The 57,671-nt window shown below is 19.8% G+C and carries 51 protein-coding genes and 1 tRNA gene (1 of these 52 only partly in view); 20 read left to right on the forward strand and 32 right to left on the reverse strand.

Going from position 1 to position 57,671, the window contains the following annotated elements:
• The 13 genes from F1741_RS00680 to F1741_RS00740 form a co-directional block, all read right to left on the reverse strand.
• The coding region (locus F1741_RS00680) for a DUF2963 domain-containing protein (protein WP_212380301.1) at positions 1-823 on the reverse strand (823 nt) is incomplete at its 3' end.
• Positions 824-1,065: 242 nt separating this feature from the next.
• The gene (locus F1741_RS00685; RefSeq protein WP_152309688.1) at positions 1,066-1,827 is read right to left on the reverse strand and encodes a TatD family hydrolase; all 762 of its coding nucleotides are present in this window, start codon (positions 1,825-1,827) and stop codon (positions 1,066-1,068) included.
• A 75-nt stretch (positions 1,828-1,902) separates the two neighbouring features.
• Positions 1,903-3,291 (reverse strand): dihydrolipoyl dehydrogenase, encoded by a 1,389-nt coding sequence (lpdA, locus tag F1741_RS00690; RefSeq protein WP_152309689.1) that lies wholly within the window; start codon positions 3,289-3,291, stop codon positions 1,903-1,905.
• 42 nt (positions 3,292-3,333) lie between these two features.
• Positions 3,334-4,095 (reverse strand): dihydrolipoamide acetyltransferase family protein, encoded by a 762-nt coding sequence (locus F1741_RS00695; protein ID WP_152309690.1) that lies wholly within the window; start codon positions 4,093-4,095, stop codon positions 3,334-3,336.
• A 77-nt stretch (positions 4,096-4,172) separates the two neighbouring features.
• Complete coding sequence (locus F1741_RS00700; RefSeq protein ID WP_152309691.1) at positions 4,173-4,451, reverse strand: biotin/lipoyl-containing protein; 279 nt, start codon at positions 4,449-4,451, stop codon at positions 4,173-4,175.
• A 48-nt stretch (positions 4,452-4,499) separates the two neighbouring features.
• Positions 4,500-5,492, reverse strand: coding sequence for an alpha-ketoacid dehydrogenase subunit beta (locus F1741_RS00705; protein WP_152309692.1), 993 nt, complete (start codon positions 5,490-5,492; stop codon positions 4,500-4,502).
• A gap of 63 nt (positions 5,493-5,555) precedes the next feature.
• Positions 5,556-6,647, reverse strand: a complete 1,092-nt coding sequence (pdhA, locus tag F1741_RS00710) for a pyruvate dehydrogenase (acetyl-transferring) E1 component subunit alpha (protein ID WP_152309693.1) — start codon at positions 6,645-6,647, stop codon at positions 5,556-5,558.
• A gap of 399 nt (positions 6,648-7,046) precedes the next feature.
• Complete coding sequence (locus tag F1741_RS00715; protein WP_212380304.1) at positions 7,047-7,799, reverse strand: ABC transporter permease; 753 nt, start codon at positions 7,797-7,799, stop codon at positions 7,047-7,049.
• A 149-nt stretch (positions 7,800-7,948) separates the two neighbouring features.
• Positions 7,949-8,947: a MetQ/NlpA family ABC transporter substrate-binding protein gene (locus F1741_RS00720; protein ID WP_152309695.1), complete on the reverse strand. Its 999-nt coding sequence runs from the start codon at positions 8,945-8,947 to the stop codon at positions 7,949-7,951.
• A 54-nt stretch (positions 8,948-9,001) separates the two neighbouring features.
• A complete protein-coding gene (locus F1741_RS00725; protein ID WP_152309696.1) occupies positions 9,002-9,712 on the reverse strand; it encodes an ATP-binding cassette domain-containing protein in 711 nt (236 codons plus the stop codon).
• Between the two features lie 186 nt (positions 9,713-9,898).
• Positions 9,899-10,891, reverse strand: coding sequence for a Holliday junction branch migration DNA helicase RuvB (gene ruvB, locus F1741_RS00730; protein WP_152309697.1), 993 nt, complete (start codon positions 10,889-10,891; stop codon positions 9,899-9,901).
• Positions 10,892-10,960: 69 nt separating this feature from the next.
• Positions 10,961-11,365 (reverse strand): Holliday junction branch migration protein RuvA, encoded by a 405-nt coding sequence (gene ruvA / locus F1741_RS00735; RefSeq protein ID WP_152309698.1) that lies wholly within the window; start codon positions 11,363-11,365, stop codon positions 10,961-10,963.
• A 31-nt stretch (positions 11,366-11,396) separates the two neighbouring features.
• A complete protein-coding gene (locus F1741_RS00740) occupies positions 11,397-11,528 on the reverse strand; it encodes an OB-fold domain-containing protein (RefSeq protein WP_152309699.1) in 132 nt (43 codons plus the stop codon).
• A 238-nt stretch (positions 11,529-11,766) separates the two neighbouring features.
• On the opposite strand from F1741_RS00740, the gene F1741_RS00745 reads away from it, so the two are divergent.
• From F1741_RS00745 to F1741_RS00815, 15 genes are all read left to right on the forward strand, one after another.
• Entirely contained in the window at positions 11,767-14,802 is a 3,036-nt protein-coding gene (locus tag F1741_RS00745; RefSeq protein ID WP_152309700.1) for a hypothetical protein, read from the forward strand.
• Between the two features lie 25 nt (positions 14,803-14,827).
• Positions 14,828-15,361, forward strand: coding sequence for a helix-turn-helix domain-containing protein (locus tag F1741_RS00750; RefSeq protein WP_152309701.1), 534 nt, complete (start codon positions 14,828-14,830; stop codon positions 15,359-15,361).
• 61 nt (positions 15,362-15,422) lie between these two features.
• On the forward strand, positions 15,423-16,199 hold the full coding sequence (gene tpiA / locus F1741_RS00755) for a triose-phosphate isomerase (RefSeq protein WP_152309702.1): 777 nt from the start codon (positions 15,423-15,425) through the stop codon (positions 16,197-16,199).
• Between the two features lie 22 nt (positions 16,200-16,221).
• On the forward strand, positions 16,222-18,459 hold the full coding sequence (locus F1741_RS00760; RefSeq protein ID WP_152309703.1) for an ATP-dependent helicase: 2,238 nt from the start codon (positions 16,222-16,224) through the stop codon (positions 18,457-18,459).
• A 1,040-nt stretch (positions 18,460-19,499) separates the two neighbouring features.
• Positions 19,500-21,083, forward strand: a complete 1,584-nt coding sequence (gene rny / locus F1741_RS00765; protein ID WP_152309704.1) for a ribonuclease Y — start codon at positions 19,500-19,502, stop codon at positions 21,081-21,083.
• 108 nt (positions 21,084-21,191) lie between these two features.
• Complete coding sequence (locus F1741_RS00770; protein ID WP_152309705.1) at positions 21,192-21,962, forward strand: TIGR00282 family metallophosphoesterase; 771 nt, start codon at positions 21,192-21,194, stop codon at positions 21,960-21,962.
• 25 nt (positions 21,963-21,987) lie between these two features.
• Positions 21,988-22,869, forward strand: a complete 882-nt coding sequence (gene miaA, locus F1741_RS00775) for a tRNA (adenosine(37)-N6)-dimethylallyltransferase MiaA (protein ID WP_152309768.1) — start codon at positions 21,988-21,990, stop codon at positions 22,867-22,869.
• 1 nt (position 22,870) lies between these two features.
• A complete protein-coding gene (efp, locus tag F1741_RS00780) occupies positions 22,871-23,446 on the forward strand; it encodes an elongation factor P (protein WP_152309706.1) in 576 nt (191 codons plus the stop codon).
• A gap of 185 nt (positions 23,447-23,631) precedes the next feature.
• Entirely contained in the window at positions 23,632-24,960 is a 1,329-nt protein-coding gene (gene der / locus F1741_RS00785; RefSeq protein ID WP_152309707.1) for a ribosome biogenesis GTPase Der, read from the forward strand.
• 5 nt (positions 24,961-24,965) lie between these two features.
• Positions 24,966-25,934: an NAD(P)H-dependent glycerol-3-phosphate dehydrogenase gene (locus F1741_RS00790; protein ID WP_152309708.1), complete on the forward strand. Its 969-nt coding sequence runs from the start codon at positions 24,966-24,968 to the stop codon at positions 25,932-25,934.
• 152 nt (positions 25,935-26,086) lie between these two features.
• Complete coding sequence (locus F1741_RS00795) at positions 26,087-26,389, forward strand: HU family DNA-binding protein (protein WP_152309709.1); 303 nt, start codon at positions 26,087-26,089, stop codon at positions 26,387-26,389.
• Positions 26,390-26,452: 63 nt separating this feature from the next.
• Entirely contained in the window at positions 26,453-26,677 is a 225-nt protein-coding gene (locus tag F1741_RS00800; RefSeq protein ID WP_152309710.1) for a hypothetical protein, read from the forward strand.
• Positions 26,678-26,847: 170 nt separating this feature from the next.
• Entirely contained in the window at positions 26,848-26,997 is a 150-nt protein-coding gene (rpmG, locus tag F1741_RS00805) for a 50S ribosomal protein L33 (RefSeq protein WP_152309711.1), read from the forward strand.
• Positions 26,998-27,016: 19 nt separating this feature from the next.
• Positions 27,017-27,092, forward strand: a tRNA-Cys gene (locus F1741_RS00810).
• A gap of 62 nt (positions 27,093-27,154) precedes the next feature.
• Positions 27,155-28,105, forward strand: coding sequence for a hypothetical protein (locus tag F1741_RS00815; RefSeq protein WP_152309712.1), 951 nt, complete (start codon positions 27,155-27,157; stop codon positions 28,103-28,105).
• 198 nt (positions 28,106-28,303) lie between these two features.
• Here the strand turns inward: F1741_RS00815 and F1741_RS00820 are convergent, their stop codons facing one another.
• From F1741_RS00820 to pduL, 6 genes are all read right to left on the reverse strand, one after another.
• Entirely contained in the window at positions 28,304-28,858 is a 555-nt protein-coding gene (locus tag F1741_RS00820) for a hypothetical protein (RefSeq protein WP_152309713.1), read from the reverse strand.
• Positions 28,859-29,205: 347 nt separating this feature from the next.
• Positions 29,206-31,215 carry a heavy metal translocating P-type ATPase gene (locus tag F1741_RS00825; protein WP_244609557.1) on the reverse strand — a complete coding sequence of 670 codons (2,010 nt, stop codon included), beginning with the start codon at positions 31,213-31,215 and terminating at the stop codon, positions 29,206-29,208.
• Between the two features lie 90 nt (positions 31,216-31,305).
• Positions 31,306-32,307 (reverse strand): septation protein SpoVG family protein, encoded by a 1,002-nt coding sequence (locus F1741_RS02325; RefSeq protein WP_152309715.1) that lies wholly within the window; start codon positions 32,305-32,307, stop codon positions 31,306-31,308.
• Positions 32,308-32,494: 187 nt separating this feature from the next.
• Positions 32,495-33,337 (reverse strand): 16S rRNA (adenine(1518)-N(6)/adenine(1519)-N(6))-dimethyltransferase RsmA, encoded by an 843-nt coding sequence (gene rsmA / locus F1741_RS00835; RefSeq protein ID WP_152309716.1) that lies wholly within the window; start codon positions 33,335-33,337, stop codon positions 32,495-32,497.
• 23 nt (positions 33,338-33,360) lie between these two features.
• Complete coding sequence (locus F1741_RS00840) at positions 33,361-34,632, reverse strand: HD domain-containing protein (protein WP_152309717.1); 1,272 nt, start codon at positions 34,630-34,632, stop codon at positions 33,361-33,363.
• 81 nt (positions 34,633-34,713) lie between these two features.
• On the reverse strand, positions 34,714-35,307 hold the full coding sequence (gene pduL, locus F1741_RS00845; protein ID WP_152309769.1) for a phosphate propanoyltransferase: 594 nt from the start codon (positions 35,305-35,307) through the stop codon (positions 34,714-34,716).
• Positions 35,308-35,751: 444 nt separating this feature from the next.
• Here pduL and ychF point away from each other — a divergent pair, with 444 nt between their 5' ends.
• The 5 genes from ychF to holA all read left to right on the forward strand — a co-directional run bounded on the left by ychF (position 35,752) and on the right by holA (position 42,499).
• Positions 35,752-36,831, forward strand: coding sequence for a redox-regulated ATPase YchF (ychF, locus tag F1741_RS00850; protein ID WP_152309718.1), 1,080 nt, complete (start codon positions 35,752-35,754; stop codon positions 36,829-36,831).
• An 85-nt stretch (positions 36,832-36,916) separates the two neighbouring features.
• A complete protein-coding gene (ileS, locus tag F1741_RS00855) occupies positions 36,917-39,676 on the forward strand; it encodes an isoleucine--tRNA ligase (RefSeq protein WP_152309719.1) in 2,760 nt (919 codons plus the stop codon).
• Positions 39,677-39,710: 34 nt separating this feature from the next.
• Complete coding sequence (locus F1741_RS00860) at positions 39,711-40,496, forward strand: YitT family protein (RefSeq protein WP_152309720.1); 786 nt, start codon at positions 39,711-39,713, stop codon at positions 40,494-40,496.
• A gap of 13 nt (positions 40,497-40,509) precedes the next feature.
• The gene (locus F1741_RS00865) at positions 40,510-41,463 is read left to right on the forward strand and encodes a tyrosine recombinase (RefSeq protein ID WP_152309721.1); all 954 of its coding nucleotides are present in this window, start codon (positions 40,510-40,512) and stop codon (positions 41,461-41,463) included.
• A gap of 34 nt (positions 41,464-41,497) precedes the next feature.
• Positions 41,498-42,499, forward strand: coding sequence for a DNA polymerase III subunit delta (holA, locus tag F1741_RS00870; protein WP_193310872.1), 1,002 nt, complete (start codon positions 41,498-41,500; stop codon positions 42,497-42,499).
• On the opposite strand, the gene F1741_RS00875 is transcribed toward holA, so the two are convergent.
• The 13 genes from F1741_RS00875 to nrdE all read right to left on the reverse strand — a co-directional run.
• Positions 42,467-43,030 (reverse strand): L-threonylcarbamoyladenylate synthase, encoded by a 564-nt coding sequence (locus tag F1741_RS00875; protein WP_152309723.1) that lies wholly within the window; start codon positions 43,028-43,030, stop codon positions 42,467-42,469. The genes holA and F1741_RS00875 overlap by 33 nt on opposite strands.
• Positions 43,031-43,055: 25 nt before the next feature.
• Positions 43,056-44,120: a PCRF domain-containing protein gene (locus F1741_RS00880; RefSeq protein WP_152309724.1), complete on the reverse strand. Its 1,065-nt coding sequence runs from the start codon at positions 44,118-44,120 to the stop codon at positions 43,056-43,058.
• Positions 44,121-44,160: 40 nt separating this feature from the next.
• Entirely contained in the window at positions 44,161-45,534 is a 1,374-nt protein-coding gene (dnaB, locus tag F1741_RS00885) for a replicative DNA helicase (protein ID WP_152309725.1), read from the reverse strand.
• Between the two features lie 9 nt (positions 45,535-45,543).
• Positions 45,544-48,066 carry a 50S ribosomal protein L9 gene (gene rplI, locus F1741_RS00890; RefSeq protein WP_152309726.1) on the reverse strand — a complete coding sequence of 841 codons (2,523 nt, stop codon included), beginning with the start codon at positions 48,064-48,066 and terminating at the stop codon, positions 45,544-45,546.
• A 141-nt stretch (positions 48,067-48,207) separates the two neighbouring features.
• Entirely contained in the window at positions 48,208-48,441 is a 234-nt protein-coding gene (gene rpsR / locus F1741_RS00895; RefSeq protein ID WP_152309727.1) for a 30S ribosomal protein S18, read from the reverse strand.
• 60 nt (positions 48,442-48,501) lie between these two features.
• Positions 48,502-48,993, reverse strand: a complete 492-nt coding sequence (locus tag F1741_RS00900; protein WP_152309728.1) for a single-stranded DNA-binding protein — start codon at positions 48,991-48,993, stop codon at positions 48,502-48,504.
• Positions 48,956-49,285, reverse strand: a complete 330-nt coding sequence (gene rpsF, locus F1741_RS00905; RefSeq protein ID WP_152309729.1) for a 30S ribosomal protein S6 — start codon at positions 49,283-49,285, stop codon at positions 48,956-48,958. Before rpsF ends, F1741_RS00900 begins: the two co-directional genes overlap by 38 nt.
• Positions 49,286-49,715: 430 nt before the next feature.
• Complete coding sequence (locus F1741_RS00910; protein WP_152309730.1) at positions 49,716-50,546, reverse strand: hypothetical protein; 831 nt, start codon at positions 50,544-50,546, stop codon at positions 49,716-49,718.
• 155 nt (positions 50,547-50,701) lie between these two features.
• Complete coding sequence (gene trpS / locus F1741_RS00915; protein ID WP_152309731.1) at positions 50,702-51,721, reverse strand: tryptophan--tRNA ligase; 1,020 nt, start codon at positions 51,719-51,721, stop codon at positions 50,702-50,704.
• 21 nt (positions 51,722-51,742) lie between these two features.
• Positions 51,743-52,603 (reverse strand): hypothetical protein, encoded by an 861-nt coding sequence (locus F1741_RS00920; RefSeq protein WP_152309732.1) that lies wholly within the window; start codon positions 52,601-52,603, stop codon positions 51,743-51,745.
• Positions 52,604-52,650: 47 nt separating this feature from the next.
• Positions 52,651-53,796: a DNA polymerase III subunit beta gene (dnaN, locus tag F1741_RS00925; protein ID WP_152309733.1), complete on the reverse strand. Its 1,146-nt coding sequence runs from the start codon at positions 53,794-53,796 to the stop codon at positions 52,651-52,653.
• A 7-nt stretch (positions 53,797-53,803) separates the two neighbouring features.
• Entirely contained in the window at positions 53,804-55,219 is a 1,416-nt protein-coding gene (dnaA, locus tag F1741_RS00930) for a chromosomal replication initiator protein DnaA (RefSeq protein WP_152309734.1), read from the reverse strand.
• 189 nt (positions 55,220-55,408) lie between these two features.
• A protein-coding gene (gene nrdE / locus F1741_RS00935; protein WP_152309735.1) for a class 1b ribonucleoside-diphosphate reductase subunit alpha crosses the window boundary here: on the reverse strand, positions 55,409-57,671 show its 3' portion. It continues 209 nt past the right edge of the window; only the last 2,263 of its 2,472 coding nucleotides appear in the window; the start codon falls outside the window, past its right edge; its stop codon occupies positions 55,409-55,411.

Consider the following 57,671-nt stretch of genomic DNA (forward strand, 5'->3'; position numbering starts at 1 on the left):
AAGCTTTTGTTTGTCCATCTTCTAAATATTGAATAGTTTTTTTAGTTTTTTTATTATTTGCGTCTTGATTCCATTCTGTAATACTACTAATTGTTTCTCCATCTGGTTGAAAAGTAGTTTTTTTGATTAAAGAACATAAATTTCCATCATCTGACCAAAGACTTTCTTCAATTGAAGCTTTTGTTTGTCCATCTTCTAAATATTGAATAGTTTTTTTAGTTTTTTTATTATTTGCGTCTTGATTCCATTCTATAACATAATCAATATTATCATTATGAAAATAAGTTGTGGTTATAACATTATTATTATCATTATCTTCAATGACAAAATATTTGCTAGGTTCAAGAGAAAAATATTCTGTTTTTTTAATTAAATTATTTTGATTTCCATTTTTTCTAAATTCATCAATACAACTAATTTGACCATCTTTTGTATAAAAAAATGTTTTTAATATAAAACCAGTTTCTACATCAAATTCATTAATATAAAGAATTTTTTGATCGTCTGTATAAAAAAATTCTTTTGTTTTTCTTTCTTTTTCATCAAAATAAGTTATAATTCTGTTTTTATTGTCTATTATTTTAAATAATAGATCTTTTTTATATGTTTTATATTCATAAATTATGTCTTTTGTATTATCAACTAATCTACATAAATTTTTATCTATAAATAAATTATAATATTCTACGTAACTATCATCTTTTTTTACTTCATAAACTTCTTTTTCAGCTTTTTGTTTCATTTCTTCATTTTTATGAAAAATATAAGGAAATATCTTCTCATGATTAAAATATAAAGTATCTTTTTTTTCTTTTTTTAGCAAAAAATAAAATTTGTAAACTAAAATTACATTTAAAACAAAAGAAAAAAAAGTAAGACAAAAATAATAATGTTTTTTTGTTTTTTTAAAATAATAAAAAAACATATTTAAGCCTTTCTATATTCTTATAATTCAATATATATTTAGTTTTTATATAAAAAAATAATTTTATTCATAATTCAAATTATTTTTTTATTAAAAATTAATTGAAAAATATAAAAAGAAAAAACATCTCTTTTTATATTTTATTTATTTTTGAAAAAAAGATCATTAGCATTTTTAGTAGTTTGAATTGCTACTTCTAAAAAATCAATTTTTTTTAAAGAAGCTATCTTTTTAGCTATCAAAATTAAAAAAGAAGGCTCATTTCTCTTTTTTTTTTCTAAAGGAAAAGGAGTTAAAAAAGGAGAATCTGTTTCTAATAATATTTTTTGTAAAGGGATTATTTTTGCTATTTCATGAACTTCATAAGCTTGTTTATAAGTAACAATACCGCCAATACCTATATAAAAATTTAATTCTAAAACTTTTTTTGCTTCAACTATATTAGATACCAAACAATGAAAAACACCTTTAATTTTATTCTTATAAGGTAATAAAACTTTATAAACTTCTTCAAAAGATTCTCTTGCATGAATAATAATAGGTAGATTATATTTAATAGCTAATTCTATTTGAATTTTAAAAAAATGTTTTTGTATCGATAAAGAATCTTTATTATGATATAAATCTAATCCAATTTCACCAATAGCTACAACTTGAGGTAAGTCTAAATACTTTTCGATACTATAAGGATCTTGATTATAACAATAACAAGGATGTATACCAACAGAAGATTTAATACAACTAAATCTTTGAGATAAAAAAATAGATTTTTTATTTGTTTCTTCATCTAAACCAGGGACAATAAAATTCATTACATTTTTATCTAAAGCTCTTTTTAACACTTCCTGAAAATCTTTTTCAAAATTATTTAAATTTAAATGTGTATGTGTATCTATTAACATTTGATTCTCTTTTTTTAATAAAAAATAAAAAAATATAAATTTAAAAAAATTTAAAATAATAATAATAATGATTAATTAATAATGAATAGGTTTATCAATAACTCCTAAAAAAGTTTCTAAATTTAATTCTGACAAGGTAGGATGAGGATGAATAGTGTGAATAATATCATATGCTGTTCCGCCTAATTCCATAGTAACTGCAATTTCACTAATTAATTCAGTAGCACTATAAGCTAATATATGCATACCTAAAATTTTAAAATTATCTTTATTAATAATTACTTTAGCAAAACCTTCTGTTTCTCCATCAGCTAAAGCTTTTCCTATAGCGCTAACAGGAAATTTAAAAGTTTTATAATTAATATTATTCATTTTTTTAACTTGTTCTTCTGTTTTTCCTATAGAAGCTATTTCTGGAAACCCATAAACACAAGAAGGAACATGATCATAATTCATAGGCTTAATATTAGAAATGGAATTTAAAGCATGAGAAACAGCTATAATTCCTTCATGACTTGCAACATGAGCTAACATATATTTTCCATTTACATCTCCTATAGCATAAACATTTTCAACAGAAGTTCTTAAAAATTCATCAGTTTCTATACCATTATTATTAAGTTTTAAATTTAAATTTTTAACAGAATCTAAATTAGGTCTTGTACCAACAGCCATTAAAATAATATCGGATTGAACCTTTTCATTAATTTCTTGATTATCTTTTTTGTAAGAATAAAAAACATTATTATCTTCTATACGATTAACTTGACTATTAACTAAAATTTTAATATTGGATTTTGTTAAAATTTGAGTATATTTATTAATAATATCTTTATCCATATTGTTTAAAATAGAATCCTGTTTTTCAATAATAACAACTTCAGAACCAAACTTATTAAAAATAGAAGCAAATTCTACTCCAATAATACCACCACCAATGATTACTATTTTTTTAGGAAAAACATCTAAATTTACTAATTCATTGCTTGTGAATAAATATTTATTTTTAAAAGATTCTAAAGCTCCTGGTATTGGAGGTATTATAGCACTAGAACCAGTAGCGATAATAAGTTTATCAGAAAACAAAATTTTATCTTTTATTTTAACTTCGTGTGATGATAAAACTTCTGCATTTTCAAAAAAAACATCAATTTTATTTTTATTCAAAAGAAAACTTACTCCACTAGTTAATTTTTTAACAATATTATTTTTACGATATAATATCGAAGACCAATCAAAAGTACAATTTTCAGATTTTAAACCAAAATTGGAAGAATTTTTTAAAAAATCATAAACTTTAGCACTCTTAAAATAAGATTTTGTAGGTATACAACCATAATTTAAACAAATACCTCCGATTTTATGTTTTTCTATCAAAGCTACTTTAGCACCTAACTGAGAAGCTTTGATAGCGGCAACATATCCTCCCGGACCCCCACCAATAATCAAAATGTCATATTTCATTTAATTAATTTCCTTTATTATTTAAATTTAATAAATTAAAAATTAAAAAATATTTTTTTCCAAAAACGAAACATCATTTAATAAGATTGAAATTTTCTTTAAAAAATTGCCACAATAAACACCATCTAAAATACGATGATCAAAACTTAAAGACAAAGGTAAAATATCAGCCACACAAATTTCTTTATTTTTAAATACTGGTTTTTTTATAATACTACCAATTCCCAAAATAGCTAATTCTGGATATTTAATAATCGGAGTAGCATATAAAACACCTGTTGCTCCATAATTACTTAAAGTAAAAGTTCCGTCAGAAATATGTTCTGTTTTTATTTTTCTCTCAAGTGTCATTTTAGCTATTGTTTGTATTTCTTTAGCTAATTGGAAAATAGTCAAATCACAAACATTTTTTATATTAGGAACTATTAAACCTTTCGGAGTGTCTACAGCAATTCCTAAATTAATATTTTTTTTATAAATTAATTCATTTTTAGAGTCATCAAAAGAAGCGTTTAATATAGAAAATTCTCTTAAAGCTATAACAACTGCTTTAGCAATAAAAGGCATATAAGTTAACTTTATTTCTTTTTGTTCAGCTTCTTCTTTATATTTTTTCCTTAAAATAACTAAATCACTTACATCTATTTCAGTTATTAAAGTAGCATCAGGAATTAAGTTCTTAGATATAATCATTTGCTTAGCGATTGTTTCTCTTAAAGAAGAAATTTTTTCAACTCTAATGTCTTTTTCTTCTGAAGACAATTTGTTAGAATCATTCAAATTAAAATTTTCTTTATTGATCATTTTTATATTTTAATTCCTATTTTTTCTTAATTTCTTATAATTAAATTAATTAAATTTGTTTAATTATTTATGTTTTTTTATTCTAATTCTAATAGAAGTAATGTATCTCCTACTTTTATATTATCTCCTTCATTGTAAAATATTTTTTTTACAACTCCGCTAACATCAGAACGTATTTCAGCTGTTAATTTATCATTTTCAACTTCTAACAAAATATCTTGATCTTTAACATGTTGACCTTCTTTAACATTCCAACTTAAAATAACGCCTTCTGTGATACCTTCTCCCAAATCGCTATATTTAAATTCAATAACTTTTTTATCTTTATTTTTATTTTCGCATTGTGATTGATTCATATTCAAAACCTTTCTTAGATTTATTTTTTATTTTTTGATCTTATTTTTTTATCTTTTTAATATATTGAAATTTTTCTTAACACAATAAACAATTTTATCTTTATTAATCATCTGATGATATTCTCCGCGCGCAAGAGGCATAATAATATCAAAACCAGTAACTCTTTTAGGAGCTTCTTTTAAATAATTAAAAGCATATTCATTTACCAAAGTGATCAACTCAGCAGCAGGTCCAAAAGTTCTAGTTGCTTCATGCACAACTAAAAATCTTCCAGTTTTTTTAACAGAATTTAAAATAGTTTCCCTATCAATTGGATTAATACTTATTAAATCGATTAATTCAATAGAAATACCGCTTTTTTCTGAATCTAATTGTTTAATAACTTCTTTAGCCATATTAACAGCTGAACTCCAAGCTACTAAAGTTATATCTTTACCTTCTTGAACTACTTTAGCTTTTCCTATTTCTACTTCATATTCTTCTTCAGGAACTTCCTCTTTTACTCCTCTATATAAAATTTTGGGTTCCATGTAAATAACAGGATTATCATCATTGATAGCAGCTATTAAAAGACCTTTTGCATCATAAGGATTTGAAGGAACTACGACCTTTAAACCTGGAAAAGAACCTAAAACAACTTCTAAAGATTCTGAATGATGCTCTAAGGCTTTAACTCCGCCACCAATAGGAAATTTTAAAACCATAGGGCAAAAAAAATTATTACGAGAACGATTTCTCATTCTAGCAGCATGAGATATTAAATCTTGTAATCCGACATAAACAAAACCATCGAATTGAATTTCTGCTATAGGTCTCAAACCATTCATTGCCATTCCTATTGCACTTCCTACAATAGTAGACTCACAAATAGGAGTATTAAAAACACGTTTTTCTGTATACTTTTGTTGTAATCCAGCTGTTAATCTAAAAACACCACCTAGCTTACCAACATCTTGTCCAAACAAAACTATTTTATCATTTTTCGATAATTGAAGATCTAAAGTATGTTTAATAGATTCTAACAAATTTAATAAAGCCATTTTTATTATCTTTTTCCTTTTTTTTACTATTATAGTTATAAAATTGTTATAAAAATGAATGAATTATTTATTCACTTCTTCTAAAAATTTTTTATATTCATTATATTGTTCTTCTAATTGAGAAGTCATTTTATCATAAGTATATTGAAAAATTTCAATTGGTTCTACTTTATCGCCATATTGAATAATACTTTGATGTGTCTCTTTAACATAAATATCTGTTTCTTCTTTTATCTTTTCAATTAATTCTGGATTTAAAATATTTTTATTTAGTAAGTACTTCTCAAAACGTATAATAGGATCTTTTTTGGACCATTCTATTTCTTCAGATCTGTCTCTGTATAATTTAGGATTATCATTTGTTGTATGTGCTCCCATTCTATAAGTGAAAGATTCGATAAGAGCTGGCCCTTTTCCTTGACGTGCTCTTTCTCCTAATTCTTTAACAACAGCATAAACAGCCAAAACATCATTTCCATCAACTTGTATACCTGGTATTCCAAAAGCATATGATTTTTCAGCTAAAGTTTCTGTTTTGGAAGCAATACTTCTAGGAGTAGAAATAGCATATTGATTATTTTGAATTACAACTATTAAAGGAACTTCAAAAACAGAAGCATAATTCAAACCAGCATAAAATTCTTCATGAGCAGTACCACCATCACCAATAGTAGCTAAAACAATTTCTTTTTTATTTTGTATCTTACTAGCTAAAGCTAAACCAGCACCTATATTAATTCCTGAACCAATAATAATATTAACTGGCAAAATACGTTTATCTGGAGAAACATCAGATCCAATCTCGTTTCCATACCAATAAAGATAAGGTTTTGCTAAAGGAATATCTCTATATAAATATAAACCTAAATCTCTAAAATAAGGTGATATCCAATCTTTTTCTTGTAAAGCTGCAGCAATGCCTATTTGAGTTGCCTCATGCCCTTGATTTATTGCATAATTTAACATTCTACCTTGACGTTGATATTGAACAGCTCTTATATCTGCAATTCTAGTTAAAATCATTATTTTATACATTTTTAATAATTCTTCTTGAGATATTTTTGGTTCAAAATCTGAATTAATTACTTTTCCTTCTAAATCTAAAATTTGAAACATTTTCTTATTTAAAGGATTGAATAAATCAATCATTTTCATTTAGATTCTTAATCTCCTTTTTTTTTATTAATTAAAATTACTGATTTGTAATATAATAAAAAATTTTTTTCTTAAAATACTTATTTAATAACTAATAATTAATATTTATTCTTAAAATATTCAAAATAATAAAATAAATTTAATAAAAAATCTTAAAATAATAAAAAATCTTAAAATAATAAAAAAAAATTAACAAAAAGTTATGAAAATTAAATACAAAAAAAACACTATAATCACATGTTATATATCATTTAAATTTTAACTTATTTTTTCTCTATTGTCAAACTCATCTTAATGAATAAAATTTTTAAAATACAATTCCAAATTTTTTAAACTATTTTTTTCAATTTTTAAAAAATAAAAAAATTAAATTTATGATTATAAAAAAAATATTTATTTTCAAAAAACTTTGTTTAATCTATTTGAAATTAAAATACTAAAAAAATGAATAATTTGCATCCAAATAAAAATTACAATTGAATAAACTAAAATTAAATCTGAATTTTCAAAATTAGAAAAATTTTCTGTACCTCTAATACCATATTCATAAATTATATATGCCAAACCTTTAACTCCTACAATCGCTAAAACACTTGAATAAGCCATAGAGGAAACATAAAGTGAATTTAATTTCAAAATTAAATAAGGTTTTGCTTCTACTAACAAAAAATATTTTACAAATTGTATTTTATTAGAACCTAAACTATAAGCTGTTTTATAAATTTCAGGATTAATTTGCAAAAAAACTTGTTCTAAAATACGAGTAGCATGAGCGGTTAAAACTAAAACTAAACATATTAAACCAACTTTAAAACCATAGAAAAGATTCAAATAAGGTGTTAAAATAAAGTCTATTATCAAAAAAATTAATAACATAAAAGGCATAGATAAAATAAAATTAATAAAAAAATTAATCAAAAAATAAACAATTTTATTAAAAATCTTTTCTTCTCCTAATTTGATAAAATATAGAATAATACTTAAAAATAAACCTAAAAAAAAAGAAATAAAAGTGGAAAAAAAAGTTATTTTTATGGTTTCTATCAAATTATCTAACAAAAGAAAAGGTTTATAAAAATCGTTTTTAGTTAAATTATTATTAGGAAAAATAAGAACATTATAAATTCTTTGAATCAAATTCTCCTTTAACATAAATTTATATAATATCTCCAACTAAATTTGCAAAATTTTATAAAAAAAGAATAAAATTGTATAAATTAATTAAAAATTGTATGTATAAAAAAATATTTTTAATTTTTTATAAATTTTTTATAAAAAAAATTGAAAGATTATTAATTACGTTAAGAACTATATTTTTCATTAACATTCGAAATAATTTTATTCATTTTATCAATAGGAACCATTTCTAAAGTTGAAATATGTTTTGAATTAAAATTATCAATAAATTCTTGTTGAGATAAAATTTCTTTAATTAATTTAATTTCTTCAGAATTAATATTTTTTTCTTTCGTAATAAGAGAAATTGTATAATCAAAAAAATAACTTTCAGGATCAGAAGGAATATCTAAATTAGCTACAAGTTTTAATGTTTTTTTTTCTTTACCTAAAATACCTGGATAATTAACTAAAAAATCAATATTTTGATCTGATCTAAATCTATTACATAAAGACAATAGATTTTCTTGTTTAATAATTTGTAAATTATTAGGAATTATAAAATCATTTTCATCAAAATATTTTTCCTTATTAATACCTGATTTTAACTGAATTAATTGCATATGTTTTAAAAACAAAAGAAAAAGACTTTGTTGTTCCGCTTCTGCAGGCATTAATATACTAAAAGTTTCTGAAGAAGAAGATAATTTTGTTCTTAATTCTTTTATATCTTTTATATCTTTGGTTTTTTCTCTAGAAGGTATAGAATATAAACCTATCTTAGCAAAATAAAAAGGATGAGCTATAATAATTTTTCCATCAGACATTTTTTCTCTTATAGATTTATTATGCATAAGAGCAAAAGGTAAATGAGAATCTAAAGTTGCGAAAACATTATCTGTTAATAACAATTGATTAGTACGTATATATTGGCCATTTAAAAAAACAATCTCTAAATCAACTCCTTTATTTTTAAATTCATCCTGAACTAATTCTAAAAAGGATCTAGTTGATTCTAAAGCAGTAGCAATTTTAATTTTTTTTCTGCTTGTATCTGTAGAATCTATATTATCTTTTTTAAAAATAAAAAAATCATTTGGGACAAAATATTTTATCAAAATTAAAATAATAAACAATAAACTTAAATAAAATAAAAATTTTTTTTTATTATCAAAAACAAACATTAATTTTAACCACCATTTTTAATTTTTAAATAAAAATAAAAAAAATATAAAACATTAAAAAAAATTATTTTTTTCCAATAATTTTGAATAAGAAACTTCTTCAAAATTATAAGATGGTTTTAAAACAATAGTATCTTCTATTTTTCCTTTATTTAAAATAGATACTCTATTACATATATTTTTAATAACATATGGATCATGAGAAACCAAAACAATGGTTGTTTTTAGTTTTTTATAAATAAGATAAAACAATCTCAAAATATTTTTGGTTGAATTTATATTTAAAGCAGATGTAGGTTCGTCACAAAAAATAATTTTTGGTTCATAAACTAAACTTCTAGCAATAGCAACTCTTTGTTTTTGACCACCAGACAAATTATTAGGATAAAAATGAACAAAATCTTTCAATCCAACAAAATCAATAATTTCTAAAATTTTTTTTTTTTTGTCTTTCGTAAAATTTCTTCTTATTTTCAAAGGTAAGGAAACATTTTCAAACACATTGATATTATTCAAAAGATTAAAATTTTGAAAAATAAAAGCACTTTGATATTTATTAAAATTTCTTTGAATCAAAGTTCGAGGATTATAATCAGGTTCTAAAAATCCAGATAAAATATTAAGTAAAGTAGTTTTGCCAGAACCTGTATCTCCTATTAAACCAAATATTTCTTTTTGTTTAATTTCTAAATTGACTTCTCTCAAAACATAAAATGGTTTTTTATTAATAAAAAAAGTCTTGAAAAGATTTTGAATTTTTATCATATAAATAATTTAATAAAACCTCTAATATTTTTTTGTATTTGTTTTAATACTTCTCCATATCTTCTTTATATATCGAATAAATATATATTAAAGAAGTTAAAAAAAATTAAAAAATAAAAAAATTCAAAAAAATAAAACAACATTAACATTAATATATATTATATTAATTAGTTTATTTTTTTACATTTATTTTAAATATTTCTTTTTATTTTTAAACAAATTAATGGCTAATCTAGTAGCTATTCTTCCTCTTGAAGTTCTTTTTACATAACCTTCTTTAATCAAAAAAGGTTCGTATACTTCTTCAATAGTAAAAGTTTCTTCTCCAATAGTAGCTGCAATACTTTTAACTCCTACAGGGCCACAATTAAATTTTTCAACTAAACTATTTAAATAAATATAATCAATTGCATTTAATCCGTTACGATCTATTTGCAATTTTTCCAAAGTTTCAAGAGTAATATCATGAGTAATAATTTGATTAGAATAAATTTCAGCAAAATCTCTAACTCTTCTTAATAAACGATTAGCAATTCTTGGAGTGCCTCTGCTTCTTTTAGCTAATTCTTTCAAAGCTTTTAATTCTGTTTTGTTACCATAAACTAAGGCTGATCTTTTTAAAATTAGTTCTAATTCTTTTTCTGTATAGTAATCCAACTTTAAAATAAGACCAAAACGATCTCTTAAAGGGAAAGAAATATTACCAAATTTTGTAGTAGCTCCGATAAGAGAAAAAGGAGGTAAATCAATTTTAATATTCCTTTTTTCATCATTTTTACCAATCATTACATTTAAAACATAATCTTCCATAGCTGAATATAAAATTTCTTCAACATTTTTAGGCATACTATGTATTTCATCAATAAATAAAACATCACCAGTTTCTAAACTGCTAAGAATTGAGGCTAAATCGCCTACTTTTTCTAAATTAGATCCATTAGTTGTTTTAAAATCAACATTTAATTCATTTGAAATAATTTTAGCTAGAGTAGTTTTTCCTAAACCAGGAGGACCATAAAATAAAACATGATCTAAAGTTTCATTCCTTTGCTTAGCAGCTTTTAAATAAACATTTAAAATTTTTTTAATATTCTCTTGACCTACATACTCTTCTAATCTTTGAGGTCTTAAAAATTGTTCATCTTTTATATTTTTCGAAATTTTTTCATTTATTGACATACTTTCAACTCTTTTGATTATTTTTATAATTAAAATTATAAAAAAACAAAATAATTTAAAAAAATATTATTAAATTCTTTTGTTCAAAAAAGACAAGGCTTTTTTGATTATATTTTCTAAACTATCTTGAAAATTAACTTTATCATTTATAAATTCAATTTCTTTATTGGAAAAACCTAAATTAATTAATGCTTCTTTTACGTTTCTTTTTTTTTCAATAAATAAATCTTCATTAAATAAATTTAACTTTTTATCTTTAATATAAAAAATAATTTGTTTAGCTGTCTTTTGACCAACACCAGAAAATTCTAATAGTTTTTCAAAATCATTATTTTTTAAAGATTCTTTTAATTGTTGCAAAAAATCAGAATGAGCCATTAAAAGAGCACTTTTAGGACCTATCCCAGGAATATTTATTAATGTTTTAAAAAAAAATAACATTTCCTGATTTAAAAAACCATAAAAACAATTCATATTTTCTCTAACATGAAAATAAACAAATATTTTAACTTCCTGGTTTAAAAAAAAAAATACTGCCAGGATTATAAAATTGTATTAAATAACCAATATTATTATTTTCCAAAACAATACTATCTTTTTGTATTTCTGAAATAATACCTTTAAAATAATGATACATAAATTGTTAAACTCCTAAAAATTTTTAATTATTTATACTCATTTTAATTAATAAAAAAATTTATCTTGAAAAATATAAAACTTAAATTTATTAAAATAAATCCAATAAAAAAAATATTTTTATTTTTATATTATAAACTTTAATATTATTTGAGTATTATATAATTAGCTAGTTATCATTTTAATATTACAATAAAAATGTTGAAAATTTTGTTTTTTTGAGAGGTTTTATTAAAATAATGTTATTTAATATTCAAAATAAAAATAATATAAAAAAAAAAGATAATAATAAAAACAATTATGTAGAAATAATTAAAATAAATAAACAAATATTAGAAAATAATTTATTTGAAGATTTTAATAAAGAAATTAATAATATTTATCAAAAAAATAAAGATCAAAAATTAAGTAATGAATTTGAAAAAAAAATTATCAAACAAATAAAAAAAATAAATATTGATTATAATACAAACATTCAAAAAATTAAAAAAAAAATCAATAAAATAAAAATAAAAGAAAAAAAAACAAACATTAAAAATATTAATAACTTACAAGAACAAAAAAATTACATTATATCTAAACACAAAATAAATTACAATAAAATAAACAATAGCATTCAAAAAAAACAAAAAATATATTATGAATTTCAGCAAAAAATAGAAAAAATAAAAAATGAATATAAAAATTACTTGAATAGAATAGAGAAAGTAAAAGAAAAAATTATATTTGATAAAAAAGAACAAGAAAAAGAAATTTTCGAAAAAAAAGAGAAAATTTCTAAAAAAACAAATAAAGAAAAACAAGAAATAAACGTTTTTTTTAATAAAAAATTCTTCGATATAAATAATAAAATAAATGAATTAAAAAAAGAACATAAAAATAATATAAAAAATATCAAAAACAATTATGAAACAACAAAAAAAGAAATAAAAGAAAAACAAAAAGAAGAATTATTAAAAATAAACAATAATAAAATTAACATTTTTTTCGAAAACGAACTAAAAGAACATAATAAGATATTAATAGAACAAAAAAAAGAATTTATAAAAAATAATGATTATTTGAATCAAAAAGAAAAAAAATTATTTATCCAAGAAAAATTAAAAACATTTTTTATCTTACAACCAATTCAAAAAATAAACTATCAAAATTTCATAAAATTCATGAATGAAATTCTTCAAAATGAATTTTTTAAAATTAAAAAAACTTTTTTATGGAGAAAAAAATATATATTTTTCAAATATTTTTATAATCACAAACTAAATTTAATTTATATTGATAAAAATTTTTTAGAAAAAAAATATAAAAATAAAATTAATAATAAAATTTTAGAAGAAGAAAAAAAAAAAGAAATTTTAAAACATGATCTATTTAAAAAACTAAACTGTTTAGAATTAGAATTAAGAATAATAGAAACAGAAAAAAAATATAAAATAATTGAAATCAATTCTTCAGAAGATTTAGAAAAAAACGAATTAGAATTCATTTTAGAAAAAAAAAGTATTTTAGAAAATTTAAAATTAAAAAATTTAAATTTTCAAAAAGAAATAAATATTTTGATAAACGAACAAGAAAAAAAAAATGCTCTTTTAAAAATGCAAATAGAAATAGAAAAAACCCATTTAAAATCTGATTTTTTAAAAGAAATTATTAAAAAACAAGAAAAAATAGAAAAATTAGAAAATGAAATAATAAATTTAAAAAACAATCAAGAATATCAAATCCAAAAACAAAATATGATATTCGAAAAAAATAAACAAAATTTTTTAAAAAGACATCAATTAAAAAAAATAAAATTTCAATACTTAATTGAAAAATATTTAGACGAAAAAACCAAAAAATATGATTATTTAAACATATTTGCAAAATATATAAATAAAAAAAAAACAAAAGAAAAAATCTTGTTTCAAAACATAGAAAATAAATTAAATTCTTTTTTGTATACAGCGAATAACCAAAAAAATTTTTTCTCTTTAAAAGAATTCGATTTAATAAACCAATCTTTTCAATTTTTTATAGACAAAATCAAAGATATACAATTTAATCATTATTATCTTTGGATTGAACAATTTTATCTTTTAAACAAAACAAAAATACAAACAAAAATAAGTTTAAATAAAAACCTAACAGAATATTACGAAAAGAATATATTTTTATTAAAAAACTTAATAAACGAAAATAAAAAATCTGATGACTTTATTCAAAATAAAATTTTATTTACTATAGAAAATAAAATGAAAAAATATGAAAATTTTTATACAATTTTTAAAAAACAATATTCACAACTAATAAATAAAGAAAAAGAAAATGAAATTTATTATCAAAACAAAATTCAACAACTTAAAAATACACAAAATAAAAAAATAATAAAAAACAATTTTTATCAAAAAAAAATTTTTATTTATTTAGAAATAATAGAAAAAATCGAAAACAACGAAAAATTATACAAAAAAATATTATTATGGTTTTACAAAAAAAAAATTTTTAATTATTGGTTTTTATTATGTAAAAATATAAAGTCATTTTATCCTAAAATAGATTTAAATTACTTACAACAAAATATTCAACAAGAAAATAAAAAAGATAATCTAAATGAATATGAAGATAAAATAAACTTTGTTTCAAATTTATATGAAAATATAGCAGAACAAATACATAATTTAAAAATTGAAAATATCAAAAACAAGTTGAATAAAAAAAAAATTAACTTAATAAAACAAATTAATATTCTAAAAAAAATGATAGACATCCAATTAAACGAAATGAAAGACAAAATATATCTATTAAAAATAAATTTAGAAGATGCAAAAGAAAATAATAAAAATTATTTTTTTGAAAAAATTAAAAAAATAAAACAAATTCAAAACAAAGAAAAAAACAGTTTAATACACATTTTAAATATAAAAGAAAATATATATCAAAAAACTATTTTTTTAGAAAAAAATAAAAATAAAATAAATAAAAAAGAAAAACAAAAAGAACAAAAAAAAATATTTCACAACTTTAATTTGATTCAAAATCAATATTTAAAAAACAAAAAAAAAATAGAAAAAAAAATAAAAAAAATTAATAAAAATACTTCTCACAAAATATTTATATTATCGCAACAAAAAAAAATAAGTTTTTTGCTTTCCAAAATTTCTCATTGGTGGAAATATATAAAAGAAAAAAAAGATTTGAAAAAAAATACTAAACAAAATCGAAATAAAATAAAAAAAAGAATAAAACAAAATATTATTTTATATAAAAAATTTTATAATTTTTTTAAAAATTAAAAATCATCAAAAAAAAGGAAAAAAAGTGAATATAGGATTAAAAATAAGAACTTTAAGAATAAAAAAACAAATGAAACAATCTGAAATAGCTCAAAAAATAAAAGTTACAAGTGGTTATATTTCTCAAATAGAAAACAACTTAATAACACCTTCTTTAAAAATACTATTCGCTATATTAAAAATCTTTGAAATATCTGCTTCAGAATTTTTTAAACAAAGAAATAATATAGAAATAATAAACCACAAAAAAAATTTTTCATTAAAAATAAATAAAGAATTAAAAAACAATATTTATAAAATTTTTCCTAATTTGAAAATATGTAAAATGAAATGCTTGATTATAGAAATAGAAAATCAAGGTCAAACAATAATAAAAACAGATTCAGAAAAAGAAGAATTTTATTTCGTTTTAGAAGGAGAAATAACATTATTTCTTGATAAAATTCAAAATATTTTACCGAAAGAAACAGGATTTTATTTATTAACAGAAAAAGAATATTATTTATTCAATCATACTTATCAAAAATCTAAAGTATTAAAAGTATCGATAAATTATTAAAAATTAAAGATAATATTAATAAAATAAAAAATTCTATAAAAAAATCAAAAGGATAATAATAATGAGAAAAATTATAATAGCAGGCAATTGGAAAATGAATAAATGTAAAGATGAAGCATTAGAATTTATTTTTAAAATAAATAATAAAATTCCTAATAAAAAAAAAATAGAAACAATTATCTTTCCACAATTAACTTTATTGGATGCATTGGTACAAATAGAAGGAGAAAATTTAAAAATAGGCGCACAAAATATTTTTTACAAAAAACAAGGACCTTACACAGGAGAAATTTCACCTGAAAATATTAAAAGCTTAGGAGTTGAATATGTTTTAATAAATCATAGTGAAAGAAAAATACACTTCGGAGAAAATGATTATATCGCTAATTTAAAGCTTTTATCTACCTTGTCATACAAAATGTATCCTATAGTTTGTATAGGAGAAAATTTTGAAGAAAATGATGATAAAAAAGAAAAAACAAAATTTTTTTTAGATAAACAAATAGAAATAATTTTTAAAAATGTTGATTTGAAAGAAGTCAAAAATATTATTATAGCTTATGAGCCAACTTGGGCTATTGGCACAGAAAAAAAAATAATTCCAAATCAAATAAACCAAATTATCAAAAACATAAGGAAAAAAATAAGTTTATTATTCTCTCTTAAAGAATCAGAAAAAATCAGAATTATTTATGGCGGTTCAATTTCTAGCTCGAATGCAGAATCTTTTTTAATGCAAAAAGAAATAGATGGTATTTTAATAGGTAAAAATTCTTTAAAAGTTTCGGATTTCTTATTCTTTATAAAAATAGCAAAAAATATAAAAAAAATTTTTTAATATTTAAGGAATATTACTATAAATGTATCAAAAATGGATAAAAAATTTAAACAAAGAACAAAAAAAAATAGTAGAAGATCAAAAAAATTCAATTTATGTTTTAGCAGGAGCAGGAACAGGTAAAACTAAAACTTTAACTTCTAAAATTATTTTTTTATTAAAAAAATTAAACATTAAAAAAGAAAATATTTTAGCTATAACATTTACAAATAATGCTGCTCAAGAAATGAAAAATCGTTTACAAGAAATATTAAAAGAAGACTTTTCAGATTTAAACGTAGAAACATTTCATTCTTTAAGTAATAAAATTTTAAAAAAATACAAAAACAAAGAATTTTTTAGTATTGTTGATGAACAAGATAGTAAAAACATCATTAAAGAGCAAATAAAAGAACATAATTTTAAAACAAAATTTTCTATAAATCAAATAAAAAACTGTATTTCTCTCTTAAAAACACAAAAAATTAAAAAAAAAATAATGGAAAAAATTAAATCAAAAAATAAAGAAGAAAAAAATAAAAACTTTTCTAATAAAGATTTTATTCAAAATTATGAATTTATTCCAAATTATGAAGAAATAAAAAATATCTATAAAAAATATCAAAATTTTTTAATAAAAAACAATTTAATGGATTTCGATGATCTAATAATAAACAATTATCAACTATTAAAAAAAGAAAAATTAATAGCAGAATTTTACCAAAAAAAATTTATTTATATATTAGTAGATGAGTTTCAAGATATAGATATTATTCAATATCAAATAATTAAAATTTTAGGAAAAAATAATATTTTATTTGTCGTAGGTGATCCTAATCAAAATATATATAATTTTAGAGGTTCTGATATAATTTGTAGTCATTTATTTTTAAAAGATTTTCGAGCAACTATATATCGTTTATTTAAAAACTATCGTTCAACACAAAATATATTATCTAAATCTAATCTTTTAATTCAAAATAATTGTAAAAATGAAAAAATATTTCAAAACAAATTAGAAAGTGTTTTAGGACCAGGAAAAAAAGTTTTTTATAAAAATTTTTTTAATTCTTCTTTAGAATCTGAATTTATCACAAAAGAAATTACAAAAATAATAAATACTGAAAAATACTTTTATAAAGATGTTGCTATTTTATATAGAATAAACGAATTAAGAAAAGAAATTGAAAATAAACTTATTATTCATAATATACCTTATCAAATACAAGATTTTATATCTTTTTATAATAAAAAAGATATAAAAGTATTCATTAATTATCTGAAAGCATTAATCAATCCCAAAAAAGATTTTTATTTAAAAAAAATAATTAATATTCCTGCAAGAAAAATAGGAACAAAAACTATAAAAAAATTAGAAGAAAAAGCATTAGATAAAAATATATCTTTATTTGAAGTTATAAATGATGAAATAAAAAACAAAAGCATAATTGGTAAAAAAGTTAAAAATTTTCAAGAAAAATTTCAAGAAATATCTATCATTATTCAAAATCCAAAAAAATGCCAACTATCTAACATTATTTTTTTAATAGATAATATAATTCAATATTCCTCTTCATTTTCATTGAACAAGAAATCTAACCAAGAAGAAATAAAAATAAAAAAAAAAGAATTGGAAAAAAATTTAATAAGACTACAAAATATTTTTGCTCAATATAAATTTACTGACAAAATAGATAATTTATTAGATAAAGTAAGTTTTATAATAGAACAAATAAATTTATATAGTGAAAATGAAATTGATAATAATAAAAATAAAATTCTTTTATCTTCTATTCATAAAGTAAAAGGATTAGAATTCAAAATTGTGTTTTTCATAGGTTTAGAAGAAAAAACATTTTTATCTCAAAAAAATAACTTTATAAATAACAAAAACAATAATTATATAGAAAAAGAAATAGAAATAGAAGAAGAAAGAAGGTTAGCTTATGTTGCTATTACAAGAGCAAAGGAACTTTTATATATAACTAGCTCACAAAATAGATTTTTATTTGGACAAAAAATTATATCAGAACCTATTTGTTTTATTAAAGAAATGAATTTAGATTCCTATAAAAAAAACAATTATTTAAATATACAAAAACTAAAAAAAATAGAATCAAATTTTTATCAAATAGCAGATAATGTAAAACATAATAAATTTGGAATTGGCAAAATAGTAGAAATCAATAAAGATATAGCTACCATATCTTTTTTGCCTCCGCATGGTATTAAAAAAATTTTAATATATCATTCTTCTTTGCAGAAAGTTATAAAAAAATAAAAATAATTAAAAATTATAAAATTACTTTTTTGTTAAAATATCTAATATCTAATTTTAAAACATATCTCTTTTTTCTAATTATTATAAAATTTTTTTCTATTTTTTTATTTTTTTACATTTTTATTAAATTAAAATTTTTATAAATAGTATTAAAATTTTTAATTTTTACATTTTTGTTTAAAAAAATTTATTAAATTTGTATTATTAAAATCATCAAATATTATATTACTAATTCGTGTCGTAAAAAAATATTTTTTTATCTTATTTTTCATCTTTTTTAACATAACTTTAAAATAATTTAATTATAAAGAAAATTTTTGAAAATAAGAAAAAAATTAAAATTAATAAAATTATAATATTAATAAAAATATTAATTAAAATTTTTTTCTTATTTTTTTTATTACTAAATATAATAATTTTTACTTAATAATAAATAAAATATGTAAAAAGAATCAATTTTTAATATCTTCTTATATTTTTATTATTTTTGTAAAAAAAATTATTACAATTGTTATAATGTTAAGGTTGTATTAATTTGTAATAAAGCATTTAAAGAAGCTTTAATAAATACGAAAATTAAGAAATATATAAAATAAAGTAAATTATATTTAATTATAAATTCTTTTATTTTTATTGATTTATATTTTGAAAAATCTTCAAAAAAAAAAAAAGAAAATTTTATCAATTAAATCAAAAAAATAATTAGAATAAAAATTCTAAATAAAACTTTTTTATTTTTGGAAAAAATTAAATATTGTTTTAAAAAGATAAAAAAATAAAATTATGGAAAAATCTATTCGAAAAAATAAGTACTTTAAAAAAATATTTTTTTAATTTTTTTGTATATAATTTTAATGATAGTTACTCTTTCAATAAACTAAATTTAATAATATCTATATATCTATATACGAATATTATATATATTTTCACAAATCAATTTTATATATTTTTCGATTTTTATATATTTTTTGATCAACAAAAAAAACAAAAATAAAATTTTAAAAAAATATACAAAAAAATCAATAGGAAAAAAATATTTAATGAAAACAATAATAATAATTTTTATTATTTTGTTTTGTTTTGGTAGTATCTGTTCTTTTTTAATAACTTTTTTTTATTTTAAAAATCAAAAAACAGAATTAAAAAAAAAAATAAAAAAAATAGAAAAACAAATTAAAGAAAAAATTTTAAAATCTGAAATAATTGCCAAACAAATATTATCAGAAGCTAATAAAAAAAACGATTTATTAAAAAAAGAAACAGAAAATGATTTAAATCAGAGAAGAAAAGTAATTGTTAATTTAGAAGAAAAAATAATTCATAAAGAGGAATTATTAGTATCAAGAACAGAATATCTAAACAAAAAAGAAGAAATATTATATGAAAAAGAAAAAGAAATTAACAATTTAAAAATAGAAATTGAAAAAATAAAAAACAAAACAAAAGAAATATTAAACCAACAAAAAGAAAAATTAGAAAAAATATCTTTATTAAGTCAACAACAAGCCGAATTAATTTTATTTGATGAAGCCCAAAAAAACATAACTCAAGAAATAATGAATTTTGCACAAGAAAAAGAAGAAGAATTTAAAATACAAGTTAAAAAAAAAGCTCAAAATTTATTAATTTACGCAATGCAAACATTATCTAAAAGTAATATTATTTCAGAACATAATATTAGTGTTGTCTCCTTATCAGATGACGATATAAAAGGAAAAATTATAGGCAAAGAAGGAAGAAATATAAGAAATTTCGAAGTTATAACAGGAGTAGATCTCATAATAGAAGATGTTCCTAATACAGTAGTTTTAAGCTCTTTTGATCCTATAAGAAGAGAAATAGCGAAAAAAACTTTAGAATATTTAATAAATGACGGAAGAATAACTCCTTCTAGTATAGAAAAAACATTTAAAAAAATGATGTCTGAACTTGAAAGTTTCATCCAAGAAATAGGAGAAATAGCAGTATATGAAACTAAAATCGGTATTATTGATAAAGAAATAATAAATTTATTAGGAAAACTTCATTTTAGAATGAGTTATGGTCAAAATGTTTTAAATCATTCGTTAGAAGTAGCTTTTATATCAGGAAAATTAGCAGCAGAAATTGGTGAAGATGAAATAATAGCAAGAAGAGCTGGACTATTGCATGATATTGGAAAATCATTAAACTGCAAAAAAGAAGGTAATCATGTTAAAATCGGAATTGAATTAGCAATAAAACATAAAGAACCTATTGAAGTGATAGATTCTATAGCTTCTCATCATGAAGATCAAGAACCAAATACAATTACAGCTATTTTAGTCTCAATAGCTGATAAAATTAGTTCATCTAGACCAGGTGCACGAAAAGAATCTGTAGAAAACTATTTTCAAAGAATAAGTCAATTAGAAAAAATAGCTGATAATATAGAAGGTGTTGAAAAATCTTATGCTATTCGTTCAGGAAGAGAAATTAGAGTAATAGTAAAATCAAAGGAAATAGATGATTTAAAAACTTTTAATATTGCTCAAAAAATAAAAAAAGAAATTCAAAAAAATAAAAAAATCCAAAACAACAGAACGATAAAAATAACAGTTATTAGAGAATTCAGAATAGAAGAAAAATTAGAAGGTGAAGAATAAGCAAAAAATTTTTTCTTTTTTTTATGTTAACTTTTTTTTATGTTAATATAAAATATTAAATTTATTTAAACTTTTAAGATTGCTACAATAAATTATAAAGGAGTTGAAATGAATATTCTTTTTATAGGTGATGTTTGTGGTATTACAGGTGTAGATTATTTAACAGAAAAAATTAATTTTCTTAAACAAAAATATAAAACTGACATTATAATAGTAAATGCTGAGAATGCTTCTAATGGTAAAGGATTAGATTATAAAAACTATAAAAATTTAGTTCTTGCTGGAGTAGATATAATTACAATGGGTAATCATACATGGAGTAATGTTGAATTAATAAAATTTATAGATCATACTAATATTATAAGACCTTTTAATTTTGAAAAAAAATATCCTGGAAAAGGATACAAAATAATTAAAAAAAATAAAAAAAAAGTTTTAATTATGAATATTTTAGGTAGAATTTTCATGAATAATAACGATTTATTATGCCCTTTCAGAGAAGTAGAAAAAATTTTAAAAATTTGCAAAAATAAATATGATTATTCTATATTAGATTTTCATGCTCAAGCTACTAGTGAAAAAATGGCTTTAGCATATCATTTTGATGGAAAAATAGATGCTATTTTAGGTACTCATACACATATACAAACAAATGATGATAGAATTTTACCTAAAAAAACTTTATATATATCAGATGTAGGTATGACTGGATCTTTCGAAGGTGTGATAGGATCTGATAAAAATATAATTATTAATAATTTTTTAAATAATAAAAAAAAAATTAAACAAAAAATTGCTGAAGGAAAAAGACAATTAAATGGAGTTTTTTTAAATTTAGGAAAATTTAAAAAAATAATTAAAATTAACTTCAATGAATAATAAAAAAAAATCAAATGAAATAAAAATAAAAAAAGTAATTGTTATTGGTGGTCCTACTTCATCTGGAAAAACTTCTCTTTCGGTTAAACTTGCACAAATTTTTAATGGAGAAATTATAAATACTGATTCTGTTCAAATGTATAAAGAATTCAATATTGGTTCGGCTAAAATTACTGAAAAAGAGAAAAAAAATATTAAACATCATCTATTAGATATAATAAATCCTGAACAAAAATATAATATTTACGAATTTCAAAAAAGCGTAAGAAAAATAATACCTAAAATTGATATTCCTTTTTTAGTAGGAGGAAGTGGATTATACATTAAATCAGCTCTTTTTGATTATGAATTCGAAAAAGAAAAAAAAAAATATAATAAAAAAAAAATTAATAACAAACAAATGATAGAAATTATTAAACAAAAAGATCCGAATTTAATTTTAGATCAAAAAAATCCTCATCGTGTAAAAAGAGCATTTGAACAAACTTACCACAAAAAATTAAGATCTCAAAAAAACGGAAAAAACAATCCTCTATTTGATATTTTAACTATTTATTTAGATCTTCCTAAACAAATATTAAAAGAAAGAATTGAACAAAGATTAGAAAAAATGTTAAAATCTGGTTTTATTCTAGAAGTAGAAAGATTAATAAAAAAATTCCCAAAAGCAAACTTTAATATAATTGGTTATAGAGAAATAAAAATGTTTTTAGAAAATAAAATAAATTTAAACGAAACAAAAAAAATAATAATATCTAAAACAATGAAATATGCTAAAAGACAAAAAACATGGTTTAAAAATCAGTTTGATTCTTTAATTATAATAAATGCTTTATCTGAAAAAATAACAGAAAAGAGCAGTGAAATAATTTTTAATTTCTTAAAAACAAAAAAGGAAAAAAATTAAAATGATTAATACAAACGATTTTAAAACAGGGCAAACAATTAAATTAAATAATAAAATTTATCAAATTATAGAATTTTTACATGTTAAACCTGGAAAAGGAGCAGCTTTTGTTAGAAGTAAGCTTAAAAATTTGAAAACAGGCGAAATTATAGAACATATATTTAATGCAGGTGTAAAAATACAAGAAGGATTTATAAGTAAAATAAAATCTAAATTATCTTATGTATCGGGTAATTCTTATTTTTTTTTAAATATGTCTAATTATGAACAAATAGAAGTTGCAAAATCAAAAATAACCAATATTTTAAACTATTTAACAGAAAATATTGATATTGATATTATTGTTGATGAAAATCAAGAAATTTTAGATATCATAGTACCGAATAAAATTTCTTTAAAAGTAATAAAAACAGACAATTTTATTCAAAATAATAGTTCAAAAAAAAACAACAATTTTAAAAAAGCCACTTTAGAAACTGGTTTAACGATTAAAGTGCCTATTTTTATTTTAGAAGGAGAAGATATAATAATTAATACGATAACAAATACTTATCTATCAAGAAATACTAATAAATAAATATAAATATCAAAAAAATATGTTCTATGTAATTAAATTTTATCATTACACCTTTTATTATGTAAAAAAAAGAGAAAAAGTGCATTTATATTTTATTTTTTTATTATAATCCATATTAAAAAATTTAAAAATAAAAAAATAAATATAATAAAAGTTATTAATTTTTTTAATTAAAAAAATAAATTATGAATATTTTTAAAGTATCAATTGTAGGAAAACCAAATGTTGGAAAATCAAGTTTATTCAACAGAATTTTAAAAAAAAGAATATCTATAATATATGAAAATCCAGGCACAACCAAAGATAGACTTTATGACAATGCATTTTGGTTAAATAAAAAATTTTTATTAATCGACACAGGAGGTATAGTATTCGAAAATATTCCGTTAAAACAAAAAATAAAAGAACAAACAGAATTCGCTATTAAAGAATCAAATTTGATTATTTTTGTTACAGATGGACAAAATCTTGTAACAGAAGAAGATTTAAAAGTATCTAAAATATTACATAAAAGCAAAAAAAAAGTAATCGTAGCAGTCAACAAAATTGATAATAAATCATTATTAGGAAATATCTATGATTTTTATTGTTTAGGATTTAAAAATATAATAGGTATTAGTGTTAAACATGGTATAGGTATAGGAGAACTTTTAGATAAAATTATTTTTTTTAGAAAAATGTTTATTAACAACACCGAGATAACAGACAAAAATGAAAAAAATATAAAATTTTGTTTAATAGGAAAACCTAACGTAGGTAAATCAACATTTAAAAATACTTTTTTATCTAAAAAAAGAATGATTGTAGAAAATATTCCTGGTACTACAACAGATGTAATAAGTACATTTTTTGAAAGAAAAGGAAAAAAATATTATATAATAGACACTCCAGGATTAATAAAAAAAAGCAGAATAAGTGAAAAACAAGAAAAATACAGTTTTTTAAGAACCATAGAATGTATAGAAAAAAGTGATATTGTTTGTTTTATAATAGATATTAGTCAAAAAATAACTGAACAAGATAGAAACATTTCTTCTTTAATTTTTAATTATAATAAAGCTTGTTTAATCATTTGTAATAAATGGGATTTAATAAAAAATCAAAAAAAAAACGTTAAATTTATGGAACAATATATAAAAAAAGAATTTCCTTTTTTAAATCATGTACCTGTTATTTTTTTGTCTGCAAAAGATAATAAAAGAATGCATTTATTTCTTCCTATAATAGAAAAAGTATTTAAAAATTATGAAACTTTTTTTTCTAATAAAATTTTAAATGATATTTTATACGAATCTACACAAATAAACCCTCCTTCTTTTTATAAAAACGGAAAAGCTAAGTTCTTTTTTTTAAAACAAGTTGATAATAAACCACCTGAATTTTTATGTTTAGTAAATAATCCTAAACTTATACATTTTTCTTATGAAAGATTTTTAAAAAATCAATTAAGAAAAAATTTAGAACTTGATGGTATTAATTTTAAAATTACATTCAGAAAGAAAGAAGAGGAATAAATTTCATGAAAAAAATAACTATAATAGGAGGAGGAGCGTGGGGTACTACTCTAGGTCAAGTTTTAACAGATAACAAAAACAAAGTTTTAATTTATGAAATTAATGAAAATTATATTCAAAAAATAAATAATCAAAAACATCCTATTTTTAAAGATTTAAAAATAAATAAAATGAAATCAACACAAAATTTAGAAAAAGCCTTAAATTTTTCAGAAATAATTATTATCTGTATACCAACTCAAAAAATAAGAAATCTTCTTAAAAAAATAAACAAAATAATAAAAGAACCTAAAAAATTTATTAACACTTCTAAAGGTATAGAAAATATTCAAAACAAAATTATATACGAAATTTTAAAAGAAGAAATAGATAAAAATAAAATAAAAAATTATGCTTCTGTTTTGGGACCATCGCATGCAGAAGAAGTTATTCTTAAAAAAAAAACATTTTTAAATGTTGCCACTTATGATACAAATTTTGCAAAAGAAATTTGTTTTTTATTTAATAACGAATATTTTAAATTAGAAATTTCAAAAGATATCATAGGTTGTGAAATTTGTAGTTCGTTTAAAAATGCTCTTGCTTTAATTAGTGGTATTTTAGATGATGATTTATTTGATCAAAATGCCAAAGCAGCTTTTATAACTTTAGGTATCAGAGAAATGAAAAAAATCTTAACTTTTTTTAATACTAATCCAGAAACAGCGACAAGCTTAGCAGGTTTAGGAGATTTAATAGTTACTGCTTTTAACATAAATTCTCGTAATTATGAAGCAGGTAAAAAAATTCGTTTGGGACAGAAAATAAATGAAATTTATAAAACTTCCAACCAAGTTATAGAAGGTATAAATAATATAAAAGTTTTTTATGAATTATCCAAAATAAACAATATTGATTTACCTATAATTCAAAACAGTTTTAAAGTTATTTTTAATAATAAACCAATTAAACAAATAATAAACAAAATATTATAATCAAAAAATAATCAATAATATAAAAATAGATTTAAAATAATTATTTTTTAATGAAAAAACAAAAAAAAACTTTTTTTTGTTGTTAAAATCATTTTTTATGTTAAAATTTTACTAGATTTATAATTAAGAAAAAAGGAGTTAAAAAATAAAAAATGACCAAATTAAAATTAATTAATTCAATGACAGAAAAAATGGACATAACAAAAAAAGAAGCAAATGAATTTTTTAATCATTTAAATCAAATAATATTAGATGCTTTACAAAATGAAGAAAAAGTTCCTGTACCAGGACTAGGTATTATCCAATTAAAAAATAGACAAGAAAAAAATTGTAAATTACCGAAACAATCAGAAATTCATCATATTCCTGAACATGTTGTACCAGTTTTTAGAATGAACAAAAAAATTAAATCATTTTTTAGAACTTTTAAATTCACAAAAATCAAAAAAAAATAAGAATAAGAAGATTAATTTTATATTTAAATAATTTGAAATAAAAATAAGGACAATTGAATTAATATGGCTTGGAATAATAACACTTATCTTATCGGAGAAAGAGTAAAAATAGAAAATGAAAAAGAAATAGGTGTAGTTACTAGAATTGATTTTGAAAATGGTTTAATATATGTTTTATTCAAAAAATTAAGAGAAGTAACTTATAATTACCCTCAAGTAATAGAAAATAATACTCTTAAACCTTTGATAAAAAAAAATTTGAAAATCAATATTAAAAAAAATTTTTAAATTAAAAAACCATTAGAACAAAAATAGTTATATATCTTTTTTCTAAAAAATTTTACTATTTTTGTTTTTTTTGAATAAAATATTTTAATTTAAAAAAAATAATTAATAATAATCAATTTAAAATTTTTTTTTAATAAAAAAAAATTAATAAAAAAGAAAGATAATTTAAAATGAGTAATCTAGTTAAGTTAGTATGTATAGAATGCGGAAGAGAAAACTATCATACCCAAAAAAATAAAAAAAAAAATTTTAGAAACTTAGAATTTAAGAAATATTGTCCTTTTTTAAAAAAACATACCATTCATAAAGAAAAAAAATAGTTTGTCTATCTGAAATTTTGGCCCCGTAGCCAAGTGGTCTAAGGCATAGCTCTGCAAAAGCTTGATCAGCGGTTCAAATCCGTTCGGGGCCTCCAAAATAAAATAAAATATTATCAAAATAAAAAAATAATGTTAAAATTTTTGAAAGTAATTAATTATGAAGTTAAAAAGAAAAAAAAATTTTATAAAAATTTTTTTAATTTCTTCTATTTGTTCTGTTATTATATTACTTATTTTTATATTCATAACAAATCAATTTCACAAAAAAAACACAAAAATGTCTAAACAACAAATTACTGAACATATTATTGAACATAAAAATAAAAAAAAAATTATACAAATTCCTGATCCTCAAGTTTTTCAAATAGGAAAAGAATGGTATAAAGAAGATGAAGAATATGAAGAAGATGAAAAAGATAATGATTTAAATCAATATTGTCAAGATAATTCTGATAATTATATAATAAAAGAAAATCAAAAATCAAAAACTTGTATGATTCACAAAAAATGGTTTTTTTTTGGGATAAACGGATTAGATAATTTTATTCAAAAAATAATAGATAAAAATCAAAAAGAAATAGAAAAATTAAAAAATGATATAGATAGTATTAATATTAATCCAAATATAAATTCAAAAGATTTAGAAAAAATAGAAGAAATTAAAAAAAAAATAGAATTTTTAGGATTAAAAACTTATGGTACATCTTTCTATAATATTATGTCTAAAGAAAAAAAGTATTTATTAGATGAAGATAAAATTCTTATTTTTTGGCCATATGAAAATTATACAGAAAAATTAAAATTACACAAAATACCTGAAAATCTAGACAATAGTTTATATAATACTTTTAATCTTTGGAACGGATGGGAAGATATAGTTTTTTTCAAAAAATCTAAAGAATCTTGGCTTTATAATTTTTTAACAATTAAACAATTAGAAGTAAATAAAGAAAAAATTCTTTTAATAGAATTTAAAGGTCCGAAAGAATTTTTAGAAGATGAAGATGAAATGGATTATTATTTGGGACAACTCATTGTACCTCATTTAGAACAAAAAATTTATAATTTCTACTTTAATCCCGTTTTAAATAGCTTAAGTATATACTAAAACAAAAATTAATTAACCAAATTAATTTTATTATAAAATAAATTTTATTAAAAAAAGATATATATAAAATTAAAATTTATATAAAACTGAATTTAATTTTTAAAAAAATAAACAAAACAAAAAAGACTAAATTTTAAATTTAGTCTTTTTTTTACTTCTAAAAATTTCAATTATTTATATTGATTTCTATAAAATTATTCAATAATTAACTGAATAATCATCTTTGCTGATAGAACTTCTTCTGCCATTATTTTTTCTAGGAGAATTTACGGAATTTAAATTGATTGCTGTTCTTCTTGTTGTTGTAGCTTTATTATCATAATTTAAATTATTTCTGGATAAACTATTTTCTAATTTATTTTTACTTTCTTCATTTTTACGTAAAGGTAAAATTTGATTAATAGTTTGTTTAGCTGTATTAAAACCCTCTTTCAATTTATCTATAGTTTGAGTTGTTTGTTCTAGAAAAGAAATTTTAGAATCAGAATTTTGAGAAATTTTATTTTGGGATGAAGTCGGAATATCACTTGTTGATGGTTGAATTTGTATATTAGGAGAAATATCATTTTCTTCTATTTCATATTCTTCAGAAGGTTCTTCCAAAATTGCTTCTTTATTTTCTAATTCACTCTCATCCACTTCTGATAAATCAGTATTTATATAAAAAACAAAAGAAATAATACCTAATAATATTGCCGAAAATATAGAAATAATAATAATCTTTTTTTTAGAATTAATAAAATGGGTAAACAATTTTTTTTAAAATCTCCAAATCTTTTTATACTAATAAAAAAAAGTTATTTTTAATTTTTTAATTTTTTAATTTTTTAATTTTTTAATTTTTTAATTTTTTAATTTTTTAATTTTTTAATTTTTTAATGTTAAATAATAAATACAAGTCACTAATCATAGTAATAATAACATTTTAAAATAAATAAATACTTTTTTTAATCAAGAAAAATAATAGATGAACTAAAGAATGATATATTTTAAATTATTTTAATTTATAAAAAAATAAAACAACCATTCACAAATAATTATATATTATATTATCGAAAAATTAACAAAAAAAAGTATAAATTTTATATTTTTTATTTTCTTTATATTTTTTTATTTTTTAAAACTCTTAAACCATTTAAAATAACTAAAATAGTACTTAATTCATGTAAAATACCAGCCCATTTAAAAGGAATAGTAATGATAAAATTAGCAATAGATAAAATAAGAATTACTAAAATAGAAAAAATAATATTTTGTTTAATAATTTTATTTAATTTAACTGATAAATTATGAGTATACTCTATTTTGATTAAATCATTTCGCATTAAAATAATATCAGAAAGTTCAATAGCGATATCACTGCCTTCTTGGAGAGTAATTGAAACATCAGAATTTGCTAAAGCTAAAGAATCATTAACTCCATCTCCTACCATAGCTATATTATTATATTTTTGTTTAATATTGTTTATATATTGAAGTTTATCCTCAGGCAAACAATTAGAAAAACAAAGATCTAAATCTAAAAAAGAATTGATATACTCAGCAACTTTTTTATTATCCCCTGTCAACATTATAGTTTTAATTTTATTTTTTTTAAAATAATGAATAGTTTCTTTAGCATTCGATCTTATTTCATCTGATAAAGCAATTCCCATTATAACTTTATTATTATGACTAAAATAAATAACTGTTTCTCCTTTAGATAAAAACTTTTTTGTTTCGTCTTTGATAAAATCAGAAATAAAATAATCATCAGAATCGTAAAAATAATTATATTTACAAACTTTATAAATATTATCATTTTCACAATATTCAATTCCTATACCAATAAAGTTAGTTATATTTATTTTTAAATAATCATTTTTTGGCTTTATTACGTTTTTCAAATATCTTTGTATTGCGAAAGAAATAGGATGATTAGAATTTTTTTCCATCCCAAATAAAATATTTAAATATTCTATCTTTTTTTCTTTTTCCCATGTAAAACAAGAATCAAAAAAGATTTCTTTAACAAAAGGTTTTCCTTTAGTTAATGTTCCTGTTTTGTCAAAAACAATAGCTCTAACATTAGAGAAAACATCTAAAGATTTACCACTTTTGATTAAAATACCTTTTTTTGCTAAATTAGAAATAGCAGATAAAGTAGCAGGAATATCAGCTACTGCTAAAGCACAAGGAGAAGCAACAGTTAAAAAAACCATCATTTTTTTAAAAATATTTCTAAATTTCAAATAATCCAAAATTGAAGAATTAAAATATAAATTAATATATGAGTTATCTAAAATACATCCTACAAAAAGAACTATCAAAACAATAAAAATAACTGTTTTAACATACAAAGGTTCTATATTTTTAATAAAAACAGCTTTTTTAGAAATATTTTTTTTTATTTTTTTACTAATTTGAATAATTTTATTAAAAACAGATTCTTCAGCTGTCTTAGTAATTTTAATAATTAAAGAATTAGTTAAATTAATATTACTACCAAAAACTTTATCACCTATTTTTTTCTCAATAGGCATACTTTCTCCAGTTATATTGGATTCATCTATAAAAGAAGAACCAGAAATAATAATTCCGTCTGAAGGAATTTGATCTCCATTTAAAACAAGAACTTTATCATTTATTTTTAGCTCTTGTATATCTACAAAACTAAATTCACCATCTTTATTTAACAATCTAGTTTTATTTGAAGTAATCTTAAAAAGTTTTTTTATTTCTTTATCACTTTTACTTTCTATATGTTCTTCTAAAAAATTAGCTCCTGAAAAAATAATAATTAATAAATTAGCTTCATTAAATTCTTTTAAATATATTGCCCCTAAAGCTCCTAAAATCATTAATATATGAACATTAGGAGTAAATTTTTTTTTATTTTTAGTATTTTTATAAGTTAATATAAATCCTTCAATAATAATATGATATCCTGAAAGGGCCATAATAATTATTGTACTTATTAATTGTATTAAAAAATTACTATCATATTTTTTGAAAAAAATTTTATTAATTTTAATAAAATTGAAAGGAACAAAACATAAACAATAAACTAAAATACCACAAAAAAAAAGAAGAAAATGTTTTCTTTCGTTTTTTTTCAAATATTGATACAATGTAAATTTCTCCTTATTAATTTTATAGAAAAAAATTATTTTGTGCTGATTTTGTATTCTAATTATTTAATAATAAATATTCAATCATAATTATAAATCTTTAGTTTCTATATGATCTTTGGATCTTTTGATCATTTCTTCAAAATGTTTTTTAATCTTTTCTTCAATTTTATTTCTAATGTGAGAATTAATTGGATGAGCAATATCTAAAAATTTTTGAAAATCTTTTTTCTTATCTTTATCATTTTTTTCTTTATCACTTTTTGTATCATAATCACTATCATAATCACTATCATAATCACTATCATAATCACTATAGTTTTCGTTATCATCAATATTAACATCATCATCTTTATCAACATTATTAGAAGAAAATTCATTTTTAAAATTTAATTCGTTATTTTCTAATGAATCATTTGTGACATGATGTTTGTCTTCTATTTTATCTTCTTTTTTTATAAATTTCGGAATACTAGGCATGGCAATAAAAATGCCTTTATCTCCTTCGATAATTTTTATTTTATGTATCGCAAAAGAATTATCCAATGTTATAGAAGCAATACCTCTTAATCTATTTTGACTTTTATTTTTCTTTCTAATTTTAACAGAAGTAATGTTGAAACTATCATAATCAACATCATTATTCAATTCTACTTCTATTTTTTCATCTGATTTAGAAATCATTTCTTTATAATAATCTGAAATTATTTTTACAATCATGTCTCTAGTTTCTGAATTAATAGGATGAGCAATATCCAAAAAACGTCCTTTTTTAAGTTTTTTTAATTCTGCTTTTCTTTTTTCTAAATTTTCTTTGTCAATATCACTAAAAAATTCGCCTTTTAAAATTAATTCTTCTATTTTTTTTATTTCTTCTTCTTCTTTTTTAATAAATTCTTCTACTTCTTTTTTAAGTTTTTTTCTGATACTAGGCATTCCAACAAAAATACCTTTTTCATTTTCAAAAATTTTTATATTATGAACAACAAAAGCATTATCAAAAGTTATCGAAGCAATACCTTTCAAAAAAAATGGCAATATTCCTCCTTCTCTTTCTTTACTTTTTTTGATTTTAATATAGGTAATTTTCATTTATAGTTTCCCCCATCTTTATTTTTTACCTTATTTTTAAAATTCTATTTCTTACTATTTCTATATTAATATATCTATATATCTACAAAATATTCTATCATATTATTAATGAATATAATTTTATTTATTATTTTATCATTATTAAGTATTTTATTAATCATAAATTTAATTGTTAATAAATGTATGATTAAATTTTAATTTTTTGAGAAGACTTAATATCATATTGATTAAAAAAATTAAAAAATAAAAAAGAAATTTTTTTAAATTCTGCAACATTCATTTGTTCCGCTCGAATATCAATAGAAATTTGATATTTTTGAAAAAAAAGAAAAACTTTATTTTTAGGTAAAGAAAAATAATTGCTTATATTATTTATCAATTTTTTTCTTTTTTGATAAAAAGAAGCTTTTGTAAATAAAAAAAATTCATTTTTTATAAATAATTTTTCTTTCTCATCTAAAGAAAATTTTTTAAATTTTAATATTATTCCATCTACTTTGGGTTTAGGAAAAAACATAGTATTTTTAATATATTTAATTTTAATAATTTTTGTTAGAGACTGTAAAAAAATACTTAAAAAAGAGTTTTTGTGGCCTTCAGATAAAATACGTAAACCCATTTCTTTTTGCATAAGAAAAGTAAATTGAGGGACTTGATCTAAAAATAAAATTTTAAATATTAAAGAAGATGTTATATGATAAGGCAAATTACCAACCATATATACATTTTCTTTTCCAAAATATTGATGAAAATCTTTTATTAAATCTCTTTTCAAAATATCATCATATATAATAAAAATATTATCATAATTACTAAAATCTAAAAAAGGTTTTAAAGAATTATCTATTTCATATGTTAAAACTTTTTTAGCTTTTTGAGCTATTAAACGAGTAAAAATTCCTTTTCCTGTTCCCACTTCTACAACATTTTTATTTTCTACATCTTCTTTTTGTAAAATTGATTTTAATAAATTAATATCAGTTAAAAAATTTTGTCCGTATTTTTTTTTAAATAAATGTTTATGTGTCATTATTTATATAATCTATTATTTTTTTATTTTCTGTAAAAAAATTTAAAATTTTTTTTTTTATTTTTAATTAAACAATTAATAAAAAAAGATTTCTGACTTAGTTTTTGGATTTTCTTTTTGTTTTTTTTCAAAACAGAAATTAAAATATGTTCGCCAGAATTTTTTTTATTTTCATAATAAGTATTCGGACATATTTTTTTCTCTTGAGTATAATAAATAATTTCTTCTTTATTTTTATAATTCATTAAAATTTCTTTTTTTTTATTTAATAAAAAATTATTTTGATCTATACAAAACCAAATATTTCTATTTAAAAAATCTTTACATAAATTAGATAAAATAGAATCTTTTTCTTTATGAAAGTAAAAAATTAAACTGTTTATGTAAAAATCATCTATTTCTAAATAATTATTTATATCTTTATTATTATTTATAAAATCTCTTAAAATTAAAATTATGTCTTGTATTTTAAACAAATAATTATTTTCAATTAAATATTTAATTCTTTGAAAAATTTTTTCTAAAATAATCGAATAACTTATAACTTTCGGATGATAGTAAACTTGATTATACATATGATAACGACTTATCAAGTAATTTTCAATCGAAGAAATACCACTTTGTTTAAAAACAATTTTATCATCTTCGATATCTATAATTCTTATAAGTCTATCAGTATCAATAGAACCATAACTTACTCCTACAAAAAAAGCATCTCTTTTCAAATAATCTAAACGATCAAAATCTAATTGACTAGATAAAAGTTGTTCTATTAGTTTAAATTTACTTTTTTTTTGAATAATAGCAGCTACATCATATTTAAATTCTTCATCAATTTCGTTTAATATAGAATTAATTTCAAAATGAGAAATTATTATTTGAGCGCTCTTTTCTTCATGTTTAGTTTTAAAAATATTTTCAAAAATATGAGAATAAGAACCATGACCAACATCATGTAACAAACAAGAAGTTAAAAGTAATAACTTTGTTCTTAAATGAATTTTATTGTCTAAAAAAAAAGAATTTGTTTCTAAAAATTTTCGCGCCAACTCATAAACCCCTAAACTATGAGTAAAACGGGAATGTTCAGCGCCATGATAAACAATATTAACACATCCTAATTGTTTAATTCTTCTTAATCTCTGCATAACACTAGTATCAACTATTTTTTTTAAAAAAACATAATCAAAATAAATATATCCGTAAATAGGATCTCTAAAAACTTCTGGTTTTAAAAATTTTTCGATTTTTTCTTTTAATTCTTTATTTTTTTTTAATACAAGAAAATTATTCATTAATAATTTAATATCTCTTCTTTCTGTTTTAAAAAATAAAAACAATTTATTTTATTTAAAAATAAAAAAAATAAAATAAAGTTAAAGAACTATAATTTCATCTATTAATTCAACTAAATCTCCGTTTTTTAACAAAAAAGCACTTCCATCATCAGTATCTAAATGACATTCTAAAACAAAATTATCATTAACTCTACATAAAACTTTTCCTAAAATACCTGACTTAATACCTTCTATTTTAATATTTACTGTTTGATTATCTTTAATATTTAATTTTTCTGCATCTTCTTTACTTAAATGTATATGTCTATCAGAAATAATAACTCCTTCTGATATTTTAAATTTTCCTTTTGGTCCGATTAAAGTAGCCATACCTGAATTATAAATATCACCTGAACTCCTAACAGGAGCATTAAATTTATATCTTAAATTATCGCTTTGGCTTATTTCGACTTGATTAAAATTTCTAGCTGGTCCTAAAATTCTAACTCCATGTAAAATCATGCCTGAAGAACTTAAAATATCTATTTTTTCTTCAGCAGCATATTGCCCTTTTTGTTTTAAATTTTTAAATAATTTTAACTGATAATTATTACAACCAAATAAAATATCTATTGTTTTTTGAGTTAAATGAACATGTCTGCCGGATATGCCAACAGGTATTTTTTTTTCAATTAACATAACTGTATTTTAATTCTCCTTTTAATTAAAATTTTTTTAATTTTAACTTAATGTTAAATATCAAAATAGTATATAATAAATAATATGCTTTTTTAATCTTTTTGTTTTGTTTATTTGAATAAAATATTATATTTATTATATTTTGTTTCTTATTATTTTAATTACAAATATTAAATTTTAATTATAAATTGTTGCTTTTAAGCAATTTAAAAAAATGAAGTTGGTTAAAATTTTTATTTATTTTAGAACTTATGTCAAATTTATTCTATATACATTCTATTATAATAATATAATATTAAATTTAAATGTTAAATCATATTATAATATCATATTACTTTAATTATATATTAAAAATTAAAAAAATCATTTACCTGTTTTATTTTCTATTTTAAAACACTTTAAAAAATTAAAAATATTAATAAGAAAGGATTTTGAATTATGAAAGTAGGAATTATAGGATTACCAAATGTTGGAAAATCAACTTTATTTAATATTTTAACCAAATCAAAAGTTTTAGAAGCCAATTATCCTTTTGCTACTATAAATCCTAATAAAGGAGTTGTTTTTGTACCAGAACCTAGATTAGAAACATTAGTTAATATTTTTAAATCTGAAAAAAAAATTCCAACACAAATAGAATTTGTAGATATTGCAGGATTGGTAAAAAACGCTTCTAAAGGACAAGGATTAGGAAACAAATTTTTAGGCCATATAAGAGATGTGGATGCAATTTGTCATGTAATAAGATGCTTTAAAAACCCTGATATTATAAATGTTATAGAAGAAGTAAACCCTTTAAAAGAAATAGAAATTATAGAAACTGAACTAATTTTGTCAGATTTAGAACAAATAGAAAAACGAATAAAAAAAATAAACAAGCAAAAAACCAAAGAAATTTATATTTTAGAAAAAATAAAACAAGATTTATTAAGTCATGAAAAAAAAACATTTTTAACAAAAAACTTAAGTGAAGAAGATTTAAAAATATTAAAAAATTTTAATCTTCTTTCTTTAAAACCAAAAATATATATAGGAAATTTTGGAGAAAAAGATTTAGAAAATTTATCAAACAACATTTTATTTCAAAAAATAAACGATATCAGTCAAAAAAAAAATATACATTTTATTCCGATATGTATAACTTTAGAAAAAATAATGGTTGAATCAGATATAAAAAAACAAAAAGAAATTATAAATTTTTATAAATTAAAAACAAATGTATTACAAGAAATTATCCAAAAAAGTTACGAAATTTTAAATTTAAAAACTTATTTTACAGCAGGTAAAAAAGAAAGTAAAGCATGGTCTTTTTTAAAAGGAATGACAGCACCTGAATGCGCTGGTTTAATACATTCAGACTTTCAAAATGGTTTTATTAAAGCAGAAGTTTTTAATTTTGAAGATTTAATAAAATGTCAAGATTTATTTCATTTAAAAAAAAAAGGTAAAATAAGATTAGAAGGTAAAAAATATTTAGTTCAAGATGGAGATATAATTCATTTTTTCTTTAATGTTTAATTTAAATTAAATTTAAATTATATTATTTTATCTCAAATAAACAAGTTAAACAAGTTTCAATCTACTCTTTTAGGAGAAAAAAATAATGTCTAATAACGATTTTAAAAAAAGTTTAATAATGCCTAAAACTAATTTCCCAATGAAAGCTAATTTAAACGAAAAAGAAATAGAAATTGAATATTTTTGGGAAAATATAAATCTATATCAAAAAAATTTAGAAAAAAACAAAACAAAAGATCTATTTATATTACATGATGGACCTCCTTATTCGAATGGAGATATCCATATAGGGCATGCATTAAATAAAATTTTAAAAGATTTTATTTTAAGATTCAAAACAATGCAAGGTTTTTATGTTCCTTTTATTCCTGGATGGGATAATCATGGTTTACCAATTGAAATAGCTGTGTTGAAAAAAAACAAAGAAATAACAGACGATAATATATTTTTGAATAAATGTAAAGATTTCGCTTTGAGTTTTGTTCAAAAACAAAAAAAAAGTTTTAAAAGATTAGGTATTTTAGCCGATTGGGATAATGCTTATCTAACACTTAAAAATTCATTTATATCTGATCAAATTCGTATTTTTGGAAAAATAGTAGAAAAAAAATTAATATTTAAAGATTTAAAACACGTTTATTGGTCTCCTTTTTTAAATTCTGTTTTAGCAGAATCAGAAATAGAATATAAAAATTATTCCTCTTTATCAATTTTTATAATTTTCAAAATAATAAAATCAAAAGATATTTTTGAAAATGCAAAAATTTTAGTCTGGACTACAACTCCTTGGACTTTACCTGCTAATGTAGCTATATGTGTACATCCTGAAAAAGAATATTATTTATTTTCAGTTTTAAACAATTCAGATAATAATAAATACATAGTATGTGCTAATTTATTAGAAAAATTAAAAGAAAAAATGGAATGGAATAAAATAAAAATAATTAAAAAATTTCAAGGTTCTTTTTTAGTGGGGAAATTTTATGAAAATACTCTTTTTTCAAAAAAAGGAAAAATTATTTCAGATGAATTTGTATCTGATAAAGAAGGTACTGGATTAGTACATATAGCTCCAGGTCACGGAGAAGAAGATTTTATAGTAGGAACAAAAAACAAATTACAAATTTTATGTAGCGTAAATCAAAAAGGATATATGACAGATATAGCAGGAATTTATAAAGATATTTTTTATACAAAAGCTAACGAACTAATTGTTGAAGATTTAAAAACAAAAAAACTTATTTTAAAATCAGAAGTGATAAATCATTCTTACCCTCATGATGATAGAATTAAAAAACCTGTTATTTCTTTAGCTATTCCACAATGGTTTTTAGATATTGACAAAATCAAAAATAATTTATTAGAAAAAATAAAAAAAGTTGAATGGATACCTAAATGGGGTTTAACAAAAATGACTAATATGATAAAAGATAGAAAAAATTGGGTTATCAGCAGACAAAGAAAATGGGGAGTACCTATACCAATATTTTATACTGAGGATAAAAAACCTATTTTAGATTCATCAATAATTTATCACATAGCTAATTTATTTGAAAAATATGGACCAGAAATTTGGTTAAAATGGGATGTTAAGGATTTATTACCTCCTAAATATAAAAACCCTAAAAGTCCAAATAATATTTTCATTAAAGAAAAAGACATAATAGATGTTTGGTTTGATTCCGGAACTAGTTACAGTATATTAAAAAAAATTTCATCCGATTTGGTTTCTTCTGATATATATCTGGAAGGTTCCGATCAATATAGAGGTTGGTTTAATTCTTCTTTAATAACATCTGTAGCTGCTTTTGATAAAGTACCATATAAAAAAGTAATTACTCATGGTTTTGTACTAGATAGATTAGGACAAAAAATGAGCAAATCATTAAATAACGTTATAAATCCTTTAAAAATTATAAAAGAAAAAGGAGCGGATATTTTAAGATTATGGGTTGCAAGTATTAACTATAACATAGATGTTAAATTAGATTCATTAATTCTAAAACAAGTAGAAGAAAAATATAGAAAAATAAGAAATATTTTACGTTTTATGTTAGGAAATTTAAATAATTTTGATTATAAAAAACATTATGTAAATTTTGACAAAAGAAAAACTTTTCATAAAAATTTTATTTTAGAATTTTACGAAATAACAATAGAAATTATTGATTTATATGAAAAATTTAATTTTGAAAAAATAATTAATATAATATACTTATTTATGAGTAATAAAATGAGCTCTTTTTATTTGGATTTTTCAAAAGATATTCTATATATAGAAGAAGAAAATAATAAAGAAAGAAGAATAATCCAATCTAATATATATGATATCATTATAAATGTATTAAAAATATTAACACCCATTATACCTCATACTACATCTGAAGCATATCAATACTTATTATATCCTAACAAAAAAGAAGATATCTATTTAGAAAAATTCCCTTGTAAAGAAGAAATAAAAAATTTAATAAATGACTATATACAAAAATTAGATAAAAAAAAACAAAGCTATAATTTATTTTTTAAATTAAGAGAAATGATACTTAAAAAATTAGAAGAAGCAAGACAAAATAAAATCATAAATAAGTCTTTAAGTGCGAAAATTATTTTAGAATTACCAAATAAATATCTTCAAATATTAAATGATTTAGAAATAAATCAAAATTTTTATCAACTACTAATTGTTTCCCAAATAGAAATAAAACCGTCTGAAAAATTAAAAATAGAAGTATTCAAAGCAGAAGGAAGTGAATGTCCTAGATGTTGGAATATTATTAAAGAAAAAGAAATAAACGATTTGTGTAAACGTTGTATTTCGGTTTTAAAAAATCAAAAAAAATGATTTTTTTATTTTACTAAAAAGGAAAAAATAAAATATGATAAAAAAAAATTTAAAAAAAATTAAAGAAAAAATAGATTTTAAAGTTATTATTTTAGGAATATTTTTAAGTTTTATATATGTTTTATCTGATGCTCTTTTTGTTAGCGGACAATATAAAATAAAAATTTATACTACAGGAATTCATGGAATCGGAGATGCTATTGCAAAAATTTTAAAAGATATAAATAATAAAAATTATCTTTCAAAATTTCCTTTATTATCAAATTATACTCGATATAACGAATTTAATGGTTTTTTTGCTGGAATTTTTTATGGTATAGTAAATATTTTACTATTTTTATTTATAGCTTTTCCTAAATTAGATTATAAATTTAATATTAATTCATTTATAAATAGTTTTGTTTTATTTATCTTTGTAATAATTTTAGCCAAACAAATAAATGGAGATAATGGTTATTTATATAAAATGAAAAATTGTTTTGGATTATTCAAACCAGAAGGAGGTTTTTTGATTTCTTTCATAAGAATTATTTTAACTTCAATAATAGCCGGAATTGCTCATGGTTTTGCTATTAAAATAGGAAGTTCAACAGGAGGAACAGATATAATTGCTAAATATTTATCTAATTATAAAAAAAAAGATATATCTTTTTATATTACTATTTCTAATTTCTTAATATGTTTAATAGCAGTAATTATAATTTTTATTTTTAAAAGAGAATTTGAATGGGAATCTCTTATTTTATCAATAATAAAAATATTAATGACTGGGTATTTAATATATTTTATTAATAAAAAAAAAAATTTAAAAAAATCATAAAAATGATAATAAAATGAAAAATATTTTATTTAAATTTGAATTTTATTTAAAAAACGAATTATTATTATCTAATAATACTGTACATTCTTATATTAGTGACTTAAAACAATATTTAGATTTTATGCAAAAATATTTCAAAATATTTTTTGTTGATAAAATAAACCAAGAACAAATCTCTTTTTTTTTATCATATATACACAAAGAATATAAATTAAGTAGCAAAACTTTAGCCAGAAAAATAATTGTAATCAAAAAATTTTATTCTTTTTTAATTTTAGAAAAAAAAATTAAAAGTAATATAACCCAAAATATAAAAATACCTAAAATAAATAAAAATTTACCTTTAGTATTATCTTTAGAAGAAGTTTCTTTATTTTTAAATAAAATAAATATAAAAAAATCTTTATTAGAATTTAGAAATAAAGCTATTTTTGAACTAATGTATGGATCTGGACTAAGAATAACAGAACTTTTAAATTTAACTTTGGAAAATTTAAATTTAAAACAATTAAGTATTAATATCATAGGTAAAGGAAATAAAGAAAGAATTGTTCCGATAACTAAATATTCTAGTAAAACATTAAATCATTATTTACAAAAAATTCGTCCTTTTTTATTAAAAAAAAACAAAAAAATTAATTATGTTTTCTTAAATAAAAAAGGAGAAATTTTATCTCGTCAAGGTTGTTATAAAATTTTCAAAAAAAAATTAAAAATGACTAATTTAAAATTAAATTATTCTCCTCATACAATGAGACATTCTTTTGCTACTCATTTGTTAGAAAACGGAATAGATTTAATAACTTTACAAAAAATATTAGGACATAAGGATATTTCAACAACTCAAATTTATACTCATATTAGTCAAAAATACTTAAAAAAAATATACTTTAAACACTATCCAAAAATAATAATAAAAGATTTCAAAAAAAAGATAAATTTTAAAAATTTTAAAAAAAATAAATAAAATTAAATATGAAAGAAAGAAAAGGTTTTTATTTTTGAGAATATATAATTTAAATTTATTTTTTTATAAACAAGATTTTTTTAAAGAAAATAAAAAAAATATCTTAAAAAAATTTTGCGATAAAAATAATTATTTTTTTGTCAATTATAAACTTGAAAAAGAAAATTATAAAAATATTATCCAAAATATAGAACAGGAATTATATACTAGTTCATTTTTTTTTAATAAAAAAATTATCTTTATCGAAAATATATCTTTATTATTTAATAATGAAAATAAAAATCATATCAATTTAGAATTTCTATTTAATTATTTTTCAAATCCACGTAAAGATATTTATCTTTGTTTAACAGAAAAAAAAGATATTTTTCCTCTAAATATTAAAAAAAAATTAGAAAAAAATTTTTTTATTCATGAATTTAATCAAATTGAAACAAAAGAACTAATATCATATATATCTAATTTATTTCAAAAAGATAATTTTATTATAAAAAAAAGAATTATATATAAAATAATTGAAAAAACTTATGGAAATTTACTTTTGTTAAATCAAGAAATTAACAAAATCAAAATTTATTTTCATGATATTCATAATAAAAACATTAATGATGAAGAAGATATTATCGAAGAATTAGTATACTCTGAAAATAAAAATATTTTTTTATTAATCAACTCAATTTTAGAAAAAAATAAATTAATAGAAAATTTTTTTTTATTCAAAAAATTAATTCATCAAAAACAAAATTTCACATTCACAATCAACCAAATTTTAAAAAAAATGAAAGATATTATCTTAATAAAAAATTTAATAAAACAAAAAAAAAATAAATATAAAATAACACATATTCTAAATTTATCCATAAATGAAATTGAATTTTTAATATCAAAAACAAAAAAAATTGATACAAAAAAAATAAAAAATTTATTTCTATTTTTTATTAAAATATTTTATGAAATAAAAAAAAAAAAAATATTAAATAAAAAAAGTTTAGAAATATTTATTTTAATCGAAATTATCAGAAATAAATTTTTTTAATTTTTGAAAAACATTAGTATCACCCATTCTTATTATTTTAAAATTAACAATATCAAAAACAGTAGAAGAAATTCCAGATGAAAAATTTTTTTTATTATCATAATAAATATAATCTACTTTATTTTGGTATTTTTTTTTAATTTCATAATAATTATTTAAAGCAGGTTGTCCACTAAAATTAACAGATGTAGTTCTTAAAGGTCCTTCTTTTTTTAAAATTTTTAAAGCTAATTTATGGTTAGGAATTCTAATTCCTATTTTTTTTTCTCTTTCAAAAATAAAACAAGATGGATTTACAGGAACTATTAAAGTGAGAGGCCCTGGCCAAAAAAAATTAGCTATTTTCAAAATTTTATCATTTATCAAAACTATTTTTTGAATTTCTTTCAAAGAAGAAAATAAAACAGTTATCGGTTTATCCAAATTTCTTTTTTTAATCTGATAAATTTTATTCAAACTGTCTGTATCACTAATTTTGGTGGCTATACCATAAACTGTATCTGTAGGAAAAATAATAATTCTTTTTTTCATTTGATTCTTTAATTTATCTCTAATTTTAAAATTCTTTTTTTAATTTATTTTTGTTAAATTCTTCTATTAAAGGTTCTATAATAAAATTTATTTTACCTTCCATAAAAAGATCTAACTTATAAAAAACTAAATTAAATCTATGATCTATAATTTTATTTTGAGAATAGTTATAAGTTCTGATTTTTTCGCTTCTTTCTCCTTTTCCAAATATTTTTTTTTTAATAATATTTTTTTTCTCATTTTGAGAATTATTCATCTGATAATATATTCTGTTTTTTAATAATTGAAAAGCTTTTTCTTTGTTTTGATGTTGGCTTTTGGCAATTTGACAAGCAACACTTATTTTAGTCGGTAAATGAGTTAATCTTACAGCAGATTTAGTAGTATTAACAGATTGTCCTCCTGGACCGCTAGCATTAAAAGTATCTATTCTAATATCTTTCCAATTTAAATCTAAATTTACTTTTTTTTGTTCAGGAATGACAGATATTTTGACTGTAGAAGTATGTATTCTTCCTTGTTTTTCAGTTATAGGAACCCTTTGAACCCTATGTATTCCTGATTCATATTTCAAAAAGGAATAAATATCTGTTCCATACATCATAACTGCTATAGAAGAAATACCATTTTTAAAACCTAAATTCAAATTAATAGTTTCTGTTTTCCATTTTTTACTTTCAGCATATTTCATGTAAGCTCGCAACAAATCACTAACAAAAAGATGAGATTCATTACCTCCAGCCGCTCCTTGAATTTCCATAACAATACCTTTATACTCTTCTTCTTCTTTTAAAAATATCTTATTTTTAATTTTTTTAATTATATCTTGTATTTTATTATCTAAAATTATTATTTCTTCTTTAGCTAAAAAAATTAATTCATTATCTTCTTTTTTATTTTTAGTTAAAATTTCTTTTACTTTTTTTTTTTCTTTTTTTAGAAAAATATACTCATTATAAAGAGAAATAATTTTTTCTAAATTATTTATTTTTCTTAATAATTCAATATTTCTGAAATCATGAGGATTATCAGAAATCTTTTTTTGTAATGATAAATATTTCTTTTTTATAATTTCTATTTCTTCAAACATTTTTATTTTTCTCTTTCACAAAAATATTGAATTAGATTAATTAAATTTCTTTATTTAATTCTATTTCGTAAAATAACAAACAATTAGAATCAAAATTGAATGTTTTTGTACTTGTAGCCCCTTGTCTATTTTTAGCAATAATTAATTCTGTATAACCTTTTATATTATTATCAATTTCGTTTGTTTCGTTTTTATATTTATTATAATAACCTTTTCTATATAAAAACATAACAATATCAGCATCTTGTTCAATACTACCAGAATCTCTTAAATCAGACAAAATCGGTCTCTTATCTTCTCTTTTTTCTACTTCTCTAGATAACTGAGACAAAGCGATAACAGGAACTTTTAATTCTCTAGCCATTTGCTTTAAACTTTTAGAAATATCAGATACTTCTTCTTGTCTATTAAAAAAATGACTATTAGATTTGCTAGGTTTCTTAATTAATTGTAAATAATCAATAATAACTATATCTAATTTATTTTGATTTTTAAGTTTCCTACATTGAGAAATAATATCTAAAATATTGACTGTAGTAGTATCATCAAAATAAATATTCAATGTTTCTAATTGATAAATAGAAGCATTTAATAAATTTATTTGTTTTTCGCTTAAAATTCCTAATTGAATATTCTTATGTGGTATTTCGCTTATAAAACTTAACATTCTTGTTCCTAATTGTTCATTAGACATTTCTAAACTAAAAATAGCTACAGAAGCTTTTGAATTTTTGTTTTTTTGAGCAATATTAACAGCTATATTCATCATAAAGCTACTTTTTCCCATAGAAGGACGAGCTGCTAAAATAATTAATTCTTCTGGTTTAAAACCTAAAGTAATTTCGTCTAAATTTTCATAACCGCTACTTAAACCAATAATGTTATGTTCTCTCCTGATATTTATGGTTTTTTCTTTTATTTCTTGTAATAAACTATTAATTCGAATAAAATGACTACTTTTTTTTTTTTGAGAAATTTGGAAAATTTTTTCTTCAGCAAAATTTAAAAAACTTTGAGAATCTATATCATTATTATTAATTCCATCATGAACAATAGTTGAAGCTGCATTAATAATTTCTCTTTTCAAAGAAGCTTCTAGTAAAAATTCAATATAATTATCTAAATGATAAATAGAAGGAAAAAGACTACCTAACTTAATTAAATAATCTCTTCCGCCTTCAATATATTTTTTTTTTTCTTCTAAAAAAATATAAACAGAATAATAATCAATTTCTTTTCTTTGATAATAAAGTTCTTTCATAGCTAAATAAATATATTGATGGTCTATATTAAAAAAATCACTAACTTCTAAACGATTAACAATATTAATAATTTGTTTTGGATCTAAAAAGATAATACCTAAAATAGATTGTTCTGCTTCTAAATAATAAGGTAATTTAAAATTTTGATTCATATTTTTTATTTACACTTTATCTTCATTATTATTTTCTATAACATTAATATAAAAAAAAGAAATTATTTCTTTATCTAAAACAACATTAACCTTATATTTTCCTATAGAATTAATTTCACCACTATCTAATGAAATTTTTTTACTATTTATTAAAATATTATATTGATTATAAAACATTTCTGCTATTTGATTTAAAGTTATTCTTCCATAAATTTTTCCTTTAGGACCTATTTTTACTTTTATATCTATTTCTTTATTATCTATATCTTTTTTCATTTGTTTCAATAAACTAATATGTTTAATATGTTCTTCTGCTTGTTTTTCTTTTTGTTCTTGTAATTTTTTTAAATTTTCTTTATTAGCTAAAATTGCTTTTTTATCTTTAATTAAAAAATTACCATAACCAGGATTTACTTCGATAACATCATTTTTATTTCCTTTATTTTTTATATTTTCTAATAAAATAATTTTCATATTTTTCAAATTTCCTTTATATTCTGCTAAAATTATATTTTTTAATTTCATAGTTACTTCTTCAATATTATTATTTTCTATCTGAGTAGCAGCACTATTGATATGACCTCCACCACCCATTTGTTCCATTATTATTTGAACATTAAAATCATTATAAGACCGAGCACTTATTCCTATTAAATTTTCTTGTAACTTACAAATAGTAAAAGCAGCGTCTATATTTTTAATATTCAAAAGAGTTTCAGATACTGAAGATAAAAAAGATCTACTTTTATAAATTCTATCACTTTTAACAATTGCATAATTTTTCATATAAATCTCAACTTTAGAAATTAAATCATTAATTTCTAAAATTTTTTCAAATTCTTTTCTTAACCAAAACTTTACTTTAGTACCATCAGCTCCTTGTGAAATTAATTGTGAAGCTGCTTCTAAAGTTCTAGGACTTGTTCTATAAATAAAATAATTAGTATCTATAATCATACCACCATACATAATGGTAGCTTCTAGAGGTGTAATATCTATCTTTTTATTTAAAAAATAAATCAATTCTATTAACATTTCTGTCGTTGAAGAAGAAGAAGAATTTATATAAGAAAGAAGTGTATTTTGAATGACCTCTTCAGTGGATCTATGATGATCAATTATAATGATATTAGAAGTTAAATTCAATAAAGAAGGACTATGAATAATATTTTTATTTTGTGTATCTAAAATAATTAATAAGGAATTATCATTAATTATTTTTTCTGCTTGTTTAGTAGTAATAATTTGTCTTGAAATTTTATTATCCTCTTTTAATATTTCCTGATAAATAAACTCAAAATTTTTTTCCATTTTTTCTTTATCCAAAACTAAATAATGTTTATAATTATCATTAATAGCTAAAGCAATTTTGTAAAAAGCAATCATAGAACCAAAAGAATCTAAATCAGGATAAATATGTCCCATAATAAAACAACTATTTTTTTTTTCTAAAAAATCCTTTATTATTTCAGCATTAACTCTAACATAAACTTTAGAATCTTCACTTAAGGAAATTTGAGTAGCGCCAAAATACTTAATTTTTTGATTTTCAATATCAACCACAACTTGATCTCCGCCTCTTTTTTGAGCTAATTCGATAGCATTTTGAGCATGAGAAGCTAATTGATTATAATTAGAATTATAACAAGCTACACCCATAGAAAGAGTGATTTTTAACTTATATTTATTAGAAATATTACGAATATCTTTTAAAATAGAAAATCTATCTTCTATCATTTTTTCTAATTGTTGTTTATTCAACAAAAGTAAAAACTTATCATCTGTAAATTGTTTTAAATAACCTTCATATATTTCATTAAAATTATATAAAACACTAAAATATTCTACTTTAATTTGTGATTGTTCTGAAAGATCACAATTTTTTAAAGAATTTTCAAAATTATCAAAAGATAAAAAAACTAACACAGAAGTTTTTTGATTATAAAGATTTTTAATTTTTTCTCTTTCTGTTACATTAAAAAGATAAAAAACATTAAATTCTTTTTTGTATATACAATCAAAACTTTCAGAATCTAAATTCAAAATGATTTTTTTTTTATCTGATTTTAAAATATCAAACATCTGGTTATTAAATTCTTTTAAAGATATATTTATAATATTTGATATTTTAAATATTTTTTTTGCATAATTATTCAACCATTGAACTTCTTGTGAAATAAAATCTATAACAACAATACCTATAGGTAATTCATTAAAAACCTCTTCTCCTATATCATTAACATAATAAGATAATTTAGACCATAAATTAAGCCTGTTTTTTAGTCTTATAATTTCAAAATGTTTTTGAAAATTATAATATATACAAATAAATATACAGACAAGAATTATTTTTCCAAAAATACTAATAAATAAAGAAAAAATAATTGCTTTAATTTCTTCTAATGCTTGATTTGGTTTTTTAATAATTTCTTTAATCCAACTGATATCAAAATATACAGTATGCAAAATAAAAGAAATAAAAATTACAAAAAATATAATGTATCTATTTTTTTTTTTGAATAATCCAAACATTTTATTTATATAACTCATTTTCTATTAATTATAGATTCATTTAAATTAAAAAAATCTTAATTTATGTAAATTTAATATATAGAATATAAAAAAAATAAACAAGATTTAAAATTAAACTAACTTTTTTCTTGTTTATCTTCTTCACTTAACCACAAAAGGTAACAAAGCCATATGTCTAGCTCTTTTAATTTCTCTTGCCAAAATTCTTTGCCATTTAGCAGATGTACCAGTTGTTCTACTTGGTAAAATTTTACCTCTATTGGTAATAAATTTACTTAATAAATCGATATCTTTAAAATCAATATAACTAAAATTATTTTGTGTAAAAAAACATACTTTTTTACGCTTTTTAAAATATTTTTTTATTTGTTTCATTTTTGTTTAAAACCTTTTTAGAATAATATTTTAAATTATTTTTTTAATAAAAAAAATAATTTAAAAGGGCAAAATATCTTCTTCTTCAATATTTATATCTTCTGAGTTTGTTTCTTTTTCTTTATCTATATCTATATTTTTATCAAATTTGGAATTACCATTTTCTTCATTAAAACGGCTATTTTCATAATTATTATTAAAATTATTATCTCCTTGTTGTTTGTTAATATTTTTTCTGGATTCTAAAAAATAAATTGAATTACAATATATTTCAGTAGAATAACTTCTTTGATTATGTTCATTTTCAAAAGAATTAACACGAATATTACCCTCGATTCCTAACAAAGACCCTTTAGATACATATTTAGCTAAATTTTCAGCTTGTTTACGCCAAACAACACAACGAATAAAATCTGTTTCTTTCTTTCCTAATGAATTCATAAAATTTCTATCAATAGCTAAAGTAAAACGAACTAAAGGTATATCCTCATTAACAAAAATCAATTCAGGTTCTTTAGTTATTCTTCCTACTAAAATAGCTTTGTTTATCATATTTCATCCCCTCTCTATTAATCAAAATAAAACGAAGAATTTCCTCTGTAACATTAGCTTTATGATTAAACTCTTTAATAATATCGCTATCAGCTAAAACTAACAAAGAATTATAAAAACCTTCTTCAAATTTTTTTATTGGATAAGCTAATTTTTTTAATTCTGCTTCTTTAGATTCAACAATACTTCCTTTTTTTTGGGAAAAAATATTTTTAATTTCATCATTAATATTCTTAATAGTTTCATCACTCAATTTTGGATTTAAAATATACATTATTTCATATCTTTTCATCATAATTATTTTAGTTAATAAATTTCCTCCTAAAAGACTCTCTTCTCTATTTCTATTTTTTTATTTAAAATTTAAATTATTGATATTTAATCTTCTTTAACGATTAAACCATTACCATGAATAATTAATTAAATTAATTCAACATAAATACTTTTCGATCATCACGATATTGAACTAGGTTAATTTTATCAGATAAAAAAAAAAAAGTCAATCTTATTATTTTTCAAAAAATAATTTAATAATAAGATTTTATTCAATCATTTTATTTAATCAATGTCATATTATATTAAATAGAAAAAAATAATGTGTTAAAATATACACAATAAAATATTAACTAATTTTAAACAACTAAAAATTTATAAAAAATATAAAATATAATTAAAATAAATAAAATAGAAAAATATATAAAATTTAATTCAAATTAAATATTTTATACTTTTTCAATTTCTTTTTCTAAATTTTCTTTTTCTTTTTTTAATTTTTCTAATTCCTGTTTATATATTGAAGGCAATTTTTTTAATGCTTCTTGTTCTTTTGTTTTTAATTCTTGAATAATTTCATTTACTTCATCATTAAATAACGAAGGATCTCTTAATCTTTTGATTCTTATATAAGATTTATTTTTAGATAATTCTGATGCATCTAATTCTGATGTCAATTCTGATATAACTTTTTCTACTTCTTTATCTCTTATTCCTTCATCACTGTTTTTTAAATTACTTATTTTGGTTAATAATTCAGGTGTTGATTGTATTTGTTTATTACTTATTTGACTTTGTAATTTTGCCGCAAAAGCCGTAGCTGCATCTTTTCTTGTTTCAATAGGAACTAGATCTGTAATTAATTTTTTCTTTTCTTTTAAATCTGGATTTAAACTTAAATATATTTCTTTTTCTAATTCTTCTATAATATTAATAATTTCTTGACTTTTTAAATTTGTGTCTTGCAAATCATTCATTTTTCTTTTATCTTCTAATGTAAAAAAATTACTAATTTTAAATTCTATATCATTAATTGACTTTTCTATTTCTACTAATTTAACTCTTTTATTTAAAATATCAATTGATTTTTTAATTTCAATAATTTCTACATCATCTATTTTTTTTGTTTTAGGTTTTTCTATATTTTCTGTACTTACATCGATATCATTTTTTGATTTATTTTGATTAATAACAACCAAAATCAACAATAAAGAAATAGCTGATAAAAAAAATAATAAAATAAATTTTTGTTTAAATCTATCACTTTTATTTATAAACATAAAACAATTCTTCTTTCTAATGAAAAATTTTATTTTAAAAGTAGCACTTTATTTACAAATTACTAAAATATATTTTAAATAAATTGTTGTACTTTTTATGGTTTATTAAATATAAAAAAAGCGCTTACAACTTTAATTATATACAATATTTAAAATTATTTTAATCCTATTTTTTTTTTAATTTTATTTATTTTTTGTTTAGCTATATTTTTTATTTTTTTACTATTTTGATTTAAAATTTCTTCTAAAAAAATGTTTTTCTGAAAATAAAAAAAATTCTTCTGAATTATAGAAATTTCATTTAATACTAATTCAGCAACCTTTTCTTTAAAAAAAGAATAAGAATTTTCGCTGAAATATTTTTCTGTTTTTTGGATTTCCCATTCTTTTAAACAAGAATATATTTTTATAAGATTACTTATCCCAGGTTTAGATAAAGGTTCATATTTTATTTTATTTTCTGAATCTGTAACGGATCTCATAATTTTGTTTTTAATACTTTGTAAATCTTCCAAAAGAAAGATGCAACCTTTGTCTTGATGCTCTAATTCTTCATTAATATTTTTACTTTTACTCATTTTTTTCGTAGGTTCTGTTAAAGATTTAATTGTACAACCTAATTTCATAAATTCAGGCACAACAAATGTAAAACCATATAAATTATTAAAACGTATAGCTAAATTTCTTGTTAATTCTAAATGTTGTTTTTGATCCTGGCCTACAGGAATAACATCTGCATCATAAAGTAAAATATCAGAAGCCATCAAAATAGGATAAGTAAAAAAAGAACTTGCTATATTTCCTGTTTTTTTTTTATTGTAATAATCTTTAAACTGATTCATACGTTTTAATTCACCAAAATAAGAGTTACATTCTAAAATATAATGTAAATATGTATTTTGGCAAATGTCAGATTGAACAAATAATAAAAAATTTTCTATATTAAATCCAGAAGCTAAATATAATAAAGCAGTATTTTTGATTCTTTTTCTTAATAAAGAAGGTTTTTGAAAATTAGTTAGAGCATGAAGATCTGCTATAAAAACGTAAAATTCATAATTTTCAAAAAATTTTTTTTGAAAATTAACTAAAGGCTTAATAATACCTAAATAATTGCCTAAAGTCAAATCACCTGTAGGTTTTATTCCTGTTAATAATCTTTTTTTTTTTAACATAAATTTTAACAACCTTAGATTTTAAAAAATTTTATTTTTATTTTTTTTATATTTTTTAAAAAAAGACTTATTATAACTATTTTTTTTATTAAATAAAAAAACAAAAAAAATGGAAAAAAAACAAAATAAAACTAAAATTCTTAAAAAAACTACTATTTTATCTCCTTTATGAAAACTATAAAATAAAATTTCATTTAAAAAAGTTCCGTGATAAGCACACTGAATTGAAGGATAAGGAAAAAAACATGAAATTTGATTACATCCTTCAGGAATAAAAAAAAGGCAAATAAAAAAAAATAATAAATATAAAATAGGATGTATAAAAGTATAAAAAATATTTTTCATTTTTTTAAAAGAAAAAGGAATAAAAAAATAAAACAAAATAAAATAAAACAAAGGTATAATGAAATGTTGAAAAATACTAATAATAGGTATTTTACTTCTCCAATTAGAAAGAATAAAAAAATCATTATAATTATCTTTCAATTTATAATAAAAATTTAAAAAATCGCTTTTTTTTTGATTCCAAAAAGGATGTAAAAACAAATTATAAACTAAAAACGTAATTATAACATCAACAGCACAAGAAAAAATAAAAATTGAATATTTTTCTTTATTTTTTATTTTTACAAAAAAAGAAAACAAAATAATTAAAACAAATAAAATAGTTTCATTTGTAAAATAAAATAAAACATATTTTAAAATTACTGATGAAAAAAAATTATCATAATTTTTTTCCATTATAGATAAAAAAATATCAACAAAAAAAACAAAAATAGTTATAATTAATAAAAAAAGAAAGCAAAACTTACCTTTTTTATTTAATTTAGAAAACAAAACAATATCTTTTTCTAATAAATCATCTTTTTTTTCTTTTTTCATATTTTGCTAATACACCAAATTTTTTTTAAAAAAAATTTTTATAAAAATTATCTATTTAAAAAAGGTAAAATTAAATAAAAAAGAGTTTTTTCATCATCTATATTATTTAAAATAAAAGATTGATTTGGATCTTTAAAAGAAAATACAATTTCTTTAGCAGGAAAAATTTTTATAATTTCTTCTAAATATTTTATGTTAAAAACAATTTTTATCTCGTCTGGTAAAAAAAAATCTAAAATATCAATCTTTTCTAAAGCAGTTCCTATTTCTTGACTATCACAAGAAATTTCTATTTTTTTGTCATTAATATTAGTTTTAAATTTAACTACATTATCAATAACACTTCCTTCTTTAGGTAAAAATAAAGAAACTCTCTCAAAAATTTTAATCAATTTATCCTTATTTAATTTAAAAAAATATACAAATTCTTTTTCCTTGATATCAGATAATTGAGGATAATTACCTGATAAAACAGAAGTTTGAAAAATTAAAGAACTAGTATATACAAAAAATCTTCCTTTATTTATAAAAAACCTTAAAAATTTTTCCTTCTCAAATTCCAAAAGTTTAGTTAATTCTTCTAAACTTCTATTAGGTAAAATAATATCAAAATTATCCGATTCTAAATTTAATTCTATTTTTTTTTTGCTTAAACGAAAAGAATCAGTAGATGAAGCTAGTAAAAAAGGTTTTTGATAAATTAAATTTACTCCAGTTAAAATAATATTTTTTTGTTTATCTTTGGAAGTAGTAACATTTGTTTCTTTAATTAACCTTTTGAAAGAATTAATTTCTATTTCGTAAAAATTTTGAAAATCTAAGTTAAAATCAATAGAAGGAAAATCATCTAAATGAATAATTTTTAACTTATATTTAGAAAATAAAGTTTCAATAACTAAAAAATTACTTTCAATAGAATTTATATTAATTATGGGACAATCTATTTTTTTAATAATATCAATAAAATATTTTCCAGATATAATCGCAAAACCTTTTTTTTTTATTTTTAAACTATCATTTTCTATTTTAATTTTTACTGCAATATTCATATTGCTAACTTCTAAAAATAAAAAGTTTTCTTCAACGTATAATTTTATTGAATAATAAATAGGACAAAAAGTTTTTTGAGGCAATATTTTTTGAATTTGGATTAAATAATTCAAAAAAAAATCTCTTCTTATTTCAAAATTCATATATTTTTTAATCTCTTTGGTTATTGATTTTTTTTAAAATCATTTCTACTGATTTTTTTAAATCATTATTTTCTTTTATTTTTGTTTCTATTTTTTTAAAAGATTTCAAAATAGAAGAATATTTTCTATTTAAAAATAAACTAATTTGTTTAAAAGTAATCTCTCCAAAAATCTTCATTAAATAAATAGCTATATGTCTTGGTAAAGTATACTTATTATGTCTCTTTTTATTTTTCAATTCCTCTTTATTAATGTTAAAAAAATCACTTACTATTTTTTGAATTCTATTCGAACATAAATGATCATTAGAAAATACTGTTCTATTTTTTAATAATGGCTCAAGTGACTCCCTAGTATTTTTTAAATCAATCTTCAAATTATAAATTTGAGAATAATTTAAAATTCTTAATAAAGCCCCTTCCATTTCCCTTATATTATCACAAAAATTATAAGAAATAAATTCTAAAATATCTTGACCGAATTTATTTTTAAAATCTTTAAATTCAAAAATTTTTTTTTTCAAAATATCTAAACAATGTTTGGAATCGGGTTTTTTAATATCTACTATTAGTCCAGCTTTAAAGCGATTAGTTAATCTTTCCATAATATTATTTAATTCTGTAATAGGTTTATCACTAGTTATAACTATTTGTTTTTTATTTAAATTTAAATAATCGAAAATTTTAAAAAATTCTATCTGAGTTCTTTTAGCTTCAGACATCATTTGAATATCATCAACTAAAAAAACATCTATATTTCTATATTTATTTTTAAAAAAATCCATATTTTCTTTTCTAACTTGATTGGTAAAATCTTCTACAAAATCATCTGCTTTTGTATATAATATTTTTTTATGAGGTTTATTACTAATAATAAAATTACCAATCGAATGAAGCAAATGAGTTTTTCCTAAACCTACAGAACCAAAAATATATAAAGGATTTATACAAATATCATCTGATTCTGCTATTTTTCGAGCCATTTTTAAAGCAAAAAAATTACTTTCTCCTTCAACAAAATTTTCAAAAATATAATTGTTGTTTAAATTAACACAATTACAATTTTTAGAAAAAATAGATTCTTTTGTTTTATTATCATTAATAGTCTTTTTTTCTTTCAAATCTTTTTTGTTTTTATCTTTTTGAATTATTTCATCATCATAAGTAATAAATTTAAAAGAAATTTTCTCATTAGTGTATTTTTTAGATATTTCTTCTATTGTATTTAAATAAATATTATACATTTTTTGTTTAATAAACTCATTTTCAACTAAAATAAAGAAAATACCTTTTTCTATTTTATATGGTTTTTTTATATAAGAAAAATTTGCTTTAAAAACTTCTTCACTATAAATAAGAGATAAATTATTAAAAATATTAAACCAAATTTTTTCTTCTTTGGATAAAAAATCTTTTTTTTCCATTTTAAAAATATGCCCTATTAAAGTATTTTATTTATAAAAAAAATAAAAAAATAATTACATGAAAAAAATAATGTTCGATATATATAAATAATTAAATAATTTTTTTGCTATTCATAATTTATTCTTTGATGATAAATTTTCAAACCAAATACAAAATTATAATTCTTTAATATTATAAATATTTTAAATCTATATTTTACAAGATTCACATTCATGTATTTTCAATTTTTGAGTTCTTGTATAATAAAGAGTTTTGATACCTTTATGATGAGCATATAAATAATATTTTTGTAAGTCTCTAGTTGTAATATTAGAAGTAATACATAATTCAAAAGAAATTCCTTGATCTATATGTTTTTGAGCTGTAGCAATAACATCTATAATTTTATATTTATCCATTTTATAAGCTGTTTTATACATAAAATCAAATTTTTCTAAAAAGGGAGCCGGAAAATAAGTTTTAGAATTACCATAAGTTCTTTCTTCAACTAATTGTTTAATAGGAGTCAAAGAAGGAGTTGCAGACATAATATAACCTATAGAACCATTAGGTGCAATAGCTAATCTATGTGAATTATATAATCCATATTTAATAACTTTGTCTTTCAAATTTTTCCAATCTTCATCTGAAGGTATATAGATACCTTCAAATATTTTTTTTATTTTAGGTATACTCGGATAAATAGCTTTTTTATCTTTAAAATAATCACCATTAAAATAAGAAGATTCTTCAAATTTAAAAAATTTTTGACCAGTTTCGATAGATTTTAAATTAGAATGAAGCAAAGAATAATAATTAACTATATTAAAAAAAACATCTATCAATTCTAAATCTTCTTTACTTCCAAAATCTATCATTTGTTCAGCAATAAAACCATGATGCCCCATAATGCCAAAACCAACACTTCTGTTTAATTTATTAGCCTTGGCAACAGCAGGGACATAACCAAGATCTGTTTTTAAAGAAACAGAATTCATAACTTCCATAGCGGCGAAAACAGTATCTTTTATTTTTTTATTCTTAATCATATTTCCCATATGACCAGAGGATAAATTACAAGAAACATCCATTCCTATTTTATCTTCTTCTCTCTTATTATAAAAAGCATAATTAGAAGTAATAGTAGGTTGCAAAATTTCAGTACACAAATTAGAAAATTTAATTTTATCTGAAGAAGTACTACTCTTATTAGCGTTATCACAAAACATTAAATAAGGATATCCAGATTCTCCTTGAAGATGTGCAATTAATTGCAATAAATTTCTAGGATTAATAAACTTTTTTTCTATTTTAGGATTTTTTAATAAAATATCATACCATTTATCCATTTCAACGCTTATATCTACAAAATTTAAACCGTATTCTAAAAAAACACTATGAGGAAAAAATATAGCCATCTCTTCATTATTTTTAGCTAATTCAATCATTTTATCAGGAATAACAACACCTAAAGAAAGAGTCTTTAATCTAAAATCTTCATCAGCATTTAATTTTTTCGAATTTAAAAAATCTTCAATATCAGCATGAAAAACATTCAAATAAACTGCTCCTGCTCCTAATCTCTGACCCATTTGATCAGCATAACGAAAAGCATAATCTAAAAGTTTAGCAACACCCAAAACTCCTTTAGATACATTTGAAATTTCTTTTATTTTTTCTCCTTTAGCTCTTAAATTAGACAAATTTATAGAAACACCACCACCTATTTTAGAAAGTTGCATAGAAAATTCTACAATACGAGAAATGTCATTTAAAGAATCACCAGCTTCTAACAAAAAACAAGAAACAAATTCCCCTCTTTTTTTTAGACCCGTATTCAATAAAGTTGGAGTGGCTGGAGTAAAATTTTGTTCGATTAAATTTTGAATAATATCTTTAGCTAATTCGAAATTTCCTGATGCATGATATAAAGCATTAACAACAAGACGATCTTCATAAGTTTCCAAATAATTTTTTCTATCTCTTGTTTTTAATGCATAATCATTATAAAATTTAAAAGCCCCTATGAAAGAAGGAAATCTAAATTTTTTATTATAAGCTATTTTATAAATTTCTTTTATTTGTGAAAAATCATAATTCATTAAAAAATATTCTTCATAATAATCATTTTTTACTAAAAAATCTATTTTTTCTTTTAAATTATTAAATCTTTTTAATTTAGGATTAATTTCTTCTTCAAAGTAAGCTTTTAAAGCTTCCTTATCTTTTTCTATATTTTTAATATTGCCTTCTTCATCTATTATTTGATTATTAAAAATTATCCAAGAAGGAATTTTTTTATATTTATTTTCATTTTTATTTTTTTCGTAATTTTCCAACCATTTTTTTAATTTTTCAACATCTTCTGTTAAGCCGTTACCTTCGAACTTGAACACAAAAGGTATATTAAATTTTTGAGAAATTAAATCTCCTGCTATAGCATAATTTTTACCAAAATTTCTATTACCTGAA

The organism is 'Cynodon dactylon' phytoplasma, assembly GCF_009268075.1.
Lineage (GTDB): Bacteria > Bacillota_I > Bacilli_A > Acholeplasmatales > Acholeplasmataceae > Phytoplasma > Phytoplasma cynodontis.

Coding starts and splice junctions, on each gene's coding strand:
- F1741_RS00685 (WP_152309688.1), bottom strand. CDS start 1,827: ATGTTAATAGATACACATACACATTTAAATTTAAATAATTTTGAAAAA.
- lpdA (WP_152309689.1), bottom strand. CDS start 3,291: ATGAAATATGACATTTTGATTATTGGTGGGGGTCCGGGAGGATATGTT.
- F1741_RS00695 (WP_152309690.1), bottom strand. CDS start 4,095: ATGATCAATAAAGAAAATTTTAATTTGAATGATTCTAACAAATTGTCT.
- F1741_RS00700 (WP_152309691.1), bottom strand. CDS start 4,451: ATGAATCAATCACAATGCGAAAATAAAAATAAAGATAAAAAAGTTATT.
- F1741_RS00705 (WP_152309692.1), bottom strand. CDS start 5,492: ATGGCTTTATTAAATTTGTTAGAATCTATTAAACATACTTTAGATCTT.
- pdhA (WP_152309693.1), bottom strand. CDS start 6,647: ATGAAAATGATTGATTTATTCAATCCTTTAAATAAGAAAATGTTTCAA.
- F1741_RS00715 (WP_212380304.1), bottom strand. CDS start 7,799: ATGTTAAAGGAGAATTTGATTCAAAGAATTTATAATGTTCTTATTTTT.
- F1741_RS00720 (WP_152309695.1), bottom strand. CDS start 8,947: ATGTTTGTTTTTGATAATAAAAAAAAATTTTTATTTTATTTAAGTTTA.
- F1741_RS00725 (WP_152309696.1), bottom strand. CDS start 9,712: ATGATAAAAATTCAAAATCTTTTCAAGACTTTTTTTATTAATAAAAAA.
- ruvB (WP_152309697.1), bottom strand. CDS start 10,891: ATGTCAATAAATGAAAAAATTTCGAAAAATATAAAAGATGAACAATTT.
- ruvA (WP_152309698.1), bottom strand. CDS start 11,365: ATGAATTGTTTTTATGGTTTTTTAAATCAGGAAATGTTATTTTTTTTT.
- F1741_RS00740 (WP_152309699.1), bottom strand. CDS start 11,528: ATGTATCATTATTTTAAAGGTATTATTTCAGAAATACAAAAAGATAGT.
- F1741_RS00745 (WP_152309700.1), top strand. CDS start 11,767: ATGTTATTTAATATTCAAAATAAAAATAATATAAAAAAAAAAGATAAT.
- tpiA (WP_152309702.1), top strand. CDS start 15,423: ATGAGAAAAATTATAATAGCAGGCAATTGGAAAATGAATAAATGTAAA.
- F1741_RS00760 (WP_152309703.1), top strand. CDS start 16,222: ATGTATCAAAAATGGATAAAAAATTTAAACAAAGAACAAAAAAAAATA.
- rny (WP_152309704.1), top strand. CDS start 19,500: ATGAAAACAATAATAATAATTTTTATTATTTTGTTTTGTTTTGGTAGT.
- F1741_RS00770 (WP_152309705.1), top strand. CDS start 21,192: ATGAATATTCTTTTTATAGGTGATGTTTGTGGTATTACAGGTGTAGAT.
- efp (WP_152309706.1), top strand. CDS start 22,871: ATGATTAATACAAACGATTTTAAAACAGGGCAAACAATTAAATTAAAT.
- der (WP_152309707.1), top strand. CDS start 23,632: ATGAATATTTTTAAAGTATCAATTGTAGGAAAACCAAATGTTGGAAAA.
- F1741_RS00790 (WP_152309708.1), top strand. CDS start 24,966: ATGAAAAAAATAACTATAATAGGAGGAGGAGCGTGGGGTACTACTCTA.
- F1741_RS00795 (WP_152309709.1), top strand. CDS start 26,087: ATGACCAAATTAAAATTAATTAATTCAATGACAGAAAAAATGGACATA.
- F1741_RS00800 (WP_152309710.1), top strand. CDS start 26,453: ATGGCTTGGAATAATAACACTTATCTTATCGGAGAAAGAGTAAAAATA.
- rpmG (WP_152309711.1), top strand. CDS start 26,848: ATGAGTAATCTAGTTAAGTTAGTATGTATAGAATGCGGAAGAGAAAAC.
- F1741_RS00815 (WP_152309712.1), top strand. CDS start 27,155: ATGAAGTTAAAAAGAAAAAAAAATTTTATAAAAATTTTTTTAATTTCT.
- F1741_RS02325 (WP_152309715.1), bottom strand. CDS start 32,307: ATGAAAATTACCTATATTAAAATCAAAAAAAGTAAAGAAAGAGAAGGA.
- rsmA (WP_152309716.1), bottom strand. CDS start 33,337: ATGACACATAAACATTTATTTAAAAAAAAATACGGACAAAATTTTTTA.
- F1741_RS00840 (WP_152309717.1), bottom strand. CDS start 34,632: ATGAATAATTTTCTTGTATTAAAAAAAAATAAAGAATTAAAAGAAAAA.
- ychF (WP_152309718.1), top strand. CDS start 35,752: ATGAAAGTAGGAATTATAGGATTACCAAATGTTGGAAAATCAACTTTA.
- ileS (WP_152309719.1), top strand. CDS start 36,917: ATGTCTAATAACGATTTTAAAAAAAGTTTAATAATGCCTAAAACTAAT.
- F1741_RS00860 (WP_152309720.1), top strand. CDS start 39,711: ATGATAAAAAAAAATTTAAAAAAAATTAAAGAAAAAATAGATTTTAAA.
- F1741_RS00865 (WP_152309721.1), top strand. CDS start 40,510: ATGAAAAATATTTTATTTAAATTTGAATTTTATTTAAAAAACGAATTA.
- F1741_RS00875 (WP_152309723.1), bottom strand. CDS start 43,030: ATGAAAAAAAGAATTATTATTTTTCCTACAGATACAGTTTATGGTATA.
- F1741_RS00880 (WP_152309724.1), bottom strand. CDS start 44,120: ATGTTTGAAGAAATAGAAATTATAAAAAAGAAATATTTATCATTACAA.
- dnaB (WP_152309725.1), bottom strand. CDS start 45,534: ATGAATCAAAATTTTAAATTACCTTATTATTTAGAAGCAGAACAATCT.
- rplI (WP_152309726.1), bottom strand. CDS start 48,066: ATGTTTGGATTATTCAAAAAAAAAAATAGATACATTATATTTTTTGTA.
- rpsR (WP_152309727.1), bottom strand. CDS start 48,441: ATGAAACAAATAAAAAAATATTTTAAAAAGCGTAAAAAAGTATGTTTT.
- F1741_RS00900 (WP_152309728.1), bottom strand. CDS start 48,993: ATGATAAACAAAGCTATTTTAGTAGGAAGAATAACTAAAGAACCTGAA.
- rpsF (WP_152309729.1), bottom strand. CDS start 49,285: ATGAAAAGATATGAAATAATGTATATTTTAAATCCAAAATTGAGTGAT.
- F1741_RS00910 (WP_152309730.1), bottom strand. CDS start 50,546: ATGTTTATAAATAAAAGTGATAGATTTAAACAAAAATTTATTTTATTA.
- trpS (WP_152309731.1), bottom strand. CDS start 51,721: ATGTTAAAAAAAAAAAGATTATTAACAGGAATAAAACCTACAGGTGAT.
- F1741_RS00920 (WP_152309732.1), bottom strand. CDS start 52,603: ATGAAAAAAGAAAAAAAAGATGATTTATTAGAAAAAGATATTGTTTTG.
- dnaN (WP_152309733.1), bottom strand. CDS start 53,796: ATGAATTTTGAAATAAGAAGAGATTTTTTTTTGAATTATTTAATCCAA.
- dnaA (WP_152309734.1), bottom strand. CDS start 55,219: ATGGAAAAAAAAGATTTTTTATCCAAAGAAGAAAAAATTTGGTTTAAT.